The sequence below is a fragment of the Aeromonas crassostreae genome, assembly GCF_054052445.1.
On record NZ_JBSTYM010000021.1, the window covers coordinates 1 to 57,234 of the forward strand.

General features: G+C 63.6%; 46 protein-coding genes, 1 tRNA gene and 1 pseudogene (1 of these 48 only partly in view). 25 read left to right on the top strand and 23 right to left on the bottom strand.

Translation table 11 applies throughout. The features are described 5' to 3' along the window. Positions 1-399: 399 nt before the first annotated feature. On the top strand, positions 400-1,389 hold the full coding sequence (locus ACW5W4_RS15105) for an FAD-binding oxidoreductase (protein WP_456689922.1): 990 nt from the start codon (positions 400-402) through the stop codon (positions 1,387-1,389). 83 nt (positions 1,390-1,472) lie between these two features. Next, the gene (gene galE / locus ACW5W4_RS15110) at positions 1,473-2,492 is read left to right on the top strand and encodes a UDP-glucose 4-epimerase GalE (protein WP_456689923.1); all 1,020 of its coding nucleotides are present in this window, start codon (positions 1,473-1,475) and stop codon (positions 2,490-2,492) included. A gap of 63 nt (positions 2,493-2,555) precedes the next feature. On the opposite strand, the gene ACW5W4_RS15115 is transcribed toward galE, so the two are convergent. Further along, complete coding sequence (locus tag ACW5W4_RS15115; protein WP_408772274.1) at positions 2,556-3,308, bottom strand: DsbA family protein; 753 nt, start codon at positions 3,306-3,308, stop codon at positions 2,556-2,558. A gap of 195 nt (positions 3,309-3,503) precedes the next feature. Between ACW5W4_RS15115 and ACW5W4_RS15120 the strand changes: the two genes are divergently transcribed. Then, positions 3,504-3,591 (top strand) — tRNA-Ser (locus ACW5W4_RS15120). A gap of 280 nt (positions 3,592-3,871) precedes the next feature. On the opposite strand, the pseudogene ACW5W4_RS15125 reads toward ACW5W4_RS15120, so the two are convergent. Further along, positions 3,872-4,086, bottom strand: a pseudogene (locus tag ACW5W4_RS15125) (transposase); the annotation flags it as partial. 454 nt (positions 4,087-4,540) lie between these two features. Here ACW5W4_RS15125 and nosR point away from each other — a divergent pair. The 8 genes from nosR (at position 4,541) to ACW5W4_RS15165 (ending at position 13,066) form a co-directional block, all read left to right on the top strand. Then, a complete protein-coding gene (gene nosR, locus ACW5W4_RS15130; protein WP_456689924.1) occupies positions 4,541-6,721 on the top strand; it encodes a transcriptional regulator NosR in 2,181 nt (726 codons plus the stop codon). A 64-nt stretch (positions 6,722-6,785) separates the two neighbouring features. Further along, entirely contained in the window at positions 6,786-8,693 is a 1,908-nt protein-coding gene (gene nosZ / locus ACW5W4_RS15135; RefSeq protein WP_456689925.1) for a TAT-dependent nitrous-oxide reductase, read from the top strand. 59 nt (positions 8,694-8,752) lie between these two features. Further along, on the top strand, positions 8,753-10,072 hold the full coding sequence (locus ACW5W4_RS15140) for a nitrous oxide reductase family maturation protein NosD (RefSeq protein ID WP_456689926.1): 1,320 nt from the start codon (positions 8,753-8,755) through the stop codon (positions 10,070-10,072). Continuing rightward, entirely contained in the window at positions 10,069-10,995 is a 927-nt protein-coding gene (locus ACW5W4_RS15145) for an ABC transporter ATP-binding protein (RefSeq protein ID WP_456689927.1), read from the top strand. The genes ACW5W4_RS15140 and ACW5W4_RS15145 overlap by 4 nt, the downstream gene beginning before the upstream one ends. After that, positions 10,992-11,822: an ABC transporter permease gene (locus ACW5W4_RS15150; protein WP_456689928.1), complete on the top strand. Its 831-nt coding sequence runs from the start codon at positions 10,992-10,994 to the stop codon at positions 11,820-11,822. The genes ACW5W4_RS15145 and ACW5W4_RS15150 overlap by 4 nt, the downstream gene beginning before the upstream one ends. 63 nt (positions 11,823-11,885) lie before the next feature. Beyond that, entirely contained in the window at positions 11,886-12,392 is a 507-nt protein-coding gene (locus tag ACW5W4_RS15155; RefSeq protein WP_456689929.1) for a nitrous oxide reductase accessory protein NosL, read from the top strand. A 64-nt stretch (positions 12,393-12,456) separates the two neighbouring features. Then, entirely contained in the window at positions 12,457-12,606 is a 150-nt protein-coding gene (tatA, locus tag ACW5W4_RS15160) for a twin-arginine translocase TatA/TatE family subunit (RefSeq protein ID WP_427260471.1), read from the top strand. A gap of 142 nt (positions 12,607-12,748) precedes the next feature. After that, a complete protein-coding gene (locus ACW5W4_RS15165; RefSeq protein WP_456689930.1) occupies positions 12,749-13,066 on the top strand; it encodes a c-type cytochrome in 318 nt (105 codons plus the stop codon). 515 nt (positions 13,067-13,581) lie between these two features. On the opposite strand, the gene araA is transcribed toward ACW5W4_RS15165, so the two are convergent. From araA to ACW5W4_RS15180, 3 genes are read right to left on the bottom strand one after another with little or no spacing between them, the layout of a single operon-like run. After that, positions 13,582-15,081, bottom strand: coding sequence for an L-arabinose isomerase (gene araA, locus ACW5W4_RS15170; RefSeq protein ID WP_456689931.1), 1,500 nt, complete (start codon positions 15,079-15,081; stop codon positions 13,582-13,584). Between the two features lie 15 nt (positions 15,082-15,096). Beyond that, complete coding sequence (locus ACW5W4_RS15175; protein WP_456689932.1) at positions 15,097-15,795, bottom strand: L-ribulose-5-phosphate 4-epimerase; 699 nt, start codon at positions 15,793-15,795, stop codon at positions 15,097-15,099. Then, positions 15,792-17,483: a ribulokinase gene (locus ACW5W4_RS15180; protein WP_456689933.1), complete on the bottom strand. Its 1,692-nt coding sequence runs from the start codon at positions 17,481-17,483 to the stop codon at positions 15,792-15,794. Before ACW5W4_RS15180 ends, ACW5W4_RS15175 begins: the two co-directional genes overlap by 4 nt. Before the next feature lie 360 nt (positions 17,484-17,843). Between ACW5W4_RS15180 and ACW5W4_RS15185 the strand changes: the two genes are divergently transcribed. The 5 genes from ACW5W4_RS15185 (at position 17,844) to ACW5W4_RS15205 (ending at position 23,675) form a co-directional block, all read left to right on the top strand. Further along, complete coding sequence (locus ACW5W4_RS15185; RefSeq protein ID WP_456689934.1) at positions 17,844-18,827, top strand: arabinose ABC transporter substrate-binding protein; 984 nt, start codon at positions 17,844-17,846, stop codon at positions 18,825-18,827. Between the two features lie 65 nt (positions 18,828-18,892). Further along, positions 18,893-20,389 (top strand): L-arabinose ABC transporter ATP-binding protein AraG, encoded by a 1,497-nt coding sequence (gene araG / locus ACW5W4_RS15190; protein WP_456689935.1) that lies wholly within the window; start codon positions 18,893-18,895, stop codon positions 20,387-20,389. Between the two features lie 48 nt (positions 20,390-20,437). Then, positions 20,438-21,439 (top strand): L-arabinose ABC transporter permease AraH, encoded by a 1,002-nt coding sequence (gene araH / locus ACW5W4_RS15195; protein WP_456689936.1) that lies wholly within the window; start codon positions 20,438-20,440, stop codon positions 21,437-21,439. Between the two features lie 132 nt (positions 21,440-21,571). Next, positions 21,572-22,483: an arabinose operon transcriptional regulator AraC gene (gene araC, locus ACW5W4_RS15200; protein WP_456689937.1), complete on the top strand. Its 912-nt coding sequence runs from the start codon at positions 21,572-21,574 to the stop codon at positions 22,481-22,483. Between the two features lie 283 nt (positions 22,484-22,766). After that, positions 22,767-23,675: a DMT family transporter gene (locus tag ACW5W4_RS15205; RefSeq protein WP_456689938.1), complete on the top strand. Its 909-nt coding sequence runs from the start codon at positions 22,767-22,769 to the stop codon at positions 23,673-23,675. A gap of 135 nt (positions 23,676-23,810) precedes the next feature. On the opposite strand, the gene ACW5W4_RS15210 is transcribed toward ACW5W4_RS15205, so the two are convergent. The 7 genes from ACW5W4_RS15210 to uxaC all read right to left on the bottom strand — a co-directional run bounded on the left by ACW5W4_RS15210 (position 23,811) and on the right by uxaC (position 32,862). Then, complete coding sequence (locus ACW5W4_RS15210; protein WP_456689939.1) at positions 23,811-25,556, bottom strand: SWIM zinc finger family protein; 1,746 nt, start codon at positions 25,554-25,556, stop codon at positions 23,811-23,813. 655 nt (positions 25,557-26,211) lie between these two features. Further along, positions 26,212-26,832 carry a bifunctional 4-hydroxy-2-oxoglutarate aldolase/2-dehydro-3-deoxy-phosphogluconate aldolase gene (locus ACW5W4_RS15215; RefSeq protein ID WP_456689940.1) on the bottom strand — a complete coding sequence of 207 codons (621 nt, stop codon included), beginning with the start codon at positions 26,830-26,832 and terminating at the stop codon, positions 26,212-26,214. After that, positions 26,825-27,790, bottom strand: coding sequence for a 2-dehydro-3-deoxygluconokinase (gene kdgK / locus ACW5W4_RS15220; RefSeq protein ID WP_456689941.1), 966 nt, complete (start codon positions 27,788-27,790; stop codon positions 26,825-26,827). Before kdgK ends, ACW5W4_RS15215 begins: the two co-directional genes overlap by 8 nt. A 21-nt stretch (positions 27,791-27,811) precedes the next feature. Then, complete coding sequence (locus ACW5W4_RS15225) at positions 27,812-28,360, bottom strand: YgjV family protein (protein WP_456689942.1); 549 nt, start codon at positions 28,358-28,360, stop codon at positions 27,812-27,814. Further along, positions 28,357-29,844 carry a UxaA family hydrolase gene (locus ACW5W4_RS15230; RefSeq protein ID WP_427260495.1) on the bottom strand — a complete coding sequence of 496 codons (1,488 nt, stop codon included), beginning with the start codon at positions 29,842-29,844 and terminating at the stop codon, positions 28,357-28,359. Before ACW5W4_RS15230 ends, ACW5W4_RS15225 begins: the two co-directional genes overlap by 4 nt. Positions 29,845-29,853: 9 nt before the next feature. Beyond that, positions 29,854-31,317 carry a tagaturonate reductase gene (locus tag ACW5W4_RS15235; protein ID WP_456689943.1) on the bottom strand — a complete coding sequence of 488 codons (1,464 nt, stop codon included), beginning with the start codon at positions 31,315-31,317 and terminating at the stop codon, positions 29,854-29,856. Positions 31,318-31,449: 132 nt separating this feature from the next. Then, positions 31,450-32,862, bottom strand: a complete 1,413-nt coding sequence (gene uxaC, locus ACW5W4_RS15240; protein ID WP_456689944.1) for a glucuronate isomerase — start codon at positions 32,860-32,862, stop codon at positions 31,450-31,452. 424 nt (positions 32,863-33,286) lie between these two features. Here uxaC and ACW5W4_RS15245 point away from each other — a divergent pair, with 424 nt between their 5' ends. From ACW5W4_RS15245 to exuR, 4 genes are all read left to right on the top strand, one after another. Beyond that, the gene (locus tag ACW5W4_RS15245; RefSeq protein WP_408796403.1) at positions 33,287-34,276 is read left to right on the top strand and encodes a TRAP transporter substrate-binding protein; all 990 of its coding nucleotides are present in this window, start codon (positions 33,287-33,289) and stop codon (positions 34,274-34,276) included. Positions 34,277-34,321: 45 nt separating this feature from the next. Then, a complete protein-coding gene (locus tag ACW5W4_RS15250) occupies positions 34,322-34,843 on the top strand; it encodes a TRAP transporter small permease (protein ID WP_456689945.1) in 522 nt (173 codons plus the stop codon). Continuing rightward, positions 34,843-36,144, top strand: a complete 1,302-nt coding sequence (locus ACW5W4_RS15255) for a TRAP transporter large permease (RefSeq protein WP_456689946.1) — start codon at positions 34,843-34,845, stop codon at positions 36,142-36,144. The genes ACW5W4_RS15250 and ACW5W4_RS15255 overlap by 1 nt, the downstream gene beginning before the upstream one ends. Before the next feature lie 114 nt (positions 36,145-36,258). Then, entirely contained in the window at positions 36,259-37,053 is a 795-nt protein-coding gene (gene exuR / locus ACW5W4_RS15260) for a transcriptional regulator ExuR (RefSeq protein WP_408796400.1), read from the top strand. A gap of 233 nt (positions 37,054-37,286) precedes the next feature. Here the strand turns inward: exuR and ACW5W4_RS15265 are convergent, their stop codons facing one another. Continuing rightward, positions 37,287-38,543 (bottom strand): adenylosuccinate synthetase, encoded by a 1,257-nt coding sequence (locus ACW5W4_RS15265; RefSeq protein ID WP_427260499.1) that lies wholly within the window; start codon positions 38,541-38,543, stop codon positions 37,287-37,289. A gap of 149 nt (positions 38,544-38,692) precedes the next feature. On the opposite strand from ACW5W4_RS15265, the gene ACW5W4_RS15270 reads away from it, so the two are divergent. Then, positions 38,693-39,631, top strand: coding sequence for a LysR family transcriptional regulator (locus tag ACW5W4_RS15270; protein WP_456689947.1), 939 nt, complete (start codon positions 38,693-38,695; stop codon positions 39,629-39,631). Between the two features lie 81 nt (positions 39,632-39,712). Here ACW5W4_RS15270 and ACW5W4_RS15275 read toward each other — a convergent pair whose 3' ends face one another. Both ACW5W4_RS15275 and ACW5W4_RS15280 read right to left on the bottom strand, forming a co-directional pair. Then, positions 39,713-41,047, bottom strand: a complete 1,335-nt coding sequence (locus ACW5W4_RS15275) for a TAXI family TRAP transporter solute-binding subunit (RefSeq protein ID WP_456689948.1) — start codon at positions 41,045-41,047, stop codon at positions 39,713-39,715. A gap of 45 nt (positions 41,048-41,092) precedes the next feature. Next, the gene (locus ACW5W4_RS15280) at positions 41,093-42,235 is read right to left on the bottom strand and encodes a MalY/PatB family protein (protein WP_456689949.1); all 1,143 of its coding nucleotides are present in this window, start codon (positions 42,233-42,235) and stop codon (positions 41,093-41,095) included. A 244-nt stretch (positions 42,236-42,479) separates the two neighbouring features. Between ACW5W4_RS15280 and ACW5W4_RS15285 the strand changes: the two genes are divergently transcribed. Beyond that, complete coding sequence (locus ACW5W4_RS15285) at positions 42,480-43,652, top strand: MFS transporter (RefSeq protein WP_456689950.1); 1,173 nt, start codon at positions 42,480-42,482, stop codon at positions 43,650-43,652. Between the two features lie 71 nt (positions 43,653-43,723). On the opposite strand, the gene ACW5W4_RS15290 is transcribed toward ACW5W4_RS15285, so the two are convergent. Both ACW5W4_RS15290 and ACW5W4_RS15295 read right to left on the bottom strand, forming a co-directional pair. Next, the gene (locus ACW5W4_RS15290) at positions 43,724-44,602 is read right to left on the bottom strand and encodes a LysR family transcriptional regulator (RefSeq protein ID WP_456689951.1); all 879 of its coding nucleotides are present in this window, start codon (positions 44,600-44,602) and stop codon (positions 43,724-43,726) included. A gap of 88 nt (positions 44,603-44,690) precedes the next feature. Beyond that, positions 44,691-45,446, bottom strand: coding sequence for a YciK family oxidoreductase (locus ACW5W4_RS15295; protein ID WP_456689952.1), 756 nt, complete (start codon positions 45,444-45,446; stop codon positions 44,691-44,693). A 227-nt stretch (positions 45,447-45,673) separates the two neighbouring features. On the opposite strand from ACW5W4_RS15295, the gene sohB reads away from it, so the two are divergent. Beyond that, positions 45,674-46,681: a protease SohB gene (sohB, locus tag ACW5W4_RS15300; protein ID WP_456689953.1), complete on the top strand. Its 1,008-nt coding sequence runs from the start codon at positions 45,674-45,676 to the stop codon at positions 46,679-46,681. A gap of 177 nt (positions 46,682-46,858) precedes the next feature. Here the strand turns inward: sohB and astB are convergent, their stop codons facing one another. Next, positions 46,859-48,196 carry an N-succinylarginine dihydrolase gene (gene astB, locus ACW5W4_RS15305; RefSeq protein WP_456689954.1) on the bottom strand — a complete coding sequence of 446 codons (1,338 nt, stop codon included), beginning with the start codon at positions 48,194-48,196 and terminating at the stop codon, positions 46,859-46,861. Positions 48,197-48,558: 362 nt separating this feature from the next. Between astB and topA the strand changes: the two genes are divergently transcribed. Together topA and ACW5W4_RS15315 are read left to right on the top strand one after the other, a co-directional pair. After that, positions 48,559-51,180, top strand: a complete 2,622-nt coding sequence (topA, locus tag ACW5W4_RS15310; RefSeq protein WP_456689955.1) for a type I DNA topoisomerase — start codon at positions 48,559-48,561, stop codon at positions 51,178-51,180. A 104-nt stretch (positions 51,181-51,284) separates the two neighbouring features. After that, on the top strand, positions 51,285-51,446 hold the full coding sequence (locus tag ACW5W4_RS15315) for a hypothetical protein (protein WP_167335482.1): 162 nt from the start codon (positions 51,285-51,287) through the stop codon (positions 51,444-51,446). Here the strand turns inward: ACW5W4_RS15315 and ACW5W4_RS15320 are convergent. From ACW5W4_RS15320 to ACW5W4_RS15340, 5 genes are all read right to left on the bottom strand, one after another. Continuing rightward, positions 51,443-51,793, bottom strand: a complete 351-nt coding sequence (locus ACW5W4_RS15320; RefSeq protein ID WP_456689956.1) for an MGMT family protein — start codon at positions 51,791-51,793, stop codon at positions 51,443-51,445. The two genes, ACW5W4_RS15315 and ACW5W4_RS15320, sit on opposite strands and share 4 nt — an antisense overlap. Before the next feature lie 101 nt (positions 51,794-51,894). Then, a complete protein-coding gene (locus tag ACW5W4_RS15325; protein ID WP_456689957.1) occupies positions 51,895-53,448 on the bottom strand; it encodes a methyl-accepting chemotaxis protein in 1,554 nt (517 codons plus the stop codon). A gap of 228 nt (positions 53,449-53,676) precedes the next feature. Next, positions 53,677-55,542, bottom strand: a complete 1,866-nt coding sequence (locus tag ACW5W4_RS15330) for a beta-N-acetylhexosaminidase (RefSeq protein ID WP_427260511.1) — start codon at positions 55,540-55,542, stop codon at positions 53,677-53,679. Then, positions 55,527-56,417 carry a BadF/BadG/BcrA/BcrD ATPase family protein gene (locus ACW5W4_RS15335; protein WP_456689958.1) on the bottom strand — a complete coding sequence of 297 codons (891 nt, stop codon included), beginning with the start codon at positions 56,415-56,417 and terminating at the stop codon, positions 55,527-55,529. The genes ACW5W4_RS15330 and ACW5W4_RS15335 overlap by 16 nt, the downstream gene beginning before the upstream one ends. Then, positions 56,410-57,234, bottom strand: the 3' portion of a protein-coding gene (locus ACW5W4_RS15340) for a glycoside hydrolase family 9 protein (RefSeq protein ID WP_456689959.1). It continues 882 nt past the right edge of the window; only the last 825 of its 1,707 coding nucleotides appear in the window; its start codon lies off the right edge, out of view; the stop codon is at positions 56,410-56,412. The genes ACW5W4_RS15335 and ACW5W4_RS15340 overlap by 8 nt, the downstream gene beginning before the upstream one ends.

The window sequence follows — 57,234 nt, forward strand, 5'->3', positions numbered from 1 at the left end:
AAGCCGATCTCGCCGAGATCCTGGCGGCCTGATCAAGGTGCTGGAGACAGAGTCCGGCCTCAAGGGCACCACCACCGCCGAAGCCGATCTCGCCGAGATCCTGGCGGCCTGATCAAGGTGCTGGAGACAGAGTCCGGTCTCAAGGGCACCACCACCGCCGAAGCCGATCTCGCCGAGATCCTGGCGGCCTGATCAAGGTGCTGGAGACAGAGTCCGGCCTCAAGGGCACCACCACCGCCGAAGCCGATCTCACCGAGATCCTGGCGGCCTGATCGGCACGGGCTGCCGCTATAGCCAGTCTTACACGCTCAGCAAGTTGTAAGCGTTTGGCGAGCCTGATGGCTCGCCTTTTTTCCATGACACAGTTCCACGACCCCTTTCTAAAAGAGGAGCCTTGCAATGACCTCTCTCACCCTGCGCTGCATCGGCCGCCTTGCAGAAACCCATGATGTGACCAGCTGGCAGTTTGTCGCCACCGAGGGCACGCTGCCCCCCGTGCTGGCCGGTCAGTGCGTCACCCTGCACACCGAGATAGACGGCCAGACCCTGTGCCGCGCCTACACCCTCTCCTCCAGCCCGCAGGATCCTTGCTGGCAGGTGACCATCAAGGACGTAGGAAGGGTCTCCCACCATCTGCACCAGCGCCTGCAAGTGGGGGACGAGATCCGGGCCGAGGGCCCCTTCGGCGACTTCAATCTGACGGCGCTCCCCTGCGAGCGGCCGCTGCTGCTGAGCGCCGGCTCCGGCATCACCCCCATGTGGGCCATGCTGCGGGACGAATTGGCCAGACGGCCGGACGCGGACATCCGCTTTATCCATAGCGCCCGCTCTTCCGAGGACGTGATCTTCGCGGATGAATTGGCCGCGCTGGCCGAGGCTCATCCAGGGGTGCGCCACGCGCTGGTGCTGGAGCAAGCCCCCGAGACTCACCCCTGGGTCGGTCGGCTCAGTCCGGACATGCTCAAAGAGCTGGCGCCCGACCTCCTGAGTCGCCACGTCTATCTGTGCGGGCCCGCCCCCTACATGGCGGCGGTCTGCGCCATGCTGGTTGAGCTGGGGCTGCCGGCGGCGCAGCTGCATCAGGAGTCGTTCGGTCTGCCCGAGGCGGCACCGGTTGTCACCGCTGGCGACTATTTCTGGCTGACCCTGAAGAAGAGCGGCAAGAAGGTGAAGATATTGCCGGGGCAGACCCTGCTGGCGGCGCTGGAAGGGGCGGGGGAGACCATGATGGCCGCCTGCCGCGCCGGGGTTTGTGGCAGTTGTCGCTGCACCACACAAGGGGATATCGAGCGCCAGAGCGTGATGACCCTGAGCCCCCAGGATCTGGAGAGCGGGGTGGCGCTGGCCTGCTCCTGCACCGCCAGGGGGGATGTCAGCCTCGACTACTGAGGGCGCCATTGGCAGCACACTCTTTTCCCGTTGTTGCTGGGCGAGTACACTTTGCCCAGTTTCACCAGAACACGGGATAAAAAATGACAATACTGGTCACGGGTGGTGCCGGTTACATCGGCTCTCACACCCTGGTTGAGCTGTTAAACGAAGGGGAGCAGGTGGTGGTGCTGGACAACCTCTCCAACGCCTCCCCCGAGTCCCTCAAACGGGTCGAGCGGATCACCGGCAAGGCGGTCACCTTCGTCGAGGGCGACATCCTGGACAGGGACTGCCTGCAACGGCTGTTCGCCGCCCACAAGATTGGCTCCGTGATCCACTTCGCCGGCCTCAAGGCGGTGGGGGAGTCCAGCCAGATCCCGCTCACCTACTACCAGAACAACGTGACCGGCACCCTGGTGTTGTGCGAGGAGATGGCCAGGGCCGGGGTGTTCCGCCTGGTGTTCAGCTCCTCGGCCACCGTCTATGGGGATCCCGCCTCTGTGCCCCTGCGGGAAGATTTTCCCACTGGCGCCACCAACCCTTATGGCCGCTCCAAGTTGATGGTCGAAGAGATACTGCGGGATCTCGCCAAGTCAGACTCCCGCTGGGCCATAGTGCTGCTGCGCTACTTCAACCCGGTCGGCGCCCACGAGAGCGGCCTCATCGGCGAAGATCCCAACGGCATTCCCAACAACCTGCTGCCCTACATCAGCCAGGTCGGCGTCGGCAAGCTCAAGGAGCTGGGGGTCTTTGGCAACGACTACCCGACCCCGGACGGCACTGGGGTGCGCGACTACATCCATGTGGTGGATCTGGCCATCGGCCATCTCAAGGCGCTGGCCCGCATCGAGCACGACACCGGGGTCTTCACCTACAACCTGGGCACAGGCCAGGGTTACTCCGTGCTGGAGATGGTCAAGGCGTTCGAGGCGGCCAGCGGTCGCCCCATTCCCTACCAGATCAAGCCCCGTCGCCCCGGCGACATCGCCGAGTGCTGGGCCGAGCCTACCCTGGCCCGGGACGAGCTGGGCTGGCAGGCCGAGCGCGGTCTGGAGCAGATGATGATCGACACCTGGCGCTGGCAGAGGGAAAACCCGAACGGCTACCCGGCGCTATCCTGAGTCCGTCCCTGAAAAAAAGCCCCGGCAGCGATGCCGGGGCTTTTTCATGTTGGCCAGGGGGGATTACTGGATGGCCCTGCCGGCGCGCACGTCCTCGATGGCGCCGGTCAGGCTGGCCATATCGCGGGGGGCCCCACGCAGGATCTGGTCGCCAATGATGAAGGCCGGGGTACCTGAGATACCCATGGCCTCGGCCAGCGCCCGGTTGGTGCCCAGGGCCTTGTCGATGCTGGCATCCTTGAACCTGGCCTCGGCCTTGCTCCAGTTCACACCGGCGCCCTCGGCAATCCGCTTGATCTGGGCTTCGTCGGCCAGGGGACCCTGGTGGGCGTAGAGGGCATCATGAAACGCCTGATACTTCTCCGGCTGGCTCAGCTGCACCGCCAGGGCGGCGCGGGCGGCATAGGCGGAGCTCTGGCTCAGGATGGGGAACTGCTTGTAGATGTAGCGAATGTCCTTGTCAGCGGCCAGCAGCTGCTGAATGAGGGGGTGGGCCCGCTTGCAGTAACCGCAGTTGTAGTCGAAGAACTCGACCAGGGTCAGCTTGCCCTTGGGATTGCCCGCCTCGGGATCCTTGGCGGCGAAGAGCTCCTTGCCATGGGCCTTGATCATCGCCTTGTCGTTCTCGGCCTGCTGGCCCTCCTGCTTGGCGCGCAGGGCATTGGACATCTCGACCAGGATCTCCGGGTTCTTGACCAGATAGTCACGCACTATCTGCTCGACGTCGGACTTGGTGAGCTCGCTGGCCTGGGCGGGGGTCACGAACAGGGCGGCGCCGGCCAGGGCGCAGAACAGGGCATGCTTGATCGTCTTCATTTCATCTTTCCGACAGGGTGACAGTGCCGCTTATAGTGATTTACTCATGAGTCAAGTCAAGCCATCCGCTTGAAAAAGCGCACTTTATAGCCTTTTTGTCTGACATGTGCGCCAGATAGCCCAATAAAACAGCAAACAGTCGGTCGGGGGATTTACAAGGCAGGGGGGCATGGGTAATATGCGTCGCACTGCTGCGGAGGGGTGGCAGAGCGGCTGAATGCACCGGTCTTGAAAACCGGCGATGGGCGACCATCCGTGGGTTCAAATCCCACCTCCTCCGCCATATATATAGCCCAACTGATTGATTCGGTTGGGCTTTTTTGTATCTGCAATTTCTGGTATGCCACCAGGTATGCCATTTGCTGTCGGTTGCGATGCGCCTCGATAGTGCTTCTTTGGACAGGTTATCGTTATTTCCCCTTCAATTTATTCAACGCAAGAGAGGGCCGTTGGCCCTCTCTTGCTATTTTTTTCGGTCACCTAAGAGCCGCTAACAAAACAGCTTAACAAAGCGTAGGCATAGAACGGCACAAGCTAGCGTCAACAAGGCATATCTAGCTGTGATCTCGCTCATCGATGACGCAGCGTAGTTCGGCCTTGAGGTGTCGGATTTCGGCTTGCTGGCTGGAGTCATGCTGTAGCGTTGGATCCAAGCGTAAATAGTGCGGCTGAAAACAGCGAGCCGCTTGGCGACCTCTGCTACTGGGTAATGGTGCTCAGTCACTTGTTTGACGGCGACCAGTTTGAATGCTTCCGTGTAACGTTGCTGCTTGTTCATAACACCTCCTGAATGACCTCAGTTTGAGGCTCTTGAGGTGCCTAGGAAAGTAGGGGCGATTCATTGAATGCTTCCGTGTAACGTTGCTGCTTGCTCATAACACCTCCTGAATGACCTCAGTTTGAGGCTCTTGAGGTGCCTAGGACAGTAGGGGCGATTCATTGAATGCTTCCGTATCAGGTGGCTGCTTGCTCATAACATCTCCTGAAGAACCTCGGTGTGAGGCTCTTGGGGGGCGAGGAAAGGAGAGGTTATTCAGTTGCCGATCTAGGGATGGATCGGACGTAAGTGTGATGGCGATTTAAAATGGGTAATTCATTTGACTATTTAGGTTGACCTGCACTAACCATGAGATTTAAATGGTCATCATTAGTTGCCACCCTGCACTCGGCGGAGCGATTAGGGATGCAATCCCAGGTGGTGTTCTACTCATATTATTGCGGGAAGCAGGCATATGAAGTCGATGATGCGGTCAGAACCTTATCCATTGTGCTTGTCACACCGTTTCTGGGGATTGCTGTCGATGGCCTTGCTGCTGAGCCTCTTCAGCACGGGCCTGCTAGCGAAAACCTATCCCGTTGAGCAGACTCGCATCGAGCAGTTTTTTCCGGGCGTCGTTATCTCCAAGGCCGCCGGTCCCTATCAGGTGCGCACCCTGAGCAAAGAGGGCAAGCCGATAGGCTATGCCTTCCAGACCATCGATGTCGTGAATGTTCCCGCCTACTCGGGCAAGCCCATCAACATGCAGATATTGCTCGACCCCAAGGGGGTGATCGTCGATGCCTATGTGCTCGAGCACCATGAACCCATCCTGCTGATTGGTATTCCGGAAGCGAAGCTGCATGATTTTAATGCCAGATACGCAGGCGTCGGAGTGAATCAACGGGTGGTGGTCGGCCACTCTAGCGATCCGGATGCGGTCACGATTGATGCCATCACCGGGGCGACTGTCACCGCCATGGTGGTCAACGAAATCGTCATGCACGCTGCGCACAAGGTGGCGTTGTCACTGGGTCTGGTCGAAGAGAAGATCGGTGCGAAACCCAAGCCTGCCATGGTGCGCACCGATCGCTATGAGCCCGGAAACTGGGCGACGCTCACCGGCAACGGTGCCATCCGCCGGTTGCATCTGACCCGTGGTCAGGTCGATGAGGCGTTCAAAGGGACCGAGGCGCAAGACGTCGGCACTGCCACGGCCGAGCAGGTTGACGATACCTTCATCGATCTCTACGTCGCGCACCTGAATCCCCCCTCCATAGGTCGCAATCTGCTGGGGGACAAACAGTTCCAGGTGCTGATGCAGACGCTCCAACCCGGCGAGCAGGCCGTCGCCGTGCTGGGCAGGGGGGAATACTCCTTCAAGGGGTCGGGTTATGTGCGTGGCGGCATCTTCGACCGGGTGCAACTGCGCCAGTTTGGCGACACCATCAGTTTCCGTGACTCGGATTTCCAGCGCCTCGACGATGTCTATGCGGAGGGGATGCCTGAGTTTGACGAGATGGCGATCTTTACCATCCGTGCCCATGCGGCATTTGATCCCGGCTCGCCCTGGAGCCTGGAATTGCTGGTGCGCCGCCAGACCGGGCCGGTCAAGGGGGTCTTCAGCAGTTTTGAGCTTGCTTACCAGTTGCCCGAATCCTATCTGACACGCCCCTTGCCGAGTGCCGAGGAGCTGGCCGCGGCCGAAGAGGCCGCGCGACCGCTGTGGGTGAAGATCTGGTACCAGAAGAGCGTGCAGATCGGCATCATCGGGCTTGCGCTGCAGCTGCTCACCACCATCCTGTTCTTCCAGGACAGGTTCACCCGGCGGCCCCATTTTCTGCACTGGCTGCGCCGTGGATACCTGTTGTTCACCGTGACCTACATCGGCTGGTATGCGCTGGGACAGCTCTCGGTGGTCAATGTGCTGACCTTTGTCCATGCGCTGTTCCAGGATTTTCGCTGGGAGCTGTTTCTGACCGATCCCGTCCTCTTCATCCTCTGGACCTTCACCGCCGCCACCATTCTGCTCTGGGGCCGTGGCGTGTTCTGTGGCTGGCTCTGCCCGTTTGGCGCGTTGCAGGAGCTGATCAATGAGGCGGCTCGAAAACTGAAGGTCCGCCAGTTCGAACTTCCCTTTGCGGTGCACGAACGGCTTTGGGCCATCAAGTACATCATCCTGCTGGTACTTTTCGGCATCTCGCTGGAGTCGATGCAGATGGCCGAACAGGCCGCCGAAGTGGAACCCTTCAAGACGGCCATCATCCTCGGGTTCGATCGTCAATGGTGGTTCGTGCTGTACGCCGCGCTACTGCTGGTGATCAACCTCTTCACCCGCAAGGTCTACTGTCGTTACATCTGCCCGCTGGGGGCTGCGCTGGCGATCCCCACCAAGCTGCGCCAGTTCGACTGGCTCAAGCGGCGCAAGGAGTGCGGCAGCCCCTGCCAGCTCTGTGCCAAGGAATGCGAGATCCAGGCCATCCACCCGGATGGGCGGATCAACGCCAACGAATGCCACTATTGCCTCGATTGTCAGATGACTTATCACAATGAGCGCAAGTGCCTGCCGTTAGTGATGAAAAACAAGCAGGCCAAGCGTGGCGGCCAAGGACAGGTTGGTATTGAACGGATACCTGTCACCTCAATTGAAACCTGAACAATCAATAACCCTCGTGAGGCGAGTCCGTTCGCCCCGTCAAAAACGATAAAGGAGTCGGTTTATGAGTGATAAGTATCCTGAGAATGCCGAGCAGGCGTTGAATCAAGGCGGCCTCAGTCGTCGCAGCTTCTTCAAGGGGGCAGGCGCCCTGACGGGGGCCGCGCTGGCCACCACGGCCTTTGGTGGCGCGGTGATGAGCCGGGAGAGCTGGGCCGCGGCCGTTTCCGAGGCCAAGCAGAACATTCATGTCGCGCCAGGGGATCTGGATGACTACTACGGCTTCTGGAGTGGTGGTCATCAGGGCGAGGTGCGGGTCCTGGGCATCCCCTCCATGCGTGAATTGATGCGTATTCCAGTGTTCAACGTCGATTCCGCCACCGGCTGGGGGCTGACCAATGAAAGCCGCCACATCATGGGCGAAAGCGTCAAGTTCCTGAACGGTGATTGTCACCATCCCCACATCTCCATGACCGACGGCAAATACGACGGCAAGTACCTGTTCATCAACGACAAGGCCAATAGCCGGGTGGCCCGCATCCGGCTGGACATCATGAAGTGCGACAAGATGCTGACGGTGCCCAACGTCCAGGCCATTCACGGTCTGCGCCTGCAGAAGGTGCCGTACACCAAGTACGTGTTTGCCAACGCCGAGTTCGTCATTCCCCATCCCAACGACGGCACCACCTTCGATCTGCAGGATAAAAACAGCTACACCCTGTTCAACGTCATCGATGCGGAGAAGATGGAGATGGCCTTCCAGGTGATTGTCGATGGCAACCTGGATAACACCGATGCGGACTACACCGGCACCTATGCGGCGTCTACCTGCTACAACTCGGAGAAGGCCTACGATCTGGGCGGCATGATGCGCAACGAGCGTGACTGGGTGGTGGTATTCAACATCCCGCGTATCGAGGCAGCCATCAAGGCCGGCAAGTTCGTGACGCTGGGTGACGCCAAGGTGCCGGTGGTTGACGGGCGGGAAGGCTCCGAACTGACTCGATATATCCCGGTGCCAAAAAATCCCCACGGTTGCAACACCTCGTCCGACGGCAAGTACTTCATCGCCAACGGCAAGTTGTCACCGACCGTGAGCATGATCGAGATCGCCAAGCTCGACGATCTGTTCGCGGGCAAGCTCAAGGATCCGCGCGAGGTGATCGCGGCCGAGCCTGAGCTGGGTCTGGGTCCGTTGCACACCACCTTCGATGGCCGCGGCAACGCCTATACCACGCTGTTCATCGACAGCCAGGTGGTGAAGTGGAACATGGCCGACGCGGTGCGTGCCTATCAGGGCGAGAAGGTCGACTACATCAGACAGAAACTCGATGTGCAGTATCAACCCGGCCACTTGCATGCGTCTCTGACGGAAACCAGCGAAGCCGATGGCAAATGGTTGGTGGCGCTGTGCAAGTTCTCCAAGGACCGTTTCCTGCCTACCGGCCCGCTCCACCCGGAAAACGATCAGCTGATCGACATCTCCGGTGAGGAGATGAAGCTGGTGCATGATGGTCCCACTTTCGCCGAGCCCCACGACTGCATCCTGGCTCGCCGGGATCAGATCAAGACCCGCAAGCTGTGGGATCGCAAGGATCCTTTCTTCGCACCCACCGTAGAGATGGCGGCAAAAGACGGCGTCAAGCTGGAGACCGATAACAAGGTGATCCGCGATGGCAACAAGGTGCGGGTCTACATGACCTCGATGGCCCCGGCCTATGGGATCACCGAGTTCAAGGTCAAGCAGGGGGATGAAGTCACGGTGGTGATTACCAACATCGATCAGATCGAGGATGTCAGCCACGGTTTCGTCATGGTCAACCATGGCGCCAGCATGGAGATCAGCCCGCAGCAGACGTCCTCCATTACCTTCACCGCCGATAAGCCGGGCCTGCATTGGTACTATTGCAGTTGGTTCTGTCATGCACTCCACATGGAAATGGTTGGTCGCATGCTGGTCGAGCCAGCCTAACCATAGTGTCGGGTGGTGCCGATGGCATCGACACCACCCGAATATCCAGGATCCAGGACATGAACCCTCTATCGGTATTACCGACCTTGCCAAGGCAGGCCCGGAGCACTGTTGCGCTGTTGGTGCTGGGATGTTGCTGCATTGGTGCGGCCTTTGCGGCACCTCAATCCATTCGTTCCCTGCCCTTGCAACCCGATGGAGAGGCGCGTTGGCGTCTGCCTGCCGGAGAGTACCGGGGGCAGTTCCGTATTGACGAATCCCTGGTGCTCCGTTGCGAGGCGGGGGCGGTGCTCAATGCTGAAGGGGAGGGCAATGCCCTCACCATCGCCGCGCCGAACGTGACGGTGCAGGGCTGCACTCTGACCAACTGGGGTAACAACCTCACCAAGCTCAATGCCGCTGTCTTCATCCAGCGGGAAGCCAGTCACGCCAAGGTGCAGGCCAATCGGATGCAAGGACCGGCCAGCGGGATCTGGGTGGATGGCACGAGCAACGTCAGCCTGCTGGATAACGTGATCGAGGGAGAGCTGCGACTGCGCTCGCAGGATCGTGGCAATGGCATTCATCTCTATGCCGTGCACGGGGCGCGGGTCATCGGTAATCGGGTACGCCATGCCCGTGACGGCATCTATATCGACACCTCCAACGGCAACAGCCTCGAAGGCAATCAGCTGGAAGATCTGCGCTACGGCATTCATTACATGTTTTCCAACGATAACCGGGTGATCGGCAACCTGACCCGCCGCACCCGCACCGGTTATGCGCTCATGCAGAGTCGCAAGTTGACCGTGATCGGCAACCGTTCCGAGCAGGATCAAAACTACGGGATCCTGATGAACTACATCACCTACTCCACCCTCAGGGACAATCTGGTCACTGAGGTTCGTGACGGGGGCGCGGGCGAAGGCATGATCTCCGGTTCCGAGGGCAAGGCGTTGTTCATCTACAACTCGCTCTTCAACCGCATCGAGCACAACCGTTTCGAGAGCAGTGCGCTGGGGATCCATCTCACTGCGGGTTCGGAAGACAACCTCATCAGCGACAACGCCTTTATTAACAATCGGCAACAGGTCAAATATGTCGCCTCCCGGCGGCAGGAGTGGTCGGTGGCGGGCCGCGGCAACTACTGGAGCGATTATCTGGGCTGGGACCGTAACAACGACGGGTTGGGAGAGGTGGCCTACGAACCGAACGACAACGTGGACAGGCTGCTCTGGCGCTATCCACAGGTCCGACTGCTGATGAACAGCCCCGGCATCGAGGGGTTGCGCTGGGCCCAGCGCGCCTTCCCCATCATCAAATCTCCCGGCGTGCAGGATAGCTACCCGCTGATGCAGCCTCCCGCCATCGCCCCTCATCCACAGGAGAACCCCTCATGAACGCGGTCGACATTCAGGGCGTACACCAGCGCATCGGTGGCATGACCATATTGCAGGACGTGAACCTGAGCCTGCAGGAAGGTGAGGTGCTGGGGCTGTTCGGCCATAACGGTGCGGGCAAGACTACCAGCATGAAGCTGATCCTCGGCCTGTTGAGCCCGAGTGAAGGGCGGGTGCAGGTACTCGGCGGTCGGCCACAGGATCTCAACGTGCGCCGTCAGCTCGGTTATCTGCCGGAAAACGTAACCTTTTATCCACAGCTCACGGGGCGGGAGACCCTCGCCCATTTTGCCCGTCTGCGGGGGGCGCCCCCCGAGCAGGTGGTGGAGTTGCTGGACCAGGTCGGGCTCAGCCATGCGGCGACGCGTCGGGTGAAGACTTACTCCAAGGGGATGCGCCAGCGGCTCGGTCTGGCCCAGGCACTGCTTGGCGAGCCGCGTCTGCTGTTGCTCGATGAACCCACGGTGGGGCTGGATCCCATCGCCACCCAAGAGCTCTATCAGCTGATCGATCGCCTGCGCCAGGGGGGCACCAGCATCATCCTCTGCTCCCACGCGCTTGCCGGGGTGGAGGCCCACCTCAATCGCGTCGCCATTCTGGCCGGTGGCCGCTTGCAAGCCGTGGGTGATCTCGCCCAGTTGCGCGCCGACACGGGCTTGCCGGTGCGGATGCGCATCCACGGATTGGAGGATGGCAACCATTGGATTGGCCGCTGGCGGGAGGCGGGCCACCAGACTCGCTTGCTCGATGCACGGAGCGTGGAAGTGGTGGTGCACAACGGCCACAAGCTGGCGTTGCTGCGCGAGTTATTGGGGGAATGCGAGCCCGGTGACATAGAGGTGCATCAACCTTCGCTGGAGGATCTCTATTGCCACTACATGGCGCGAGCCGATCAGGTGAACCGGAAGGAGGTACGGCCATGAATCAGGTCTGGAACATTGCCCGCAAGGAGTTCAGCGATGGTCTGCGCAACCGCTGGCTACTGGCCATCAGCCTGCTGTTTGCGGTGCTGGCGGTCGGCATTGCCTGGCTCGGTGCTGCCGCCTCCGGCCAGCTGGGATTTACCTCCATTCCCGCCACCATCGCCAGTCTGGCGAGCCTTGCGACCTTCCTGATGCCCCTCATCGCCTTGCTGCTGGCCTATGACGCCATTGTTGGCGAGGAGGAGAGCGGCACTCTGATGCTGCTGCTGACCTATCCCCTCGGCCACGGCCAGATCCTGATGGGCAAGTTTGTCGGTCACGGCCTGATCCTGGCACTGGCGACCCTGCTCGGTTTTGGCTGCGCCGCCCTGGCCATTGCCGTGCTGGTGGATGACATCTCCCTCTCCACCCTGGTCTGGGCGTTCGGCCGTTTCATGGTGTCATCCACCCTGCTGGGCTGGGTCTTCCTCGCCATGGCCTATGTACTGAGCAGCAAGGTCAGCGAGAAGTCCCGTGCCGCCGGGTTGGCACTGGGCGTCTGGTTCCTGTTCGTGCTGGTGTTTGATCTGCTGTTGCTGGCACTGCTGGTGCTGAGCGAGGGCCATTTCAGCGCCACCCTCCTGCCCTGGCTGCTATTGCTCAATCCGGCCGATATCTATCGGCTGATCAACCTCTCCGGCTTCGAAGGGGAGAGTGGCGGCTTGGGGGTGCTCTCCCTCGGGAGCGAATTGCCCTTTTCTACCGACATGCTTGGGTTCTGCCTGTTGTTGTGGGTCGGCGTGTCGCTGTGGCTGGCTTATGCCGTGTTTCGTCGTCGCTCGGTCTGAGCCGGGTATAACAAGGATAGTAATATGCTGAATTCAAATAGTTTTTGTCTTAAAGGCAGCCTGATGGCCCTGCTGCTGGCGCTGGCCGGTTGCAACGATGTCGGCTCGAACCCGCACATTTATGATCCCGTCGCCTTTCACTCCGGCGACGAGTGTCACATCTGCGGCATGGCGATCACCGGCTTTCCCGGCCCCAAGGGCGAGGCGGTGGCTAAACAGGGTGCGATGAAATTCTGCTCTACGGCCGAGATGTTTGGCTGGTGGCTGCAACCGGAGAACCGGGAACAAGATGTCACCCTGTATGTGCATGACATGGCACGCTCGACCTGGGAAAAACCGGATGATGATGCCCTCATCGATGCCCGACAGGCCTTCTATGTCGTCGGCGCCAACCTGAAGGGGGCCATGGGGGCTGCACTGGCCTCGTTCGCCCGCGAGGAGGATGCCGAAAGGTTTGCAACCAGCCAGGGCGGCAGGCTGGTGCGGTTCGAGCAGATAGATCTTGCCTTGCTGCAACCTGATCCCCAGTCCCATCCAGCTGAACCGCACGGCAGCCCGGCGACCCATTGATAGGCTGGCACCGACCACATTTATTCATCCCTTATCACTCATTACATCGCAGGAGGATGCTCCCATGATGGGGATCAGCGTTTGGAAGCTCTTGATTATTCTCGCCATTGTCATCGTGTTGTTTGGCACCGGACGCCTGGGTGGCATAGGTTCTGATCTGGGCAAGGCCGTGCGGGGATTTCGTAACATGCTGGGCGATAAAGAGAGCCAGTAAGAAAACATCATCCGGTTACCCCCAATCTCTGCAGCCCTTGGTCGCGTCGGCCGCCAGCATGACGGAATGCGGAATGCGGAATGCGAGTGGCCGGATACCAAGCGGGGCATTGCTGCCTCCATCAACATAAGGAAATACCAATATGAAAAGAAACGTGTTTTCACTGCTTGCCCTGGGGGCTGCTGTTTGTCTGCAACCGGCCATGGCAACTGACGGCGAGACGTTATTCAAGAGCAAGCCTTGCGTGGGTTGCCACATGGTGGATGCCAAGCTGGTCGGCCCCTCACTCAAGGAGGTCGCCGCCAAGTATGCCGGACAGGCAGACGCGGCCACCCTGTTGGCTGGCCGCATCAAGAATGGTACCCAGGGCGTCTGGGGGGCCGTGCCCATGCCGGCCAACGCCGTCACGGAAGAGGAGGCCAAGACCTTGGCCGAATGGGTGCTCAGCCATAAAAAATAACAAGCCGCTTGGACTCGCGCTGAAGCCTGGTGTGAATGCTGGGGTGATTGGCGATACCTCAGTTGAATGCTGATGATGGTCTCGGGCACGTTGTGGTGCCGGTGTCGTTTGGCCAGTTGTTCCGGGAGTTCAGTCAGGTTGGCCAACCGACCCCTGAATCGCTCCGACTTGCCTAGACAGATCACAGCCTGCATAGCCCAACTGATTGACTCGCTTTGACTTTTTCGTCTCTGCGCTTTGTAGTGCGCCACTTGTATGCTCATTCCATCCTGATCCCTTTCGGCTGGACAGTCGGCGGCTGTGCTGGGGGAGGAGATGGCCGAGGCCATGCCAGGATCTGCGCCATGGCACCCATCCGATCCTCCTGCGAAAGCATCAATGAAACAGGGACTGGCGAAGCAGTCCCTGTGTCAGCTTGATGGGGATGACCCGGGCCTGCGCTCAGGTTACCCCATAGGGGATAGCGCGGCTCGGCAATGCCGGCCGTTGAAACCGCCAGCACCCTTGCCGGGCAATCAGCGGCACAGCTTGTAATACACCTCGTTCCAGCGCAGCTGCTCCTTGAGCGCGGGGATGCGGGTGTGCTCGTCAATCACCACGCACTCTATGCCCAGGATGTCGGCGAAGGTGCGCAGTTGCTCGATGTCTACCGCCTGGGTGAACACCGAGTGGTGGGCGGCGCCCGCCAGGATCCAGGCCTCGGCGCTGGTCTGCAGGTCGGGCATGGGCTGCCACAGGGCGCTGGCCACCGGCAGTTTGGGCATGGCCTCTGGCAGGTCGACCACTTCGAGCTGATTGACCACCAGCCTGAAGCGGTTGCCCAAGTCGATGAGGCTGGCATTGACCGCCTTGCCGGCCGGGGCCGCAAACAGCAGGCGGGCCGGATCGGCCTTCTTGCCAATCCCCAGGTGCTGAGCATCCAGCACGGGTTTATCGGCGGCGATGGAGGGGCAGACCTCCAGCATGTGGGCCCCCAGCACCAGGTTGTTGCCCGCCTCCAGGTGGTAGGTGTAGTCCTCCATGAAGGAGGCGCCCCCCGGCAGTCCTGCCCCCATCACCTTGAGGGTGCGCAGCAGAGCCGCGGTCTTCCAGTCCCCTTCGGCCCCAAAGCCGAAGCCTTGCTGCATCAGGCGCTGGCAGGCCAGCCCCGGCAGCTGGTGCAGGCCGTGGAGATCCTCGAAGGTGGTAGTAAAGGCGCCGAAGCCGCCGTCGGTGAGGAATTTCTTCATCCCCAGCTCCTGGCGCGCCGCCTCATAGAGGGAGGCGCGAAGCACCCCGCCCGCCTGCACCGCCTCGGTCAGGGTGTAGGTCTGCTCGTATTCGGCCAGCAGCGCCTCGATGTCGCTGTCAGGCACGGCGTCGATCACCTTGACCAGATCCCCCACCGGGTGGTAGTTCACCTGATAGCCGAACTGGATCTGGGCCTCTATCTTGTCGCCCTCGGTGACCGCCACGTTGCGCATGTTGTCGCCAAAGCGGGCGATCTTGAGGTGGCGGCTGTCGTGGATGGCGGCGGCTATGCGCATCCAGTTGCCTATCTTCTGCCTGGCTTCCTCATCCTGCCAGTGGCCCACCACCACGGTGCGCGGTAGCCGCAGCCGGGCTCCCATGAAGCCGAACTCGCGCCCGCCATGGGCTGTCTGGTTCAGGTTCATGAAGTCCATGTCGATCTCGCTCCAGGGCAGATCCCGGTTGAACTGGGTGTGAAATTGCAGCAGGGGTTTTTGCAGCTGACTCAGGGCCGGGATCCACATCTTGGCGGGGGAGAAGGTGTGCATCCACACCATGAGCCCCACGCAGCGCTCGTCGTGGTTGGCATCCCGGGCCACCGCGCTTATCTCATCGAGGGTGGTGCCTGTGGGCTTGAGCACTATCTTGAGGGGCAGATTCGCCCCCTCGTTGAGCTGGCTGGCGATGGTGTGGGCGTGATCGGCCACCTGCTTCAAGGTGGTGGCGCCATACAGGTGCTGGCTGCCGACCAGGAACCACACTTCCAGCTGTTTCATCAATTCCATCTTGGTGTCCTCTTTTTACGCTTTTGTCTGGCCGTAATAGGCGTGTTTGCCATGCTTGCGCTGGTAGTGCTTCTCCAGCAGGTAATCGGGCAGGGGGCTGGCTGCGGGGTTGATCTGGCCGGTGAGCCAGGCCATGCGGGCCACCTCTTCCAGCACCACGGCGTTGTGCACCGCATCATCCGCATCCTTGCCCCAGCTGAAGGGGCCGTGGTTGGCCACCAGCACCCCCGGCATGGTGAGGATGGGGGTCTGCTTGAGAGTTTCGACGATGAGATGACCGGTCAGCCCCTCGTAGTCCTCCTCCACTTCCCCCGGGGTGAGCAGGCGGGAGCAGGGGATCTCGCCGTGGAAGTAGTCGGCCTGGGTGGTGCCGAAAATCGGAATGGCTCGCCCCGCCTGGGCCCAGGCGGTGGCATGGGTGGAGTGGGTGTGCACCACGCCGCCAAGTTCGGGATAGGTGCGATAGAGCACCAGGTGGGTGGCGGTGTCGGAGGAGGGACGCAGGGCGCCCTCCACCTGCTTGCCCGCGAGATCCAGCACCACCATGTCCTCGGCCCGCATCCGCTCGTAGCTGACGCCGCTCGGTTTAATCACCACCAGACCCTGTTCCCGGTCTATGCCGCTCACGTTGCCCCAGGTGAAGGTCACCAGACCGTGGCGCGGCAGATCCAGGTTGGCGGCGAGTACCTGCTCCTTGAGGGTGTTGAGGCTCATGCCAGTGCCCCCCGGTTGTAGAGGGGCTCGGCGGCGGCGCCCCAGGCGAGGTAGCGCTGGTAGAGCCGCTCATACTCGGCGACCCGCACCGGATCCGGCTGGTGGGTGCGCTCCACGGCGCTCGCCATATGGCGCTGGGCATCAGCCACATCACCATGGATCCCGGCCGCCACGGCGGCAAAGATGGCCGCCCCCAGGGCGCAGCACTGATCCGAGGCCACCACCTGGATGGGTCTGTTCATCACATCGGCGCAGGTCTGCATCACAGTCGTTGATTTGCGGGCAATGCCGCCCAGCGCAATGACCTGCTCCACCGGCACCTGCTGGCTCGTCATGCACTCCATGATGCTGCGGGCGCCGAAGGCGGTGGAGGCCACCAGGGCGCCGAACAAGTCGGGCGCATCCGTGCCGAGGTTGATCCCGGTGAGGGTGCCCTGCAGGCGCTGGTTGGCATAAGGGGTGCGCCGACCGTTGAACCAGTCGAGCACCACCGGCAGGTGGGCGAGATCGCGCTGCTGCTCCCAGGCGGCGGCGAGGCTCGGCAACAGTTCCTGCTTGTGGCGCTCGATGGCGGTACGCAGCTCGGGGTATTGGGCGGCGAGGCTCTCAAGGGGCCAGCCGAGCTGGCGCTGATACCAGGCATAGATGTCGCCGAATGCCGATTGTCCCGCCTCCAGCCCCACCATCCCCGGCACCACGCTGCCGTCCACCTGGCCGCAGATCCCGGCAATGGCACGCTCGCCTATGGTGGCCTCGTCCGCGATCAGGATGTCGCAGGTGGAGGTGCCTATCACCTTGACCAGGGCATTGTTGCCGGCACCGGCCCCCACCGCCCCCATGTGGCAATCGAAGGCGCCCCCCGCTATCACCACCTCGCAGGAGAGGTGCAGCCGCTCGGCCCACTCCGGGGTTAGGGTGCCGACCGGCAGATCGGCGGTCCAGCTGTCGGTAAAGAGGGGGAAGTCGAGATCTTCGGTCAACAGGGGATCCAGGGCGTTGAGAAAGTCGGCGGATGGCAGGCCGCCCCAGCTCGGGTGCCAGAGAGACTTGTGACCGGCGGCGCAGCGTCCGCGCTTGAGGGTGGCCGGGGCCTGGGTGCCGCTCAGTATGGCGGGCACCCAGTCGCACAGCTCGACCCAGTTGCAGGCGGCGGCGCGCACTGCCGCATCGGCTCGGGAGACGTGCAGTATCTTGGCCCAGAACCACTCGGAGGAGTAGATGCCACCTATGTAGCGGCTGTAGTCGGGGAACTGGCCGCCGTGGCACAGGGCCGTGATGGCCTCGGCCTCCTCGATGGCGGTGTGATCCTTCCACAGCACGAACATGGCGTTGGGGTTGTCGGCAAACTCCGGGCGCAGGGCCAGCACTCGCCCTTCCTCATCGATGGGGGCCGGGGTGGAGCCTGTGCTGTCCACTCCGATGCCGCGCACGGCGGCGCGCTGCTCGACGGACAGTTGACCGACCACGTTGACCACCGCCTGCTCCATGGATTCGATGTAGTCGAGGGGGTGGTGGCGGAACTGGTTGTTGACCGGCTGGCAGTAGTGGCCGGCCTGCCAGCGTGGGTAATAGACGACATGGGTCGCCAGCTCGGCGCCGTCCTGGCAGCGCACGGCGAGTGCCCTGACCGAGTCGCTGCCGAAATCGAGTCCGATGACTATGGGGTCGGATCTGAGGTGCTCAGACATAAGTGCTCCTGACCATCAATGAGGGGTGACTGGGGGGAACCATAGGAGATGGGCAGGAGGGGCGGTTAGCCATTGGCTGCTGGAAATATGGATTTTAACGCTGTCAGTGCGAGAGGGTGACGGCCATCCAGAAATGGATATGTGACAATTTTGCTAAATATATAGACGAAATGGCTGCAATCTCATGGCGTGATCCTGCTCTCCATTTTTCCATGTGAAAACGATTACAACTTGGTTCGCTCAACCAGCAACAACAATAACATCCTGTTTAAGCATGTTTTTATATGGCTGTGACTTGATTGACTCGACGAACAGCTCTGCGTGGATACATGGATTGATAGCACCGTTGGAGACACTCGCATGAACAAAATCGTTAAAGGCATGATCGCAATGGGGTTTGCCCTTGGTATGGCAAATTCTGCTTTGGCGGCCGAGGCGCTCAAGCTCGGCTACCTGGTCAAGCAGCCCGAAGAGCCCTGGTTCCAGACCGAGTGGAACTTCGCCGACAAGGCGGGCAAGGATCTGGGCTTCGAGGTGATCAAGATAGCCGTGCCCGATGGGGAGAAGACCCTCAATGCCATCGACAGCCTGGCGGCCAATGGCGCCAAGGGCTTCGTCATCTGCACCCCAGACCCCAAGCTTGGGTCCGCCATCATGGCCAAGGCCAACAGCATGGGTCTGAAGGTGATCACGGTGGATGACCAGTTCGTCAATGCCAAGGGCCAGCCCATGGAGCAGGTGCCCCTGGTGATGATGGCCGCCACCAAGATTGGCGAGCGTCAGGGCCAGGAGCTCTACCAGGAGATGCAAAAACGCCAGTGGGACGTGAAAACGACAGCCGTGCTCGCCATCACCGCCGACGAGCTCGATACCGCCCGTCGCCGGGTCGAGGGCTCCCTGGGCGCGCTCAAGGCAGCCGGCTTCCCCGAAGGCCAGATCTACCGCTCCCCCACCAAGGCCAACGACATTCCGGGGGCGTTGGACGCCGCCAACTCCATGCTGGTGCAACACCCCGAGGTCAAAAACTGGCTCATTGTCGGCATGAATGACAACACTGTGCTCGGCGGCGTGCGCGCCACCGAAGGGCAGGGCTTCAAGGCCGAGAACGTCATCGGCATCGGCATCAACGGGGTGGATGCGGTGAACGAGCTCTCCAAGTCCAGCGCCACCGGCTTCCTCGGCTCCCTGCTGCCAAGCCCGGACGTGCACGGCTACAAGAGCATCCAGATGCTCCATGACTGGGTCGTCAACGGTGCCGAGCCTGCCAAGTTCACCGAGGTGACCGACGTGGTGCTCATCACCCGGGGCAACTTCAAGGCCGAGCTGCAGAAGAAAGGGCTGTGATCGCCAACCCTGATACCCATGCCGGCATGGCGGAGTGCGCCGTGCCGGCTGGCTGGAGTCATCTCATGAATCAAGTTCCATATCTGGAGTTTTGCGGCATCAGCAAGGAGTTCCCCGGTGTCAAGGCGCTGCAGAACGTCTCCTTCTCCTGCCAGCAGGGCTCGGTGCACGCGCTGATGGGGGAGAACGGCGCGGGCAAATCCACCCTGCTCAAGATCCTGAGCGGCTTTCAGGCCCCCACCACAGGGGTGGTGAAGCTGGCCGGTCAGGAGAAGGTGTTTCAAGACACGGTCGACGCCCTGGAGAGCGGGATCGCCATCATCTATCAGGAGCTGCATCTGGTGCCCGAGATGAGCGTGGCCGAGAACATCTACCTGGGGCAGTTGCCGACCCGGCGCGGCGTCATCGATCGGGAGAAGCTCTACCAGGATGCGGCGAAACAGCTGGCGCGCCTCGGCATGGATGTGTCGCCTGAGACGCCGCTCAAGTACCTGTCCCTGGGTCAATGGCAGATGGTGGAGATCGCCAAGGCCCTGACCCGGGATGCCAGCGTCATCGCCTTCGACGAGCCGACCAGCAGCCTGTCGTCGCGCGAGATAGATCAGCTGTTTCGGGTCATTCGCCAGCTGCGGGACGAGGGCAAGGTCATTCTCTACGTCTCCCATCGGATGGACGAGATCTTCGCCCTGTGCGATGCCATCACCGTCTTCAAGGATGGCCAGTTCGTGCGCACCTTCGCCTCCATGGCCGAGGTGGACCGGGACCTGCTGGTCAAGACCATGGTGGGTCGGGAGCTGACCGACATCTATGGCTACAGCCCGAGGGCACTCGGCGAGGCGGGCCTCAAGGTAGAGAACCTCATGGGGCCCGGCCTCAAGGCGCCGGTGTCGCTCGAGGTCAGGCGCGGGGAGATCCTCGGCATCTTCGGGCTGGTGGGGGCCGGGCGCAGCGAGCTGATGAAACTCATCTTCGGCGCCGAGCAGCCCCGAGGCGGTGAGATAGCGGTGTTTGGCAAATCTGTGGTCATTCAGAGCCCCATCGACGCCATTCGCAGCGGCATCATGCTCTGCACCGAAGACAGGAAGGCCCTCGGCATCATCCCCATCCACTCGGTGCAGGAGAACATCAACATCAGCGCCCGCCGCCACAAGGCGTGGGGGGGCTTCTGGATAAACCAGCAGTGGGAGGACGAAAACGCGAGGCTCAGGATCCGCGACATGGGGGTCAAGACCCCGTCTCCCCATCAGGCCATCATGAACCTCTCCGGCGGCAACCAGCAGAAGGCCATTCTGGGGCGCTGGCTCTCCGAAGACATGAAGGTGATCCTGCTCGACGAGCCGACCCGGGGCATAGACGTCGGGGCGAAGAACGAGATTTACAACGTGATTTACGATCTGGCCAAGGTGGGCATCGCCGTGGTGGTGGTCTCAAGCGAGCTGCCGGAGGTGCTGGGCATCGCGGATCGGATCCTGGTCATGCGGGAGGGGGAGATAGCCGGCGAGCTTTCCCACGACGAGGCCGACGAGGTCAAGGCGCTCAATCTGGCCATGCCGGCCCGTTGACCCGCTGACTGCAACGAGATAGCACCCGGAATTTTCAGGAGAATAACCATGACAACAACTACCTCAGTCGGTCAGGCCGCCAGCGCCGCCACGGCGAGCGGCACCCGCCTGCAACTGGCCCGCATCTGGGATCAATACGGCATGCTGGTGATCTTCGCCATCCTGTTCCTGCTGGCCTGCGTGCTGGTGCCCAACTTCGCCAGCCTGATCAACATGCGGGGCCTGGGTCTGGCCGTCTCCATGTCGGGCATGGTGGCCTGCGGCATGCTGTTCTGCCTCGCCTCAGGCGAGTTCGACATGTCGGTGGGCTCCGTAGTGGCCTGCTCCGGCGTCGCTTGCGCCGTGGGCATCAACGCTACCGAGAGCATCACGGTCGGCATCCTGGCCGGCATGTCGGTGGGGGTGCTGTTTGGCCTCATCAACGGCATAGTGGTGGCCAAATTCAAGATCAACGCCCTCATCACCACCCTCGCCACCATGCAGATGGCGCGCGGGGTGGGTTACATCATCTCCGACGGCAAGGCGGTGGGCATAGTGGAGGAGGGCTTCTTCGAGCTCGGCAACTCCGCCCTGCTCGGGATCCCGACGCCCATCTGGCTGACGGCGGTCTGCTTCGTGCTGTTTGGCCTGCTGCTCAACAAGACCACCTTCGGTCGCAACACCCTGGCCATGGGGGGCAACGAGGAGGCGGCGCGTCTGGCCGGGGTCAACGTGGTGCGCACCAAGATCATCATCTTCACCATGACCGGGCTCATTGCCTCCATCGCCGGCATCATACTGGCGTCGCGCATGACCTCGGGCCAGCCCATGACCTCCATCGGCTTCGAGCTGGTGGTGATCTCCGCCTGCGTGCTGGGTGGGGTCTCCATGAAGGGAGGCATCGGCAAGATCTCCTACATCATCGCCGGGGTGCTGATCTTGGGGCTGATGGAGAACGCCATGAACCTGCTCAACATCTCCCCCTTCGCCCAGTACGTGGTGCGTGGCCTCATCCTGCTCGCCGCCGTCTTGTTCGACCGCTACAAGCAGGTGCGCAAGGCGCGCGTCTGAGCGATTGCTCCCTCAGGCACCAGATCGGCCCTCGCTGGTCTGGTGCCTCCTTCAAGCAAGCTGTGAGCCAGTTCAATAAATTCACATCAGGCCGCTTGCGAAAATAGGTTGTTTCCACGCCGGATCTCTACAATGGCCCAAGCCGACTTTTTTACCCAAGCGCTGTTTTCCGCCATGTCCTCGATGCAAAAAGAGAAGCCGAAACAACTCAATCCCCTGTTGCCGGGTTACGCCTTCGATGTCTTTCTGGTCTCGGGCATGACCCCCATAGAGCAGGGGAGCGCGCTGGATTTCACCATAGACCGGCCCCAGGGCATGAAGGGCTTCATCGTCAATCTGACCATCAGGGGCAAGGGGCAGATCTTTCAGGGGGACAAGGCCTTCACCGTGGAGCCCGGCGACCTGCTGCTGTTTCCACCGGCGGCCGTGCACTATTACGGCCGGGCGCCGTATGCGCGTGAGTGGTATCACCGCTGGGTCTATTTCCGGCCGCGGGCCTATTGGGCCGATTGGCTCAAGTGGCCCCAGGTGACGGAGCAGGTGGGACGACTACAACTGGCGGACGGCCAGTTGCTCGCCGAATTTGATGCCCTCTTCCTCGACATCGAGGAGACCCACCAGCAGCTGCGCCCCATGTCGGAGCAGCTGGCCATGAACCTCTTGGAGCGGCTGCTCATCCGCTGTTACGAGGCCTCCTCCCAGGACGACTATCCCGCCATCGACCACAGGGTCCACCAGGCGTGCCAGATCCTGAGCGAGTCGCTGTCGGCCGAGATCTCGGTGGAGGCGCTGGCTGAGCAGGTGTTCTTGTCCCCCTCGCGCCTCGCCCACCTGTTTCGCGAGCAGGTGGGGGTGAGCATAGTGCGCTGGCGCGAGGATCAGCGCATCATGCGGGCCAAGCTGCTGCTGCAGACCACGCCGCTGTCGGTCGCCACCATAGGCCAGCAGGTGGGCTATGACGATCAGCTCTACTTCTCGCGGGTGTTCCGAAAGCGGGTCGGGGTCAGCCCCACCGAGTATCGCAAATGCGCCACGCCGCTCTGATAGCCGGGACCCGCGAGCGGGGGAAGCCCCAACAGGGGTGAGTGCCGGCAATGTTTCCTGCCACCAGGAGGGTTCCGACGACGGGACGTGCCCGTCAACATGGCGATCTGATGGCGCCAGTCGCAGCCAAATATCGGCCCGGCGCAGAGCCCGGATCTCGCCGACCCCGACACTGTGCCGCGCCCGGTTCGGCCGGGCAGGGGGCGGGGGGCGAAATCGGCGCAGACAATGGGGGCGCCTTTCCCTTATGCTCTGGCCTTTGCCCTGACCCCGTGATGTCCCGATGAACCGCGCCCCCCTGTTGCTGATGATACTGGTCACCCTGCTGGCCGCCGCCGGCTGGCTCTTCTCGAAAGAGGCTATTGGTGAACTCCCTCCCGCCGCCTTTATCGGCAGCCGCTTCCTGCTGGCCGCCCTGCTCTTGTTGCCGCTCGCCTGGCTGCGCGAACCGCCCCCCAGCCGTTCGCAGCTGCTGCGGGCCGCCGGCTGTGGCACCCTGCTCGGCGCCAGCCTGCTGTGCTGGGTCACCGCCATCAGCCAGAGCGATGCCCTGGGCAGTGGCGCCTTCATCATGAGCGTGGCCACCCTGATGGCGCCGCTCGCCGCCTGGGCGGCGTTCAAGGCCAGACCCGGTCGCCACTACTGGCTCACCCTGCCCGTTGCCATCGCTGGCCTGCTGCTGCTCTCCAGCAGCACCCACTGGGGTGAGACTCACCCCGGCCAAACAGCCGTGTCCCTCTCCCTGTTCTGGTTTCTGTCGGCCGCCGCCACCCTGGGGGTTCAGCTCGCGGTGCACCGCCACTTCGCCCAGTCCATCCCTCCCACCTGGCTCACCTGCATCCAGCTGGCGGTGACCGGGCTGCTCGGCACCCTGCTCTCCCTGTCGACCGAGCAGTGGCCCGCCAGCGGGATCAGCCACGGTATCTGGGGCTGGTTTGCCGCCAGCGTGCTCATCGCCACCACCCTGCGCTACTGGCTGCTCACCCACGCCTTGAGCAAGATGACCACGGCCCACGCCGCCCTGCTGATGCTGCTCGAACCGGTCTGGACCCTGATCCTGAGCACCCTCTTCTACGGCGAGCCCCTGGGCCCCGCCAAGCTGGCCGGCGCCGGCCTGGTGCTGGGCGCCCTGGTGCTCTACCAGCTCCCCCTGCTGCTGCGAAGCCGCAAATTCAAAGCGTCCAACGGATAAGAGGCCGCCCCCAGCCAGAACGGGTGGTTATCGGCAAAAGAACGGGCCTGCACTCGCAGGCCCGTTTTTATGGCTGGATACCCATCCCTTGGCGCTTGTAGATAACGGCCAGAGAAGCATGGGGATCAGCGCAGCTCAGAGGCGGCAGGAAAAATGCTGGTTCACCAGCTGGATAAAGTTGCGCTTGCGTTTGTGTTCGGTCGCCAGTGCCTTGAGCTGCTGATCAAAGTGCTCCTGCCGCGCCTTGTCATCCCCCAGCGACTGCTCCAGCTTGCGCAGCACCGCCACCGCTTGCTCATAGCCATGGTGCTGACCCGTCGCCACATAGCAGGCGGCAACCCGAAAGCGATAACTCATGGCCAGCACAGGCTCTGCCGGCGCTATCCTGTCGGCCAGGGTGAGCAGCAGTTCCGGGCTTATCCTGTGGAGCGCCACCCAGTCGCAGGCATCCTGCACCCTGTCCAGTGCCAGATAGAAGCGCACCAGTGCATCCTGATGGGAGGATAAATTGAAGGGCTGCCTGACGGCGGCCAACGCCTTGAGGCGCTGTTCGACCCAGGGCAACAGGGTCTCATCCTGCCAGGCCAGCTGCTGCTGCAACTGGCGCAGATGCATGAATCCTTCAATATTGGGGAATCGTTCGAAACGGGCCCTGGCCAGGCGCCATGCTCGCCCCTTCTCGCCGAGAGCCACACATAGCGCAATCTCGGCCTCATCGCAGGCATCCTGCTCATGGGGCGATACCGCCCCCTTGCGCGCCTTGGTGAGCCAATACTCTCCCTCCAGCGGCTCCTGATGCTCGCAACAGAGCATGCAGAGCTTGAGCCAGTCCCAGGTACAGCCCGCCATGCTGGCCAGCAGCTTAAGTTCGTGGCGCCAGTCACCGCAGGCTCTGGCCGCCTCCAGCAGAGGGTGGGCGTAGCGCAGCAGCTCCCAGTTACCTTCCTGCTCCTGGTCCTGGTCCTGCTCCCCCTGGGTCAGCGCTCGCTCAAGCCCCTGCTCGCACAGCGCCAGAAAGGCCGGACTTTGAGGGAGGTCACCAAAGGCCTCCTCTTCCGGGAACACATCCATGGGTTGCTCGACAAGATGAGTAAAGAGCCAGTTGACCTTGTCGTGCTCGGACCAGGGCAGCAGGGCAAAGAGCGCGGGGAGGCGCTCGCAGATATCAGCCTCCAGTTCGAAGCGATCACCATTGGAGTCATCTATCTGCAGCAGCACAGTGTTGAGGCGCTTGAGGGCATGATGGGTCAGCTGCCACTGCTGCTCAAGCGGCAGGGCATCGACCCCCTCCCAGATCGCTTCAAACTGTTCGGTGGCCTCGGCGAAATAGTCGCTCACCTCCCGCCATTCCCACATATCCTGTCTGGGCAACGCCTTGTTGATCAAGGTTTTCAGCTTGGCGGGGGAGAGCGCCTGCTCACTCAGATCCACTTTCCTCAGCCAGTGTTGCCAGCGTTTGGGGTTGCGACCGAGCTCATCGAGCAGCACCTCTAGCAGGGCCGGTTGCTCTTGCCGGTCGAAATAGGCACGCAGCCGCGCCCGCTCATCGGGCACCTGCGAAAGCGCCCCCTCCTCGCCGTCAAGACCGGCCAGCTGCCTGTTGAAGGCCAGAGCGGTGGCGACCCCGTGTTTGCAGATCGTCTGATAATCGGCGGCCGGGCAGTTGCAGTGGCTCACCAGCTCGCGCCCAATTGCCAGCCTCACCCGATAGAGGTGACCGCCCTGCACCCGGGCGCTGATGGTCTTGCCATCCTGACTGAGCTGTTGCACCCGCCCTTGACTGAGCAATTGCACCCCTTTGGCAAAGCTGGCCTCGCCGCTCTGCGCCTTGAGCGCGGCAACATCGATCAGTTCATCGGCGTGGTTGGAACTGTGAGTCAAGGGGACCTCCTTCTTTGACGGGGGCAAGTTTGCCTATGATGCATCAACTCAGGTCACGGGCACAGGCAATGTGATCGCCCCTCCTGCTCCTTGCTTTCGGGAACCTCTGATCACGCTTTGTTCATCAGGCCTAGAAGGGAGAGAGATAAAAGTTGAGCCTGGGTGATCAGGCTCAATTGGGGCAGTGAAGGCTGCTCTGAGCAGGGACCGTGCCAGGCACTGCGCAAGGGCGCGAGCTGGTGGTTGGCCAGCAATGGCTGGCCAACCATTGGGCGGTCTGCTCCCTATCCGATAAGCGTGCCCCCGGCAAACGGGCAGAGATAACCGCCGATCTCGCGCCCCGAGAGGGTGCCACCGTCACCTAAGCCCAGCCTTGCGACTCGATAGAGGCGAGCCAGCGATCGCGCGCCTCTGCAGTGCTTGCCAACTCGCTCGAACACCTCTCGCAGGGGGCGGGCGGTGCCATCGGCCAAGGCCTGCCACAGCACTGGCATCATGGTTTCATCACTGGGCGGGATTGGTTGCATGGCGCCTGAGAAGCAGACAAAACAGGGGCTTAGCTTGCCACACTGACCTGGTTGGGGCCAATTGCGGTCGCTTTCATGCTTGGGACTTTGTGAACAAGCCCCCGGGAGGGGGCTTGTCTCGGGTTGACTCAGAGGGCGGCAACCGCCTCTCGCACCAGTTGGGCCAGCTCGTCCCATCGACCTTCGTTGACCAGCTTGGCCGGCACCATCCAGGTGCCGCCGCAGGCGATCACCGAATCCAGGGCCAGATAGTCTGGCAGGTTGGCCGGGGTGATGCCGCCGGTGGGCATGAAACGCACCGGGTAGACGGCGCCGAGGGCCTTGAGCATGGGGATGCCGCCGGACTGCTCGGCCGGGAAGAACTTGAGCTGGCGCAGCCCCATCTCCATGGCCTGTTCGACCAGGCTGGGGTTGTTGACCCCCGGGATGATGGCCATGCCCTTGTCCAGGCAATACTGCACCGTGCTGGGGTTGAAGCCCGGACTGACGATGAAATCCGCCCCGGCGTCGACGGCCGCATCCACCTGCTCGCGGGTGAGCACGGTACCGGCGCCGATCAGCAGGTCTGGATAGGCCGCCCGCATCTGGCGGATGGCCTCGGCGGCGGCCGGGGTGCGGAAGGTGACTTCGGCGGCGGGCAGGCCGTTCTCCACCAGCACCCGGGCGAGGGGGGCGGCGAGGCTGGCATCTTGCAGCGCGATGACGGGGATCACCTTGAGGGCTTCGAGGCGGGGGATGAGATCAGACATGGGAGGGCTCCTTGGCCGTTGGCATATGGGACTGGGGGATGATGGCCCCCGGGTATTGAATGACGGCGGCGGCGAGGCGATGGCCGGCCCGGGCCGCCTCGACGGGGTCGCCCCCTTGCAGGCGGGCGGCCAGATAACCGGCGCTGAACGAATCGCCCGCGGCCGTGGTGTCGACCACCAGGGCGGGGTCGAGCCGCGTCGCCGCCACCTCTATCTGTTGCTGCGCCGTGACGACGAGGCAGGGCTCGGCGCCGCGCTTGATAACGATCTCGGCCACTCCCCGGGCCTGGGTGCGCGCAATGCATTGTGCCAGTGACTCGTCGCCCCAGAGCGCGATTTCGTCATCCTGGGTGAGCAGGGCGATGTCGGTCTGGGCCAGGATGGCGGCGTAGGCCGCCCTGGCCTCTTCCCTGTCGGCCCAGAGGCGGGGGCGATAGTTGTTGTCAAACACCAGCCGGGCGCCCCGGGTGCGGGCGGCGGCGAGGCCATCGAGCAGCCGCTGGCGTGATGGGGGGGGCAGGATGGCCAGGCTGATGCCGCTCAGGTAGATAAGCTCGCACTGGCCGAGCGCGGCGAGAATGGCCTCGGCCGCTGCTTGTTCCAGCCAGTAGCGGGCGGCGGCGTCACTGCGCCAGTAGGTGAAGGAGCGTTCGCCGTTGGCGGCCGTGTCGATGAGGTAGAGCCCCGGCGCCTTGTCAGGCAGGCGCTGCACCCAGTCTGTCTGGATCCCCTCCGCTTGCCAGGCGGTCAGCATCTCGCTGCTGAGTCCATCCTGGCCCAGGGCGGTGACGTAGCGTACCGCCAGTTCGCCGGTCTCGTTCTCCTGCCGCCTGCCCAGGCGGGCGAGGTAGAGGGCCGTGTTGAGGGTATCCCCGCCAAAGCCCTGGGCGAGCAGGCCTTGCCCGGCCTGGCGCAGCTCCACCATACATTCGCCGATCACGGCTATCTGTCGGATCATGGTCGCGACTCCTGCAAAAAGTTAACGGGCGCTCGCCAGCGGGTGGCGCCACATGCGGTACATGGTGTGGCAGTTGACGAACAGAAACGTGGTCTCGATCAGGCTGCCACCGATGGAGCCGATCAGTATGTTGTGGCTGGTCCAGCACAGGCCGCCGGCCAGCATGGAGAGCCGCAGCCCTATGCCCTGGGCCCGGAACAGTCCCCAGGTGCCTATGGTGGTGCCTATGATGGGCAGCCACTGCACCGGGCTGTGGATCCCCGGGATGCCGAGCCCCCACACCAGCAGCAGGAAGAACAGCATCACCCAGGGGCTGCGGGTGCGCCCCGAGGCGATGGTGCGGCCACAACTGAGCCCGGCACTGAGGGCCGCCGTGTTCGCCCCCATGAGCAGGAAGTGGAGGGCGATGGCCCCCTGATAGAGGCACAGTCTCAGCCGAAAGCGCCTGTCGTCCCGTTGCAGGAAGGCGCTCACCCCGACCAGCATGGCGGCAAGGCCGATGCCTTGCGCCAGGGGTTGCTGCTGGAACAGGGTCCAGAGCGGGGTCAGCCAGCCGAGGTCGCCGCTCACAGGGTGACTCCGCTCTTGAAAATGGCCAGCTCCCGAAAGTCGTTGCGCTCGTTGCAGGTCGGCTTGCCGTTGGCGATGTCGACGATGAGGTCGACGAACTGCTCGAGCAGGCGGCTCATGGGGGTACCCTCGATCAGGGAGCCTGCGTTGAAATCGATCCAGTGGGGCTTGCGCCTGGCCAGATCGCTGTTGGTGGCGAGCTTGACCGTGGGGGCCGGGCCGCCGTAGGGGGTGCCCCGGCCTGTGCTGAACAGCACCATGTGGCAGCCGGCGCCGGTCAGGGCGCTGGTGGCCACGGCGTCGTTGCCGGGGGCGCTCAGCAGGTTCAGGCCGGGACGTTGCAGGCGGGCGCCGTAGGGCAGCACGTCCACCACCTGGCTCTGGCCCGCCTTCTGGGTGCAGCCGAGGGATTTCTCCTCCAGGGTCGAGATGCCGCCCGCCTTGTTGCCGGGGGAGGGGTTCTCGTAGATGGGTTGCTGGTGGTCGATGAAGTACTGCTTGAACTCATTGACCATGCTGACCGTCTTGTGGAAGGTCTGCTCATCCTGGCAGCGGGACATCAGGAGGCGCTCGGCGCCGAACATCTCGGGCACCTCGGTCAGCACAGAGGTGCCGCCGTGCTGGATCACATAGTCGGAGAAGCAGCCGAGCAGCGGGTTGGCCGTGATGCCGGACAGGCCATCGGATCCGCCGCACTCCAGGCCGAACTTGAGCTCACCCAGGCGTCCCGGCTGGCGCTGATCTTCCTTCATGCGGGCCAGCAGCTCGGTGAGCAGACCCACTCCATGTTCCACCTCGTCGTCCTGCTGCTGGCACACCATGAAGCGCACCCGAGACTCATCGATGTCGCCCAGCGTCTCCCTGAAGGCGGCGATCTGGTTGTTCTCGCACCCCAGCCCCACCACCAGTACCCCACCCGCATTGGGATGATGGGCCAGGTTTTGCAGCAGGGTACGGGTGTTGAGGTGATCCTGGCCGAGCTGGGAGCAGCCGTACTGGTGGCTGAACAGATGGACACCATCGATGGCTTGGAGATCGGCGTCTCGCTCGAGGCGTTGCTTCATCTGCTTGGCCAGGGCGTTGACGCAGCCGACGGTGGGCAGGATCCACAGCTCGTTGCGAATGCCGACCTGGCCGTTGTGACGGCGGTAGATCTGGATCTCCCTGTCCGGCAGCGCCGTGCTCACCTCGACCAGCTCTGGCTGATAGCTGTACTCGTCCAGATCGCTGAGGTTGGTGGCCAGGTTGTGGTGGTGGATATGCTCCCCCGGGGCGATGGCGGCGGTGGCGTGGCCGATGGGCAGGCCGTACTTGATGATCTGCTCTCCCGGGGCGAGGGGGAGCAGCGCGATTTTATGGCCGCGGGCCAGGGGCAGCCCCAGGGTGAATGTGGCGCCTTGATGCTCGATGACCTCGCCGGCGGCGAGGTCGCGCAGGCTGACCAAGACATTGTCAGCGGGATGGATACGGATGACGGCTTGCATGATGACTCCTCAGCAGCAGGCGGCCAGCGCCGCGCGCAGCCCCTGCTCACGAATGGCGGTCAGGCAGTGATCTATGCGTTCGACCAGGCCCGGGATGTCGCACAGGGACTGACCCCAGTGATCGCTGTTGGCGAGGATCTCGCGCACCAGCTCGCCCTGGGCCAGCTCGCCGCGCTCGACTGCCGGCCAGAGGCGGGCGTACGCATCGAGCCAGGGCTGATCGTCTTGCAGGGGATAGGGGTGTCCCTCACGCTCGCCACGATAAAACGCCAGCAGGGCGGCCAGTGCGAAGCTCAGGCGCGGCGGCAAGCCCCCTTGTTGTTGCTGGTAGCGCAGCAGCTGCGGCAGCAAACGGGTACGGAACTTGGTCATGCCGTTGAGGGCGATGGCGAGCAGCTGATGCTTGATGAAGGGGTTGCGAAAACGGCTCTGTACGTCATGGGCGAAGGAGAGCAGTTCCTCTTTGGGCAAGTCCAGGGTAGGCACTATCTCGTCGCTCATGATGCGCAGCACGAACTCACCGACCTGTTCATCGGCCATGGCTTCCCCCACTGTATCCAGCCCCGCCAGGAAGGCGACCGGTACCAGGGCGGTGTGGGCGCCGTTGAGGATGGCGACCTTGCGCTCCTTGTAGGGCTTGATGTCGGAGACGATGCGGATGTTGAGGGCCTGATCGGCGGGCATCTGGTCGAGGCAGAGGGCTTGCTCGAGCCAGGCCGGCCCCTGGATAACTAGCAGGTAGAAGTGCTCGGCGGTGACCACGAACTGATCTTGATAACCAAACTGTGCCTGCAGCTCGGCGTGTTCATCCCGGGGGAAGCCGGTGACGATGCGATCGACCAGGGTGGAGCAGAAGGTGTTGTGCTCGTGCAGCCAGGTCTGGAAGGCGGCGGGCAGCTGCCACTTTGCGGCGTAGCGCAGCACCAGCTCGCGCAGGGCCTCGCCGTTGTAGTCGATGAGCTCGCAGGGCAGCAGCACCCAGCCCTTGTCGGCGGCGCCGTCAAAATGGGTGAAGCGCTCGAACAAGAGGCGGGTCAGCTTGGCCGGGAAGCTCACCGGCGGCGCGTCGTCGAACTGGTCGCCCTCATGGTAACTGATGCCCGCTTCCGTGGTGTTGGAGAAGAGGAAGCGGATATCGGGGTTGCGGGCCAGGGCCAGCACCTCGTCGAACTGGCGATAGCAGTTGAGCTCGCGGTTGACGCTGCGCACCAGGCGCTGGGTGCTGACCGCCTCGCCCGAGGCATCAATGCCGCGAATGACGGTGGTGTAGAGGCCATCCTGGGTGCTGAGGCTGGGGGGAAAGTCGCTGTCGATGGGACGCACTATCACCACGCCGGCATCGAGGCGGGTGTGTTCGTTGAGCAGGTCCAGCTGCCAGTCGATGAAGGCGCGCAGGAAGTTTCCTTCGCCAAACTGGATCACGCGGTCCGGATACTGGGCCCCCGGGAAGGCATCACGATTCAGGCGTTGCATCTTGTTTTCGTTCCTCATGGGGGAGCGGCCCCTGTTACTGGTATGCGTTGGGTGAGATGAGTACGGCGCGGTTTGACTCAAATGGGCGCCGTTGGCGGCGAGGGTGCGTTGCCCCCGCCGTCCGTTGAACCCTCAGTTCAGTTCGATGGCAAAGTAGTCCCGGGCGTTGTTGAAGCAGATGTTCTCCACCATGGCGCCGAGCAGGGCCAGATCGGCCGGTGCCTCTCCCTCTGCGACCCAGCGCCCCACCATGCGGCACAGGATGCGGCGGAAATATTCGTGGCGGGTGTAGGAGAGGAAGCTGCGGCTGTCGGTCAGCATGCCGACGAAGCGGCTGAGCAGGCCGAGCTGGGCGAGCTGGGTCAGCTGACGCTCCATGCCATCCTTCTGATCGTTGAACCACCAGCCTGAGCCGAACTGCATCTTGCCGGGGATGTTGCCCCCCTGGAAGTTGCCAATCATGGTGCCCAGCACCTCGTTGTCCCTGGGGTTCAGGCAGTAGAGGATGGTCTTGGGCAGCGCATCCTGACTGTCCTGGGCATCGAGCAGCCTGGAGAGCGCCCGGGCCATGGGGGCGTCATTGATGGAGTCAAAGCCGGTGTCCGGTCCCAGGGTCAGCAGGCGGCGGCTGTTGTTGTTGCGCAGTGCCCCTATGTGGTACTGCTGCACCCAGTCCCGCCGCTTGTACTCCCCGGCCAGATAGATAAGCACGGCGCTCTTGAAGGCGGCTACTTCATCGGGCGCCAGGGGCTCGCCTCCCAGACGGCGAGCCAGCATGGCGTCGAGTTCCTGCTCGCTGGCCTGGCCAAACAACACCTCGTCCAGGGCGTGGTCCGCTATCTTGCAACCGTGGGCGGCGAAGTGATCCAGCCGGATCGCCAGGGCATGGGTGAGATCGGCAAAGCGGCGGATCTCGACATCGCTCACTTCCCCCAGCCGGGCCAGATAGTCGGCAAACCCCTCGGCCTCTATGTTGAAGGCCTTGTCCGGCCGCCAGCTCGGCAGCACCTTGATGTCGAAGCCGCTGTCCGCGGCGATGGCGGCGTGGTGGCGCAGATCATCGACGGGATCATCCGTGGTGCCCGCCATCTTGACCTTCATCTGCCGCATGATGCCGCGGGCCGAGAACTCGGGACGGGCCAGCTTGTCGTTGCAAAAGTCCCATATCTCCCGGGCCGTGTCCGGGCCCAGCAGGGTGCCGGTCAGGCCGAAGGGGCGTTTTAGCTCGAGATGGGTCCAGTGATAGAGGGGGTTGCCTAGGGTCTGGGGCACGGTGCGCGCCCAGGCCTCGAACTTGGCGTAGTCGTCGGCATCTCCGGTGCAGAACCGCTCGTCCACCCCGTTGGATCGCATGGCTCGCCACTTGTAGTGGTCACCCTTGAGCCAGATCTCGTACAGGTTGGCGAAGCCGTGGTCCTGGGCGATGAGCTCGGGAGGCAGGTGGCAGTGGTAGTCGAAGATGGGTTGCCCGGCGGCGAAGCCGTGATAAAGCTGGCGAGAGAATTCGGTGTCCAGCAGAAAGTCATCTGTCATGAAGGCGGTCATTCGGCTTGCTCCGTACGAGATATCTCGGTGAGTGGGCTAGTTGTTGGACCAATTATTCGCCTTGCCAGACATCTCGTCCAGTCACTTTGAGCCAAAAATCCCAGCCAGGTCACAAAATCCCCCCGATTGGACTGAAATGGCCTCTTATGGCGCTGTTCTGGCGGCGACATGGCGCCAAGGCTCTCACATGCGGAATGATTTGGAGCCGTTAGGTGCCTGTCAGCCCATTGCAATGGCATAAAATGTGACCCGAGTTGGGTTTATGACTGCCGGTCTGTGGGGGTATTCGTTTTTTGTGATGGCTCTCAACATTCATAGATGTTCTACCAATTACAGTTGGCACCTCGAAGATGTAGGACATTAAGACTGACTCCTCACGGAAGAGGTCTAGCAGATAACAACACACACTTGAGGTCCCGCTCCAATGAAGATGAAAACCCTCACCGCCGCCATCCTGATGGCCGCCCCGCTGGCCCTGGCCGCCTTCTCTTCCCACGCCATGGACAGGGTCACCCTGAAGCTGGCCCATAACCTGGATACCAACCACGTGGTCCACCAGGCCCTGGCCGAGATGGCCAAGGAGATCAGTACCGCCTCCGACGGCAAGATGAAGCTGCGTATCTACCCGGGTGGCCAGATGGGCGGTCCGCGCGAGACCCTGGAGCTGCTGCAAAATGGCGCCCTGGACATGACCAAGGCCAGCGCCAGCGAAATGGAGCCCTTCTCACCGGCCTTCTCCATCTTCAGCCTGCCTTATCTGTTCAAGGATCAGGCCCACTTCAACAAGGTGATCTATGGCCCGGTCGGCCACGCCATGATGGCGGAGACCCGTGACAAGGGCTTCGCCTCCATCGCCGCCTATGTGGCCGGAACCCGCAGCTTCTATGCCAACAAGCCTATCCAGACCCCGGCCGACATGAAGGGCATGAAGATCCGGGTGGTCGCCACCCCGACCACCATCAAGCTGATCGAGCTGCTGGGCGCCGCCCCCGCCCCCATCCCGTTTGGCGAGGTCTATACCGCGCTCCAGCAAGGGGTGATTGACGGCGCCGAGAACAACGAACCCTCCTATGTGCAGACCCGTCACGTGGAGGTGGCCAAGTTCTACGCCGAGGATCAGCACACCGCCGTGCCCGACTTCCTGGTGATCTCCACCAAGGTGTGGGACAAGCTCTCGGACGAACAGAGACAGATCCTGGAGACGGCGGCCAAGCACTCCGAGACCCATCAGCAGGCGCTGTGGGACAAGGAAGTGGCGGCATCGCGCAAGCAGGCCGCCGAGGCGGGCGCCACCTTCATCCAGGTCGACAAGGAGGCCTTCCGCACCGCACTGGCCCCCCTGTATGAGGATTTCCGCAAGGATCCGGTGCGTGGCGCCTGGCTTGGCAAGATCGAGAACGAAGCAGCCCAGTAATCATGAGGAGAGGGCGGCCCGCGCCGCCCTCTCGGGAGAAGTGCAATGCGTCTTGAAAAGTTCAAGCGACCGATAGACAGGTTGCTCGCCGGGTTCACCGTCACCGTGATGTCCATGCTGGTGGTCTGTGTGGTGTGGCAGGTGTTCAGCCGTTATGTGCTGTCGCAACCCAGCACAATGACGGATGAGATAGCCCGCTTCAGCATGATCTGGGTGGGGCTGCTCGGCGCCGCCTATGCGACCGGCAAGCGCCGCCACCTCAGCATCGACCTGTTTGTTTCCAACCTCAAGGGCAGCCGAAAGCTCATCAACCAGCTGTTCGTGGATCTCTGCGTGCTGCTGTTTGCCGGCAGCGCCATGGTGTGGGGCGGGCTGACCCTGGTGGCCAAGGTCTACAGCACGGGCCAGGTGTCCCCCGCCATGCAACTGCCCATGGCCTATGTCTATGTGGTGCTGCCGCTGAGCGGCCTCATCATCTGCTACTACTGCGTGCTCTACATAATGGAGACCCTGCTCGACAGCCTGGCTCCCACCCCCGATCTTGCCCCCTCAGAGGAGAACATCTGATGGATTGGACCATAGCTCTGGTCATGTTTGGCTCCTTCTTCGTGCTGGTGTTTGCGGGGGTGCCCATCTCGTTCTCCATCGGTCTGGCGACCCTGGCCTCCGGCCTGATGATGCTGCCCCTGGAGACCATACTGGCGGTGATCGGCCAGAAGATGGCGACCGGCCTCGACAGCTTCTCCCTGCTGGCGATCCCCTTCTTCATCCTGGCGGGGACTCTGATGAACTGCGGCGGCATCGCCCAGCGGCTCATCAACTTCTCCCAGGTGCTGGTGGGGCGCATGCCGGGCTCACTCGGCCACGTCAACGTCATGGCCAACATGCTGTTTGGCTCCATCTCCGGCTCGGCGGTGGCCGCCGCCGCGGCGGTGGGGGGCACCATGGCGCCCATGCAGAAGAAGGCGGGTTATGATCCGGCTTATTCTGCCGCCATCAACGTGACCTCCTGCATCTCGGGTCTGCTGATCCCTCCCTCCAACGTGCTGATCATCTATGCCCTGACCGCAGGCGGCATCTCGGTGGCGACCCTGTTCATGGCGGGCTATGTACCCGGCATCCTGATGGGGATCAGCATCATGGCGGTCGGCACCATCATCGCCAAACGCCGCGGCTACCCCGTCGCCGAGCGTCCCTCCTTCGCCGTGGTGATGCGCGCCTTCTGGGAGGCCATCCCCAGCCTGCTGCTGGTGGTCGTGGTGATGGGCGGCATACTCGGCGGCATCTTCACCGCCACCGAGGCCTCCGCCATCGCCGTGGTTTACACCTTCGTGCTCTCCGTGGTCATCTACCGCGAGGTCAAGCTCAAAGAGCTGCCGGCCATCATGCTCGATTCCGTCATCACCACCGCCATCGTGCTGCTGCTGATCGGCATCTCGGTGGGCATGTCCTGGGCCATGACCAATGCCGACATTCCCTATACCATCAGCGACGCCCTGATGAATGTCTCCGATAACCCCCTGGTTATCCTGCTCATCATCAACGTCATCCTGCTGATCGTCGGCGTCTTCATGGACATGACGCCGGCCGTGCTCATCTTCACCCCCATCTTCCTGCCGATCGTCACCGAGCTTGGGATGGATCCGGTGCATTTCGGCATCATGATGGTGTTCAACCTCTGCATCGGCCTCTGTACGCCGCCGGTCGGCAGCGCCCTGTTCGTGGGTTGCTCCGTCTCCGGGGTCAAGCTGCAGTCCCTCATCAGGCCCATGCTGCCCTTCTTCTTCGTGCTGTTGCTGAGCTTGCTGGCGGTGACCTATATACCGTCCCTGAGCCTGTTCCTGCCGGGGCTGTTCGGCATGCATTGAGGATCAAGACGCACGAGTGAGCCGCTGGCTCACTCGTGCATTTTGGGTTAAATTGGTATAACAAGTTTTCGCTGCCGGGCACATGCCCGGCACTTGCTGCAAAGAGGCCAGGGTGTGAGTGACATTAATGTGGATGTCTTCGAGTCGAAACGGCTCTATCAGAAAGTCGCCGCCGAGCTGAAACAACGGATTGCGAGTCAGCGTTACAAGGTTGGCGAACGGCTGCCGGCGGAGCGACTCATCGCCGAGGAGATGGAGGTGAGCCGCACCGTGGTGCGCGAGGCCATCATCATGCTGGAGGTCGAAGGGCTGGTGGCGGTGCAGAAGGGCTCGGGCATCCATGTGATCGCCCAGGAGAGCCAGAGCGCCGAGCCAGCGCCGACCCTGGATGATGCCCTGCTGACCGCGGGTCCGTTCGAGTTGCTTCAGGCCCGCCAGCTGCTGGAGAGCAACATCGCCGAGTTTGCCGCGACCCAGGTGACCAAACAGGACATCATGGAGCTGCTCAAGATCCAGGCCCTGGCCCGCAAGGAGGACAGGGCCCGGGATTCGGAGTGGGACAAGCAGTTTCATATCCAGGTCGCCAAGGCGACCCAGAATTCGGTGTTGGTGATCCTGACCGAGCAGCTCTGGCTTCACCGCGAGCGCAACCCCTATTGGCGCAAGCTGCATGAACATATCGACGACAAGGCGATCGCCAGCTGGTGCGACGACCACGACCAGATCCTCAAAGCCTTGATACGAAAGGATCCCCAGGCCGCCAAGCTGGCCATGTGGCAACATCTGGAGAACACCAAGCACATGTTGTTCCAGGCCACCACCTTTGACGATGAGATGAATGACGATCGTTATCTTTTCTCCGAGAATCCCGTGGTGCATCTGGTGATGAACGAGGCGGTCAACGAGTAGATCCCGGTACTGTGGTCGTCAACGCCCCCCCCCTCGCCAGCCTGCTGACGGGGGTTTTTCATGTGTGCAGGCAAGGGACTGAGTGTCATGGGTCGCCTCGTCCTGCCTCGGGCGCGGGGAAGGGCACAGGAGGGCTGGACGACAGAGGGGCGGCGCCAGGCACAAAAAAACACCGGCGCCTGGGGCGCCGGTGTCTGCTGCGGGTCGCACTGGCCGCATCGCGGCCGATGGACTTAGCGCAGTATCATCTGCTCGCGGCCCGGGCCGACGGAGACCATGGGCACGGGGACGCCCATCAGCTCCTCGATGCGCAGCACGTAGCGCTGGGCGGCCAGGGGCAGCTCTTCGAACTTGCGGCAGCCGGAGATGTCTTCGCTCCAGGCTTCCATGGATTCGTAGACGGCCTTGAGACCGGCGGTCTGTGGCCAGATCGGGTTTTCGGTGTGGGCACCCTCGTAGGCGACGCAGATCTTCAGATCCGGCATGCCGGAGAGGCAGTCCAGCTTGGTCAGGGCCACTTCGTTGGCGGCCTGGATCTCCAGACCCTGCTTGGTGGCGACGGCATCGAAGTAGCCGATGTCACGGGGACGGCCGGTGGTGGCGCCGAACTCGTTGGCGAACTTGCGGAACTCTTCCTGGTTCTCCATGGCGGTGATCAGGGTGCCGGTACCGACCGAGGTGCTGAATGCCTTGGCCACGGCGATCACGCGCTCGGGGCGCAGGGCGGGCAGGCCGCCACCGATCCCGGCATAGGCGCCGGAGACGTGGGAGGAGGTCACCCAGGGGTATTCGCCGTAGATGAGGTCACGGCCGGCGCCCAGCTGGGCTTCGAACAGCAGGGTCTCGCCCTTGGCCTGGATGGCCTTGAGGGGCTCGCTGACGTTGCAGATGGCATCGCGCCACGGCTCGGACACTTCCAGCAGCCAGTCGGCCATCTCCTGGGCACTCTGGCTGAACTCGAAGCTGGGGTAGAGGGCCTTGAGCTGGGGCAGTTTCCAGTCGAGGAAGAACTGGATGCGCTCCACCAGCACGTCCGGCTGTTTCAGCCAGCCGACCAGGATCGCCTTTTTCATGACCCGATCACCGTAAGCCGGGGCAATGCCCTGACGGGTGGAGCCATAGGCGCCATCACCCAGACGGACTTCTTCCAGGGTATCTTCCAGGGCGTGGATCGGCAGGCAGAAGGTGGCACGGTCGGAGATGGCGAGTTTCGGAGTGACGCCGGCGGCCTTCACTTCGGCCAGCTCGCGGGTCAGTGGCTCTGGGCTGATGACCATGCCGGGGCCGAGCACGACCAGGCAATCCGGGTTGAAGACGCCGCTCGGCAGCTGATGCAGCTTGAAGGTGCCCAGGTCGTTGACGACGGTGTGGCCGGCGTTGTTGCCGCCCTGAAAACGGATGCTGGCGGCGGATTGACCTGCCAGATAATCGACGATGCGGCCCTTGCCCTCATCACCCCAGTTAGCACCTACGACTACGATAGACGACATGTGACTTTCTCCTAAGACGTTAGGCATCCATCCTAGGAGGCCGATGCGGATTAGAAAAATTAATTATCTTTATTGTTCTGATAACAAAATCATATAATTGCGGCGATATTATCGACGGCCGCGCCCCGTGGCCCGCTTCGGAGTGCCCCATGCTGGATATTCACTGGCTCAACACCTTCGTCACCCTGGCCCGCCTGCAGCACTTCGGTCAGACTGCCACCGAATTGCACATGACCCAGCCCAACGTCAGCCTGCACCTCAAGAACCTGGAGCAGGCGACCCGGGTCAAGCTGGTGGAGCGCAGCCCGTTTCGGCTGACCCAGGCCGGGGAGCGCTTGCTGCAAAGCGCCGAGCGCGCCCTCAACGAGCTGCAACTGTGCCAGGCCGATCTCAATGCCCTCGGCCAGTTCAGTCAGGGCAAGCTCGCCATCGCCGCCAGTGACATCATCTCGCGGCTGCTGCTGATCCAGCCGTTCCAGCGTTTCAAGCAGGCCTTCCCCGGCATCGATCTCACCCTGTTCAACACCACCTCGGATCAGGCGGCCGAGCTGGTGAAGGGGGGCAAGGCGGATCTCGGCTTCGTGATGGCGCAAAAGCGCAGCGAGCCGCTGTTTTACACCGAGTTGCAACAGGTGACCTGGTGCGCCCTGGGGCAGGGGCTCAGCCGCTGGCAGGCGCGGGCCAGGGCAGGGGAGAGCGACCCCCTCGACGAGCCCACCCTGATCCTGCTGGGTCATGACACCCGCACCCGGGCGCTGATCGACCCCTCCTTGCCCCTGCTCGGGTTGCCGAGCTGCCGCATCATGGAGGTGGGCAGCGTGGACGCCCAGCTCGACTGGGCCGAGGCGGGGTTCGGGGTGGCCATAGTGCCGGACTTCTCCCTCCACCCCAGGCTCAAGCTGACGGCGCCGGTCACCGAGCTCCATGACTTTCCCGGCACCAGCCTGGGGTACGTGGTGCGCCAGAACCAGGTGCTGTCCCGGGCCATCAAGCAGCTGCTGCACTGGGTGGAGGAGGAGATCCAGCGTCCCCATCCCTATCTTGGCCCGGTGCCGGCTGGGGAGCGCAAGGAGAGCGAGCCAGAGTAGGGACGCCAAAGGCGCAGTCCAAGCAACACAAGGGCCACCGCGAGGTGGCCCTTGTGTTATCTGTCTGGGTGAAAAGAGGGCTCAGGGTGTGGTGGCGGGATCGGTGGCAGTTGCGCCAGAGGGCGCCTGAGTGGGCGCCGTCCTTTCCTCAGAGGTGGCGTCGGTGGTGGTCGCGCCAGAGGGAGCCTGGGAAGGCGCCGGCTCGTCCTCGAGGATTGCCGCTGATCCTGTGGCGGCCGCGTCGGAGGGAGCCTGAGCTGGCGCCGTCTCCCCCTCGGGGGCGGCGGAACCGGTGGCGGCCGCGCCAGAGGGTGCTTGAGCTGGCGCCGTCTCCCCCTCGGGGGTTTCGGTCGCGTCGCTGGTCCCCGCCCCCGAGGTGGCCTGGGTGGGGAGCGCCTGCGAGGGAGCGCTGCCGGGTTGCAGGGACGCCGGCATCAGGGCGTGCGTATCCGGGAGCGGCTCAGGCGCCGGTGCCCCGGGATCCTGTTGCATGGCGGCATGGGGCGGCGCCGGGCTTGGCGCCGTCATGGCCTCCGGGGTGAGGGTGATGAGGGCCGGATGCAGGCGGGTAAACTGCTTGAGGTGCTCATCCATTACCCGGCGCAGGCGATGAACTGTCTCGACCGGCAGGGTATCCAGGGTCACCAGATCCGCGCGCACCCCCAGGGTGGGGATAGCCAGGGTCTGGCCCGGGTAGAGGTTGGCCGGGATGCGACCCCGTTCGTAATAGGTCGACCCCTCGATGAGCCCGGTTATCCTGGCATCCTCGATGGGCAGGAGGCGGGCCTTGCAGCGCCCGATCAGATCCGAAATCACCTGATTGGGTTGACCCGCGACCACGAAAGCCGCGTCCAGGCTGCCATCACACAGGCCTTGCAGCCGATCGGCACCCAACCCGGCGGTGGGGGCAAAATCCCCGGCCTGCCAGCCCATGGCCTCAATGAGCGCCATGATGGTCACCCTGTCACCGCCATTGACGCTGCCGAGATCGACCCGCTTGCCCGGCAGATCCCCCAGGCTGCCGATGCGGCTCTGCTCGCCGACCAGCAGGGCCACCGATTCGTGATGGAGCCGATAGAGGGAGCGCAGCGCCCTGTTGGGGCCCTGGCTCGCGAAGGGCCCCGTGCCATGGACGGCGTGGTGGAGCACGTCGGATTGCACCAGGGCGAGCTGGCTCTTGCCAGCTTGCAGATCCTGCAAGTTGGCGAGGGAGCCCTTGGTGCTCTGCACGCTGCAGCGCAGGCCCTCGGGCCCGCTCTGCTCGTTGAGCAGGCGGCAGAGGGCGCCACCGACCGGGTAGTAGACGCCGGTGAGCGCCCCCGTGCTGATGGTGAGGTAATCGCTGGCGTGGGCGCTCGTCCCCCAGCAGAGCAGGGCAAACAGGGGGGCGAGCAGGGCAGGTATTCGTGGGCGCATAGGAAACCAGTCAGTGAGCAGGGGGATGGGCCGGGCCCATCCGGTTTAGTTGAGCCGGGCCAGGATGGCCCGCTCCATGCGGGCCAGGGCCTCGCTCAGGCGCGCCCGGGTGCAACCGAAGTTGAGGCGCACGAACTGGGCATCGCCGAACTGGGCCCCCGGGGAGAGGCCGACGCCGGCCTGCTCGAAGAAGGCGATGGGGTCATCCAGTCCCAGGCTCGCGACATCGATCCAGGCGAGATAGGTGGCCTGGTTGCGCGCCAGCGTGACCCCGGGCCAGCGGGCGACGGCCGTCTCGATCAGGGCCAGGTTGCCGCGCAGGTAGTCGAGCTGCGCCGCCAGCCAGGCATCGCCCCCCTCGTAGGCCGCCTCGGCCGCCACATAGCCCAGCAGGTTGACGTCGGCGCTGATGCCGCGCATGGCCTGTTGCAGCTTGAGGCGCAGCCTGGGATTGGCCACCACGGCGAAGGAGCAGCACAGGCCGGCGATGTTGAAGGTCTTGCTCGGCGCCATCATGACGGCAGAGCGCTCGGCGGCGGCCGGGCTCAGGGCGCCGTAGGGGATGTGGCGGGCGCCTTGGTCCAGCAGCAGATCGCAATGGATCTCGTCGGAGCAGATCACCAGGTTGTGGCGCTCGGCGATGGCGTCGATGGCCTCCAGCTCTTCCCGGGTGAAGATGGTGCCACCCGGGTTGTGGGGGTTGCACAGCAGCAGCAGATCCGCCGAGGGGGCCTGGCGCTCCAGCTCCTCGATGTCCAGGACCCAGCGGGCATCCTGCTCCACCATGGGCACGGTGAGCAGGGGCCTGTCATTGAAGCCCGGCGCCTGCAGGAAGGGGTAGTAGACCGGCTTGGGGGTGATGATGCCGCGGCCATGCTGGCTCCAGGCCTTGCAGGCGAGGTTCAGGCCGGGCACCACCCCGGGCAGGAACACCAGCCACTCCGGCTGGATGGTCCAGCCATAGCGCTGCTGCATGCGGGTGATGATGAGTTCGATGAGACGGGGGGAGGGGCGTGAGTAACCAAAGACGCCGTGGGCGACCCGCTCGGTCAGGGCCTCGATGACGGCCGGGGGGGAAACGAAGTCGGTGTCGGCCACCCACATGGGCAGGACGTCCTGCTCCTTGTACTTGTCCCACTTCAGGCTCATGGTGCCGCTGCGATCAATTTCCCTGTCAAAATCAAACATGTTCAGTCCTTTTACTGGCCAGACAAGCCGGGTGCCGCGCGCGGGTGTCTGCTGCCCGTCCCTCGGGCAAGGGCGCTCGGCTGGCCATCTTGGTGGGTGCTGCCATCATGGGCAGTCTGGGCCTTCAATGTACGGTGTCGGCGCAGCCGTCGCAAGCCTTGAGCTGGTTCTGGGTGGTGTCATAAGATGACCATGGTCCCGGCGCCTCCTGGCGCCCCCCTTCCTCCAGTCTGGTGATAATCCTATGAAATCCCTCACCGCCGTCAGCAAGCGTCCGGATCCCGTCTCACTCTCCTTCCTGGCGGTCACCTTCATGACCGGGGTGGCGGTGGCCCTGCAGGTGCCCACCTTGAGCCTGTTTCTGGCCGAGGAGGTGCAGGTGCGCCCCTTCCTGGTCGGCCTCTTCTATACCGTCAATGCCCTGGTGGGGATCCTCATCAGCCAGTGGCTGGGTCACAGATCCGACAGCCGTGGCGACCGCAAACGCCTGATCCTGCGCTGCTGCGCCGCCGGCATAGTGCTCTCCCTGCTGTTCGCCTGGAACCGCAACTACTGGCTGCTGGTGAGCCTGGGGGTCTTGCTGGCAAGCCTGGCGGCCACCGCCAGCCCCCAGCTGTTCGCCCTGGCCCGGGAGCATGCCGACAGCCAGCAGAAGCGGGCCGACATGTTCAGCTCAGTGATGCGGGCCCAGTTCTCCCTGGCCTGGGTGGTGGGGCCGCCCCTGGCCTTTGCCCTCGCCATCGGCTACGGCTTCGAGGCCATGTACCTGGCGTCCGCCTTCGCCTATCTCCTCTGCGCCCTGGTGGTGTGGCGCTGGCTGCCCTCCCTGCCGCTGCCGGCCAGAGACGAGAGCCAGCCCAGGGTCAGCAGCTGGCGGGACCCTGCCGTGCGGGGGCTCTTCATCGCCTCCACCCTGATGTGGACCTGCAACAGCATGTACCTCATCAACATGCCGCTCTATGTCACCCGGGAGCTGGGACTGAATGAGACCCTTGCCGGGGTGCTGATGGGCACGGCGGCGGCGCTCGAGATCCCCTTCATGCTGCTGGCGGGCTACTACACCCGCCGCTTTGGCAAGCGGCCCATGATGCTGCTGGCGGTGCTGGCCGGGATAGGTTTCTACGCCGGGCTGGTGACCCTGGCGAGCCAGCAGGCCCTGATAGCGCTGCAACTGCTCAATGCCATCTTCATAGGCATCATCGCCGGCATCGGCATGTCCTATTTCCAGGATCTGATGCCGGGGCGCGCCGGGGTCGCCACCACCCTGTTCGCCAACAGCATTCGCACCGGCTCCATCCTGGCGGGAGCCATCGCCGGTATCGTCGCCGAGCTGTGGAGCTTTCACGGCGTCTTCCTGGTGGCCCTGACCCTGGCCATGCTGGCCCTGGCCGCCTGCTGGCGGGTGCCGAACGTCTGAGACGCCTCTTGGGCCATAGGCAAAGACCCGCCTGGTGCGGGTCTCTTGTCATGGAGAAAGGGGAGAGGGGCCTAGTCCCGGCCCTGGTATTCGTCTCGCAGGCAGCGCAGCAGCAGCTCGCTGGCCGGGCCCAGGGCGTCCGGGCTCTGGGTGAGCAGATAGGTATAGAGGTGGCGCTCGCTGCCCCCCTCCAGGGTCAGGGGCACCAGGCTGCCGTCGGCCAGGGCCGTGCTGGCCAGGTGGCGCGGCAGCCAGCCGTAGCCAAGCCCCTGTTGCAGCAGGGCGATCACCTCCTGGTAGTGGGTCACCTTCCAGCCGGTGTCCTCGGCATCGTGCCAGTCCACCGAGCGGTGGATGGGGGGGTGCAGGCCAATCTGGTTATGGGAGGTCAGCAGCTCCAGGGAGAGGGGAGCCTGGGCACTCGCCAGGGGGTGGCTCGGGGCGCACAGGGGCAGCAGGCTCACTTCGTCCAGGGGCAGGCCGGTACGATCCCCGGGCAGGTGCTCCGAGATCATCAGATCCCCCGGTTGCAACGCATTGAAGTGGCAGTGGATCCGCTCATGAAGATTGATGCGGCAGCCTCGGCTGCGGGGGTGGAAGCGGGCCAGGGCGCGATAGAGCCGTGTCCTGGGTTGCAGCGCCGAGACATAGAGGTTGATCTGGGGTTCCCACTGGCGCTCCAGGTTGTCGGCCAGGTTCTCGAGTTCCTCCACCTGCTGGCTGAGCTGACGGGCGCGCTTGAGGAAGGCCGCCCCGGCCGGGGTCAGTACCGCCTTGCGGCCACGGACCTCCAGCAGTGCCACCCCCAGACTCTGCTGCAGCTTGGCCACCGCATGGTTGAGGGAGGACTGGCTCTTGTTCAGGGCCTCGGCCGCCTGGGCATAACCGCCGCAGTCGACCACCGCCTGAAAGATACGCCACTGCTCGAAGGTACTCTTGGGACGAAACATGACTCACCTGCTGGCTTGGCACCGGGCTCGCGTGAATGGACTCCAATAACTCTAACGGTCCTGGCCGCCGCGAGCCGCTTTTTTATGATTACCTGGGTTGGGCGACGAAGGTCTGGCCCGTCTTGCCCCGGCTGTCCGGCCCCATCAGGTAGAGATAGAGGGGCATGAGGTCTGCCGGTGTCTTCAGGGCCATGGGGTCCTCGGCCGGGAAGGCGCTGGCGCGCATCTTGGTGCGGGTGCCGCCCGGATTGATGCTGTTGACCCGCACCCCGGTATTGTCCAGCTCGTCGGCCAGCACCTCCATCATGCCCTCCACCGCGAACTTGGAGATGGCGTAGCTGCCCCAGTAGGCGCGCCCCTTGCGACCTACGCTCGACGAGGTGTAGAGGATGGCGGCCTCGCCATGGGTCTTGGCGGTCTGGCGGATGAGGGGCAAGAGCGCCTGGGTCAGCAGGAATTCGGACTTGACGTTGACCTGCATCACCTCGTCCCACTCCTTCTCCTTGATGTGCTCGAACGGCGACAGGGAGCCCAGCAGGCCGGCGTTGAACAGCACGCCGTCGAGGCGGCCGAACTGCTCGGCGAAGGTTTCGGCCATGCCGCGATAGTGGCTGGCGGTGGCCCCTTTCAGGTCGACCGGCACGATGGCGGGCAGGGGGTGGCCGGCGGCCTCGATCTGGTCGTAGACGGCCTCCAGCTTGGCCACGGTGCGACCCAGCAGTATGACGGTGGCGCCGTGGGCGGCGAAGGTGAGCGCCGCCTCACGGCCTATGCCATCACCCGCCCCCGTCACCAGAATCACTTTGTTGCTGAGCAAGGTGGTGGGGGCCTGATAATCGAGCATGACGACTCCTGTGAATTTCATGGAATTGGCCAGGGCCCAGCCCCGGCGTGTTGGGGCAAGTGTACTGAGGCCCTCGACCGTTTGACCAGCACGGCCAGATAAAAATGTGAAGGAAACGAGGCGCTTGCCGTTTTTCGAGCCAGTGCGGGCGCCGATGAGAGAGGCTTTGCGCCCCCGAAACAAACTCCCTAGAATGGGAAAAATTTTCACTCTCAACGGAGTCTTCAGTGGCATTTTTGAGCGAATACGGCCTGTTTCTGGCCAAGACCCTCACCCTGGTGCTCGCCCTCGGCGCCCTGATCCTGATGCTGGTCAGCAGCCGTCATCCCAAGTCTCGCAAGGGGGAACTGGTGATAAACGATCTCTCCGCCGAGCTGGAGCAGACTCGCACCCGGCTGCGGGAGTCCCTGGCCGGCAAGCAGGAGCGCAAGCAGCTGGAGAAGCAGCAGAAGGAGCGCAACAAGCAGCGCAGCAAGCAGGGGGATGAGCGGCGTCGCCTGTTCGTCATGGACTTTCATGGCAGCATGGATGCCAGGGAGGTGGCCTCCCTGCGCGAGGAGGTGAGCGCGGTGATCGGGGTGGCCCAGCCGGGGGACGAGGTGCTGCTGCGGCTCGAGTCCGGCGGCGGCGTGGTCCATGGCTATGGCCTGGCGGCGTCCCAGTTGCAGCGCTTGCGGGATCGCCAGATCACCCTGACGGTGGCCATCGACAAGGTGGCGGCGAGCGGCGGCTACATGATGGCCTGCGTGGCGGATCGCATCCTGGCCGCCCCCTTCGCCATCGTCGGCTCCATCGGGGTGATCGCCCAGTTGCCGAACTTCAACAAGTTGCTCAAGAAGCACGATATCGAGTTCGAGATGCACACGGCGGGCCAGTACAAGCGCACCATCACCATGTTCGGTGAGAATGACGAATCGGGCCGGGAGAAGTTTCGCGAGGAGCTGGGGGCCATCCACGAACAGTTCAAGGGGTTCGTGGCCGCCCATCGCCCGGCCCTGGAGATCGACAAGGTCACCACGGGGGAGCACTGGCTCGCCGGTCAGGCCAAGGAGCTGGGGCTGGTGGACGAGCTCTGCACCAGCGATGACTATCTGCTGCGCCGCGCCGAGGAGCGCCGGGTGGTGGGGTTGTGCTTCCAAAAGCCAAAGTCGCTGACCCAGAAGCTGGGCCAGCAGGGGGCCCAGGGGCTGGTACAGGGGCTGGAGCGGCTCTGGCAGCAGAGCCCCTGGCGCTGAGGTCTTGTCTTGCCGTCGACATCGACATGAAAGAGCCGGGCAGGAGCCCGGCTCTTCGTTTATGTCTTTGTTGCGGCTTAGAACCTGTCTACGAGCTGTCGCGAGAGGTCGTCAGCAAGGTAAAGAGCAGCGCATGAGCCTTGATCACGGCCTCGCAGTAAGGTCGTGACCAGGTTCTCAGCGCTGGAAGGGATAGACGGATCCCAGTTTCAGGATCTGGGTCAGCTCGTCCAGGGCGGTGCGGGACTCCTGCACCAGGGCGGGATCGCGCAGGTCGTCCAGGGCCAGGCTGTCGCGATAGTGCTTGTCGACCCAGGCGTCGAGGCGGGCGAACTGGCCGTCATTGATGAGGCAGGCCGGGTTGACCGCCGCCAATTCGCTGTCGTTCATGGCGACCCGCAGCCGCAGGCAGGCGGGGCCGCCGCCGTTCCTCATGCTCTGCTTCACGTCCATGTAGTGCACGCCCTTGATGGGGGTGCCCAGGGTCACCAGCCTGGCCAGGTAGGCTGACACCGCCGGATTGCCCTGGCACTCGGTGGGGGCGATGATGGCCATCTCGCCGGAAGGCAGGGTCAGGATCTGGGTGTTGAACAGGTAGGATTTCACCGCATCTTGCACCGACACCTCGCTGGTCGGCACCTCGATGAAGTGCAGCTCCCCCTCGCCAAACCTGGCGCGTACCTCTGCCAGGGCGGAGGCGGTGTTGAGGAAGGCCTGCTGGTGGAAGAAGAGCACGTTCTGGTTGCCTACCGCGATCACGTCGTTGTGGAACACCCCCTGATCGATCACCTCCGGGTTCTGCTGGATGAAGACGGCGGTCTCATCCCCCAGGCCATGGAGACGGGCGATGGCCTGGCTCGCTTCCAGGGTCTGGCGGGCCGGGTAGCGTTTGGGGGCGGGCTGGGAGACATCGAAGGCGCTGCGGCCATAGACGAACAGCTCGACCCCGGCCTCGCCATAGGCGCGGCACAGCCGGGTGTGGTTGGCGGCGCCTTCGTCACCGAAGTGATCGTTCTCCGGCAGATGGCTGTGGTGACAGAAGTGGCGATCCCCCGGGAAGACGGCGCGCAGGATGCGGCCGGTCACCTCGGGTTCGAGGGAGCGGTGGAACTTGTTGGTCAGGTTGGCCGGGGTGAAGTGGATGCGGCCATCCTGGGTATCGGCACTCGGGGAGACGGTGGCGGCGTTGGCGGTCCACATGCTGGAGGCGGAGTAGCAGGCGGCCAGCACGGCGGGGGCCTGTCTGGCGGCCTGCTCCAGTACCCTGGCGTCCGATCCGGTGAAGCCCAGGCGGCGCAGGGTGGCGAGATCCGGCCGCTCCTGGGGCGCCAGCACCCCCTGGGTCATGCCGAGATCCGTCAGCGCCTTCATCTTGCGCAGCCCCTGCTTGGCCGCCTCCTTCGGATTGGACGCGGCCGATGCGTTGCTTTGGGACGCCACGTTGCCATAGGAGAGGCCGGCATAGTTGTGAGTGGGGCCGACCAGGCCGTCGAAGTTAACCTCGAAGTGCTTCATCAGAGTACATCCTTTCGATTTTTATATGGGTTGCGGTTCCTTCCGCGCACAAAGCTGCGGGATGTGGCCATTATAAAGAGATTTTGTCTTTTGTAACAAGCTGATAACGAAAGTGCTTTGTTATGTTGCGAGGGCGGTTTGTTATGTCGTTTCGGATATAAAAAACGGGGCTGAGCGGCATAAAAATGAAAAAGCGGTTGCGTCCATCCCCTGTGCTTCGCATTAATAAATAAAGAAGCGATGCGGTTGGGAACCACAAGCAAACTTGTCGCCAAGATTGCTTTTTGGCGTCAAATCTCTTATACAGCCCCACAAAACCGCACACCAACCCCGACGGGTGCAACGAGGATACAAGTTACAGCATGGGCAAATCACTGGTCATCGTAGAGTCTCCGGCCAAGGCCAAGACCATCAATAAATACCTGGGTAAAGACTACGTGGTGAAATCCAGCGTCGGTCATATCCGCGACCTGCCGACCAGCGGCAGTGCCAGCAGCGAACCCAAGAAACCCGTCATTCGCGGCATCAAGCTCAGCGAATCCGAGAAGGCAGCCAAGGATCGCAATGCCCTGTTTGCCCGCATGGGCATCAACCCCACCAATGGCTGGCAGGCCAACTACCAGATTTTGCCCGGCAAGGAGAAGGTGGTCAGCGAGTTGCAGAGTCTTGCCGAGAAGGCCGACACCATCTATCTCGCAACCGACTTGGACAGAGAAGGAGAGGCAATCGCCTGGCACCTGCGGGAGATCATCGGCGGTGACGACAGCCGCTACAAGCGGGTGGTGTTCAACGAGATCACCAAGAGCGCCATTCAGGAGGCCTTCTCCCAGCCCTCCGAGCTGAACATGCACCGCGTCAATGCCCAGCAGGCCCGTCGTTTCCTCGACCGGGTGGTGGGCTACATGGTCTCTCCGCTGCTCTGGAAGAAGCTGGCCCGCGGCCTCTCCGCCGGCCGGGTGCAATCCGTGGCCGTGCGCCTCATCGTCGACAAGGAGCGCGAGATCAAGGCGTTCGTGCCGGTCGAGTTCTGGGATCTGCACGCGGATCTGATGACGGCGGGAGACGAGTCCCTGCGCATGGAGGTGCTCAGCCGCAACGGTGCCGAGTTCAAGCCGGTCACCAAGGCAGAAACCGATGCCGCCCTGGCGGCCCTTGACGGGGTCGACTATCGGGTCATCAGCCGGGAAGACAAGCCGACCGGCTCCAAGCCATCCGCCCCCTTCATCACCTCCACCCTGCAGCAGGCGGCCTCCACCCGGCTGGGCTTCGGGGTGAAGAAGACCATGATGATGGCCCAGCGCCTGTACGAGGCGGGCTACATCACCTACATGCGTACCGACTCCACCAACCTCAGCAAGGAGGCGGTCGAGGCGGTGCGTGACTACATCGCCAGTCAGTACGGCGCCCCCTATCTGCCAAGCGAGCCGAATCTGTATGGCTCCAAGGCGGGGGCCCAGGAGGCTCACGAGGCGATCCGTCCCTCCAACGTCACCCTGACCACCGCCGACCTGGAAGGGATGGAGCAGGATGCCCTGCGGCTCTATGATCTCATCTGGCGCCAGTTTGTCGCCTGCCAGATGACCCCGGCCCAGTACGATGCCACCACCCTCACCGTCAAGGCGGGGGAGTTCGAGCTCAAGGCCCGCGGCCGCATCCTGCGCTTCGCCGGTTGGACCAAGGCGCTGCCCCCCATGGGGCGCAAGGGGGACGACAGCCAGCTGCCGGCGGTGACCGTCGGCGAAATCCTCAAGCTGGTCAAGCTGGATCCCCGTCAGCACTTCACCAAGCCACCCGCCCGCTTCACCGAGGCGGCCCTGGTGCGCGAGCTGGAAAAACGCGGCATAGGTCGCCCGTCCACCTACGCCTCCATCATCTCCACCATCGTCGATCGCGGCTATGTGCGAGTGGAGAGCCGCCGCTTCTTCGCCGAGAAGATGGGGGAGATAGTGACCGACCGCCTGGTGGAAAACTTCGTCGAGCTGATGAACTACGAGTTCACCGCCAAGATGGAGGACAAGCTCGATGAGGTGGCGCAGGGGGAACAGGAGTGGAAGGCGGTGCTCGATGCCTTCTTCGCCGAGTTCACCGAAGAGCTGGCCCAGGCCGACAAGCCGGCGGAAGAGGGGGGCATGCGCGCCAACCAGATGGTGCTGACCGGCATCGACTGCCCGGATTGCGGCCGCAAGATGGGGATCCGCACCGCCACCACAGGGGTCTTCCTCGGCTGCTCCGGCTATGCCCTGCCGCCCAAAGAGCGCTGCAAGAAGACCATCAACCTGGTGTCGGCCGATGAGTTCGTCTCCGCCATCGACGGGGAAGAGGCGGAAACCGAGGCGCTGCGCGCCAAGCATCGCTGCGGCATCTGCGGCACCGCCATGGACGCCTACATCATCGACGAGACCCGCAAGCTCCACGTCTGCGGCCGCAACCCGGACTGCGAGGGTCACGAGATAGAGCAGGGCCAGTTCAAGCTCAAGGGTTACGAAGGTCCCAGTATCGAATGCGACCGCTGCGGATCCGAGATGCAGCTCAAGAACGGCCGCTTCGGCAAGTACATGGGCTGCACCAACGAGAGCTGCAAAAACACCCGCAAGATCTTGAAAAACGGCGACATCGCGCCGCCGAAAGAAGATCCCGTGCCCCTGCCAGAGCTCAAGTGCACCCAGTCCGATGCTCACTTCGTGTTGAGGGACGGCGCCGCCGGTCTCTTCCTCGCCGCCAGCAACTTCCCCAAATCCCGGGAGACCCGTGCTCCCCTGGTGGAGGAGCTCAAGCGCTTCAAGGAGCGGCTCTCGCCCAAGCACCAGTACCTGGCCGACGCCCCGGCGTCAGATCCTGACGGAAACGCCGCCATCGTTCGCTTCAGTCGCAAGACCAAGGAGCAGTACGTGATGACGGAGGTGAACGGCAAGGCCACAGGCTGGACGGCCCATTACGACAATGGCAAGTGGCAGGAGAGCCTGGCCAAGGCCAAGAAGGCGTGAAGCTGATGTGACAACAGGGCCCTGCAAATGCAGGGCCTTTTTCATGGCCGGAGGATATACTGCAAACGCTGCAAGGTAGCGGCAGGCAAGACAAGGAGTCGATTATGGATATCAGCGAGATCCGGCCTGGCATGAGTTGCCAGACCCGGGAGGGCCTCGCCTATGTGCTGGAGGTCGACAGACAGAACCAGCTGGTGTTGCTCCAGCGCGAGGCGGAAACCATCCCGGTGCAGGTGCGCAGCGACGAGATCCTCTCCCTGGGCTAGAAGGGAAGCAGAAACAGCAGCTCGGCCAGGTCGGGCTGCCACTGCCACTCCTGCATCCTGACCCGCCCCTTGATCACCGGCACCCCCTCCTGTTGCAGGCGCCCCGTCTGCTCATCAAACCCTTTTGACCCCTTGGGCAGAGAGATCTTGCCCCCGGCCCCCAGCACCCTGTGCCAGGGCAGCACCTTGTCTGTCTCCCGCAGCACCTTGCCCACCAGGCGGGCCCGGCCCGGCAGGCCGGCGAGATCCGCCACCTGGCCATAGCTGACCACCTTGCCCTCTGGTATCAGCGCCAGGATGGCTTCGATCCTGGCCTGCTTGCTCTGCCCGGCTTGGGTTCCCTGCATGCTTGTTGCTATCTCGTCACGACAAAGGCGCCATTGTGGCGCCTTTGTCACGGGGCGGGCAAGTGTGGCATGGCGGTGCCTTGGCTGCGGAGTAGGCAGATTCAGCCGAAGGTCTGGCTCAGCCCCTTGAGCTGGCTGGCCTGGTTGAACAGGGCCTGGCTCACGGTATCGACCTCGCGCATCTTGTGGCTGTTGTGCTGCGAGTGGGCAGAGATGGCCTGGATGTTGCGGCCCATCTCCTCCACCCCGGCCTGCTGCTGCTCGGCGGCGGCGGCAATCTGGACGCCGTAGGCGCTGACCTGATCCATCTGGGCGAGCACCTGCTGCAGGCTGCAGGAGCCCTGGCGGGTCAGCTCGGCGCAGCTCTGGGTCTGGTGCAGGTTGCTCTGCATCATGGTCTGCCACTGGCTCAGGGTCTGCTGGATCTGGCCTATGCTGCCCTGGATCTGCTCGGTCGCCTTGTGGGTGCGGGTGGAGAGGGTGCGCACCTCGTCGGCCACCACGGCGAAGCCGCGGCCCTGTTCACCTGCCCGGGCCGCCTCGATGGCGGCGTTGAGGGCCAGCAGGTTGGTCTGATCGGCGATCCCCTGGATCTCGCTCATCAGGGTGCCGATGCGCGCCGACTCCTCGGCCAGGCTGACCGCGGTCTGATAGGCCTGCTCGGCCTGGCCGGTGAGGGCGGTGATCTGGCGTTCGGTCTGGGTCAGCTGATCATCGGTCTGCAGGCAGCGGCTGCGCACTTCATCGACCTGACCATGGGACTCCTGGATGTTGCGGGCTATCTCCTGGGCCGTGGTGGCCATCTGGGTCATGGCCGTCGCCATCTGCTGGGTCTGGGCATCCTGTTCGCCGATGGCGGTGCAGGCCTGGTTCGAGGCGAGCTTGAGCTCGCCGGCCAGCCGTTGCAGGGGATCCGTGGCGTCACTGACCCGGCCAAGCACAGTGGTGAGCCGCGCCTCGCCCATCTTGAGGTGAAAATCGGCGATGGCCGCCGCCCCGCTGCCCGAGTAGACCTGGCGGGTCAGGCTGTCGTAGTCCTGGTGCAGCCGCTGCAGGTAGTGGCGGGTACCGATGAGCTCGTCCCGGTAGAGCAGGCCAAGCAGCAGCAGGGGCAGGGGCATCAGCAGGGCGGCCTTGGCTCCGGCCAGCTGCCAGCCGAGGGCCAGCAGGGCGGCGAACCCCGCCACGGCGAGCCAGGGGCGCAGGGTGGTGAAGGCGGGAAGGGCCGATCCCTGGCCCTGCTCGGCCTGGCGCAGGGTCCGGTAGATGGCACTGGCCCGCTGGATCAGCGCCGGGGTGGGCTTGCAGCGCACCGACTGGTAGCCGCTGATCTTGCCGTCCCGGTAGAGGGGGGTGACATAGGCATCGACCCAGTAGTAGCGGCCATCCTTGCAGCGGTTCTTGACCACGCCGCGCCACGGCTTGCCATCCTTGAGCTGTCGCCACAGATCGGCGAAGGCGGCCTTGGGCATGTCAGGGTGGCGCACCAGGTTGTGATGCTGTCCGACGAGCTCGTCGCGCCCATACCCGGCCACCGCGCAGAAATGGCGATTGGCGTAGGTGATCACCCCGCTCAGGTCCGTGATGGAGACGAGCTGGACCGAGGCGGGGAAGAGCACCTCCTGGTCATGGTGGGGGATCTGCGGGTGAGACATGGGTGAACTCCTTTCATGTGGGGCGAACGCTGTCACGGATATCGGCTTCGATTGGAATATGTTAACGATTGTTTGCATGCGGTGTGACACCGGGCTGGATAACGTGTATCCAGATGGCACGTTAAAGGCCGCGCGGAGTGTATGTCTTTTGCTGCGAATAAGTAAACAGGAGGTAGGGGACAGGATAAAAAAAGGCGGCCGCGCAGACCGCCAAAGAGAGTGACAACATTACCTTTGTGGCGTGCGGTAGCGCACCTGCTGCTGGTCGAGGATCGCCAGCTGACCGGGCAGGCGGGCGCAGAAGTGCCCCCAGTCCTTGTCACCTGGCAGGCTCCAGGCGACTTCCGCCGTGGCCAGCATGCGTGGGAACAGCATATAGTCGAGACGGTCACGGGTGTGTACCAGCTCGGACCACAGGGGGCTAAGCACCCCCAGGATGTTATCGTTGGCATGGAAATCGGCCGGAGCGGGATCGCAGGAGTAGACCTGCTCCAGGTTGGGGGTGCCGGCCCAGTAGAGTCCCGGCTCCTCTATGTTCTCGCTGCACGCCAGATCCAGGTAGAGATACTGGGCGGCGGCCATCAGCACGGGGTAGCCCGCCGCCGCGGCATCCAGCCCCGCCTGGAAGCTGGTCCAGGCACAGATGATGGCCTCCCGGCTCACCTTGTCCCCCTGCAATATCTCCTCCCAGCCCACCATACGGCGCCCCTTGGCGGCCAGATAGCCTTGGCAGTGGCGCAGCAGGTGCCCCTGCAACTCGCGAATGTCCTGGTAACCCTGCTGCACCATCAGCTGCTGGCAGGCGGGGCTGTCGGTCCAGACGCCGTGGGGCACCTCGTCTCCCCCCATGTGGATCAAGGGGCTCGGGAACAGCGCGCACACCTCGTCCATCACGCGCTCGAGGAAGTGATAGGTGCCGGGCAGCGCCGGGTTGAGCACGTTGTCGTCGAAATACTGCACCGACAGGTAGCGAGAGTGATCCGCCGGCTCGATGAGCAGCTCGGGCAGCGCCTTGATGGCGGCGTGGCAGTGGCCGGGGATGTCGATCTCCGGGATCACCTCTATGCCGAGGCTGGCGGCGTATGCCACCAGTTCGCGGGCCTCGGCCTGGCTGTAGCAGCCGCCGTAGCGCGCGGCGCCGCCGCTGAGCTGGGGACCTATGGCCAGGCCATGGCCCCGCCAGGCGCCCACCTCGGTCAGGGTCGGGAAGGCCTTGATCTCCAGGCGCCAGCCCTCGTCATCGGTCAGGTGCCAGTGGAAGCGGTTGAACTTGTAGAGGCTCATCTGCCTGAGCAGGCGCTTGAGGCTCGCCATCGGCTGGAAGTGGCGACCGCAGTCCAGGTGAATGACCCGCAGGCCAAAGCGGGGGGCATCCTCGACCTCGATGCAGGGCAGGCTCTCCCCGTGCTGCAGATACCACTGGGCCAGGCTCACCAGGCCGTGGCGCCAGCCGGCGATATCCCCGGCCGCTATCTCTATGCCCTGGGGCCGGATCAGCAGCCGGTAGCCTTCGGCGGGCAGCTCGGCCTGCACCAGGCTTATCTCGGCGTCATGGTCCTGCTCCAGGGCAAGGGAGGTCAGATCGTTGAAGTGGCCAAGCAGGGCACTGAGGTTGCCCGGCCCCCTGACGTGGGCCCGCTCGGCGAGGCGAAAGTTGCCCTCGAGGCGCACCAGACGCCGGGGCAGCGGCACTATGCCGTGCTCGGGCTCCACCTCGGCCAGCTCCTTGCCGGCGGGGGCGGGGGAGTCCAGTCCCAGCTCCTGGCCCGCTATGGTGACCGGGATGATCTGGGCTCCCTCCCTGGATTCGGGCAGGCTGAGGAAGAAGCCCTGGGGCAGATCGGTGAGGCGCTTGAACGCCGTCTTGCGACAGCAGAGAGCAAGCTCCCTGCTCCCCGGGTGGGGCGCTATCACCTTGTAGCTGCCGCTCTGGTGGATGAGCTCTCCCCCCTCCAGGCTGCTGGCATCGATGTGACGGCCGAGGCAGAAGTGGATCTGCCACGGTTCGCTTGGCACCCGATCCAGGGTCAACAGGATCCAGACATCCTCCTCATCGCGGCGCTGGACGGCAAGGGTGATCAAGGGTGTAGACATGGCAGTTCCTTCTGTTTCGCAAAGAGGATGGCGCCCTCCAGGGCGTCCGCCTGCGGGGTGACAAGGGGAAGATGGTACAGGCGCGGCCGCAGCCGCTCCCCGATGCCACCGAGCAGCGCGACCCGACTGGCGCCTTGTGCCAGCATGCCGCGGATCAGGGTGTCGAGCTGGGCCTGGGTCTGGGCCAGCAGCTCGAGGGCGAGGGGATCCTGGTCCTTTGCCGCCTCGAACACCCAGGGGGCGAAGCGGCCGTAATCGGCCGGGATCGCCCGGGCCGCCCAGCGCACCACCTCGGCCTGATCCCGCTTGAAGTGATCCAGCAGGCGCACCGCCAGCAGGCTGGGGGGCAGGATGCCATCGTGGCAGAGCAGGGACTGCTGGATGGCCCGCAGCCCCAGCCAGGCGCCGCTGCCCAGATCCGAGATGGGGAAGCCGCGCCCGGAACAGGTGCGGATGCGGCCCCCCTGGAACAGGAGCCCGACCGAGCCGGTACCGGCGATGAGGATGGCCCCCTCGCCGCCGCCGAAGGCCCCCAGGCAGGCACCGAACGCATCCGAGGTGAGCCGGGTCTCGGCGAAGGGCAGGGGCTGGGCCAGGAAGTCGCGATAACAGGTTTCCAGCTCGGCGGAGGCGATGGCGAGGCCGGCGCTCATCCGGCCCATGGCGGACGCGGGCAGCCCGGCGGCTGCCATGGCGGCGTGCACCGCCGCCAGCACCTGGCGCTGGGCCACGTCGATGCCCAGCTCCAGATTGGAGCCACTGGCGCGCCCCTCGCCGAGCAGTGCGCCGCTGCGATCCCGGATGCGGGCCCGGGTATGGGTGCCGCCACCATCGACGCCGACCCAGTAGGCGATGGCCTGATCCCGGTCATCCATGGTGGGCCCCCTGCCAGCTGATGGCCAGGGCAAACCAGGCGCCATGGGGGATCCACTGCTCCCCCCAGCGCCAGTTCTGATCCAGCCGGTCCTTGTACTCTGCCGGGATGAAGGCGACATCGGCCTCATCCTCGAACCCCGAGGTGATGCCGTTGCAGATGCCGCCAGGGGCATTGGGATAACCTGCGGTGTAGGCGGGGTTCTTGATGCCGTGGCCCATCAGCATGCAGGCGTCGAAGGGGTTGCGCCCCAGGATCCAGTCCAGCTGATGCTGGCCGTGGGCCAGCAGGGGGGCGGCGAGATCCGGCAGCCGTTGTGCGGCGGCGAAGGCGGCGGCGGCCAGGGAGGCGAGCCGGGCGTTCTCCCCCTGCCACCAGTAGCCGGACTCGTTGTGGTGGGGCATAAAGAAGCTCACCCGGGGGGCCTCATCCACTGCCTTCACATACTGGCGGGCGAGGGCGAAGGGGTTGTGGGGACGGGCGGTCAGGGCCAGCTCGGCCAGCAGGGCCTGGCGCACGACGCGTTCGACCCCGGCGATGCGGTCGGAGTCCGTCTCCACAGAGAGGTATTCGAGCAGGGCCAGCGCCGGCAGGCCGGCCTCGGCGGCGTGGTAGTAGGGGCGCGAGCCATCGTCGTCGGCGGCCCAGTAGTGGCCGAGCTCCCCATGGGGACGCTGGCGGGCGCACAGCCGTCCGGCCCAGTGGCGCGCCTCGGCGAGCCACTCGGGGCCCAGCGTTTCGGTCAGCTCCACCGCCGCCAGCAGGGCGCAGTAGTCGTCGATGATGTTCTCCCGGCCATCGTCCAGGTAGGCAAGGTT

What these genes read in the sequence shown, in the direction of transcription:
- ACW5W4_RS15280 (WP_456689949.1), bottom strand. Translation starts at nt 42,235, where the DNA reads ATGTTTGATTTTGACAGGGAAATTGATCGCAGCGGCACCATGAGCCTG.
- ACW5W4_RS15105 (WP_456689922.1), top strand. Translation starts at nt 400, where the DNA reads ATGACCTCTCTCACCCTGCGCTGCATCGGCCGCCTTGCAGAAACCCAT.
- tatA (WP_427260471.1), top strand. Translation starts at nt 12,457, where the DNA reads ATGATGGGGATCAGCGTTTGGAAGCTCTTGATTATTCTCGCCATTGTC.
- ACW5W4_RS15140 (WP_456689926.1), top strand. Translation starts at nt 8,753, where the DNA reads ATGAACCCTCTATCGGTATTACCGACCTTGCCAAGGCAGGCCCGGAGC.
- astB (WP_456689954.1), bottom strand. Translation starts at nt 48,196, where the DNA reads ATGAAGCACTTCGAGGTTAACTTCGACGGCCTGGTCGGCCCCACTCAC.
- araG (WP_456689935.1), top strand. Translation starts at nt 18,893, where the DNA reads ATGAATCAAGTTCCATATCTGGAGTTTTGCGGCATCAGCAAGGAGTTC.
- ACW5W4_RS15335 (WP_456689958.1), bottom strand. Translation starts at nt 56,417, where the DNA reads ATGGATGACCGGGATCAGGCCATCGCCTACTGGGTCGGCGTCGATGGT.
- ACW5W4_RS15255 (WP_456689946.1), top strand. Translation starts at nt 34,843, where the DNA reads ATGGATTGGACCATAGCTCTGGTCATGTTTGGCTCCTTCTTCGTGCTG.
- ACW5W4_RS15275 (WP_456689948.1), bottom strand. Translation starts at nt 41,047, where the DNA reads ATGCGCCCACGAATACCTGCCCTGCTCGCCCCCCTGTTTGCCCTGCTC.
- ACW5W4_RS15150 (WP_456689928.1), top strand. Translation starts at nt 10,992, where the DNA reads ATGAATCAGGTCTGGAACATTGCCCGCAAGGAGTTCAGCGATGGTCTG.
- araH (WP_456689936.1), top strand. Translation starts at nt 20,438, where the DNA reads ATGACAACAACTACCTCAGTCGGTCAGGCCGCCAGCGCCGCCACGGCG.
- ACW5W4_RS15325 (WP_456689957.1), bottom strand. Translation starts at nt 53,448, where the DNA reads ATGTCTCACCCGCAGATCCCCCACCATGACCAGGAGGTGCTCTTCCCC.
- ACW5W4_RS15250 (WP_456689945.1), top strand. Translation starts at nt 34,322, where the DNA reads ATGCGTCTTGAAAAGTTCAAGCGACCGATAGACAGGTTGCTCGCCGGG.
- ACW5W4_RS15315 (WP_167335482.1), top strand. Translation starts at nt 51,285, where the DNA reads ATGGATATCAGCGAGATCCGGCCTGGCATGAGTTGCCAGACCCGGGAG.
- topA (WP_456689955.1), top strand. Translation starts at nt 48,559, where the DNA reads ATGGGCAAATCACTGGTCATCGTAGAGTCTCCGGCCAAGGCCAAGACC.
- ACW5W4_RS15245 (WP_408796403.1), top strand. Translation starts at nt 33,287, where the DNA reads ATGAAGATGAAAACCCTCACCGCCGCCATCCTGATGGCCGCCCCGCTG.
- ACW5W4_RS15205 (WP_456689938.1), top strand. Translation starts at nt 22,767, where the DNA reads ATGAACCGCGCCCCCCTGTTGCTGATGATACTGGTCACCCTGCTGGCC.
- ACW5W4_RS15320 (WP_456689956.1), bottom strand. Translation starts at nt 51,793, where the DNA reads ATGCAGGGAACCCAAGCCGGGCAGAGCAAGCAGGCCAGGATCGAAGCC.
- ACW5W4_RS15295 (WP_456689952.1), bottom strand. Translation starts at nt 45,446, where the DNA reads ATGCTCGATTATCAGGCCCCCACCACCTTGCTCAGCAACAAAGTGATT.
- ACW5W4_RS15115 (WP_408772274.1), bottom strand. Translation starts at nt 3,308, where the DNA reads ATGAAGACGATCAAGCATGCCCTGTTCTGCGCCCTGGCCGGCGCCGCC.
- araA (WP_456689931.1), bottom strand. Translation starts at nt 15,081, where the DNA reads ATGGAATTGATGAAACAGCTGGAAGTGTGGTTCCTGGTCGGCAGCCAG.
- kdgK (WP_456689941.1), bottom strand. Translation starts at nt 27,790, where the DNA reads ATGATCCGACAGATAGCCGTGATCGGCGAATGTATGGTGGAGCTGCGC.
- ACW5W4_RS15270 (WP_456689947.1), top strand. Translation starts at nt 38,693, where the DNA reads ATGCTGGATATTCACTGGCTCAACACCTTCGTCACCCTGGCCCGCCTG.
- ACW5W4_RS15175 (WP_456689932.1), bottom strand. Translation starts at nt 15,795, where the DNA reads ATGAGCCTCAACACCCTCAAGGAGCAGGTACTCGCCGCCAACCTGGAT.
- ACW5W4_RS15165 (WP_456689930.1), top strand. Translation starts at nt 12,749, where the DNA reads ATGAAAAGAAACGTGTTTTCACTGCTTGCCCTGGGGGCTGCTGTTTGT.
- ACW5W4_RS15180 (WP_456689933.1), bottom strand. Translation starts at nt 17,483, where the DNA reads ATGTCTGAGCACCTCAGATCCGACCCCATAGTCATCGGACTCGATTTC.
- ACW5W4_RS15215 (WP_456689940.1), bottom strand. Translation starts at nt 26,832, where the DNA reads ATGTCTGATCTCATCCCCCGCCTCGAAGCCCTCAAGGTGATCCCCGTC.
- ACW5W4_RS15265 (WP_427260499.1), bottom strand. Translation starts at nt 38,543, where the DNA reads ATGTCGTCTATCGTAGTCGTAGGTGCTAACTGGGGTGATGAGGGCAAG.
- galE (WP_456689923.1), top strand. Translation starts at nt 1,473, where the DNA reads ATGACAATACTGGTCACGGGTGGTGCCGGTTACATCGGCTCTCACACC.
- ACW5W4_RS15290 (WP_456689951.1), bottom strand. Translation starts at nt 44,602, where the DNA reads ATGTTTCGTCCCAAGAGTACCTTCGAGCAGTGGCGTATCTTTCAGGCG.
- ACW5W4_RS15285 (WP_456689950.1), top strand. Translation starts at nt 42,480, where the DNA reads ATGAAATCCCTCACCGCCGTCAGCAAGCGTCCGGATCCCGTCTCACTC.
- ACW5W4_RS15230 (WP_427260495.1), bottom strand. Translation starts at nt 29,844, where the DNA reads ATGCAAGCCGTCATCCGTATCCATCCCGCTGACAATGTCTTGGTCAGC.
- nosZ (WP_456689925.1), top strand. Translation starts at nt 6,786, where the DNA reads ATGAGTGATAAGTATCCTGAGAATGCCGAGCAGGCGTTGAATCAAGGC.
- ACW5W4_RS15145 (WP_456689927.1), top strand. Translation starts at nt 10,069, where the DNA reads ATGAACGCGGTCGACATTCAGGGCGTACACCAGCGCATCGGTGGCATG.
- nosR (WP_456689924.1), top strand. Translation starts at nt 4,541, where the DNA reads ATGAAGTCGATGATGCGGTCAGAACCTTATCCATTGTGCTTGTCACAC.
- ACW5W4_RS15185 (WP_456689934.1), top strand. Translation starts at nt 17,844, where the DNA reads ATGAACAAAATCGTTAAAGGCATGATCGCAATGGGGTTTGCCCTTGGT.
- ACW5W4_RS15330 (WP_427260511.1), bottom strand. Translation starts at nt 55,542, where the DNA reads ATGTCTACACCCTTGATCACCCTTGCCGTCCAGCGCCGCGATGAGGAG.
- uxaC (WP_456689944.1), bottom strand. Translation starts at nt 32,862, where the DNA reads ATGACCGCCTTCATGACAGATGACTTTCTGCTGGACACCGAATTCTCT.
- ACW5W4_RS15235 (WP_456689943.1), bottom strand. Translation starts at nt 31,317, where the DNA reads ATGCAACGCCTGAATCGTGATGCCTTCCCGGGGGCCCAGTATCCGGAC.
- araC (WP_456689937.1), top strand. Translation starts at nt 21,572, where the DNA reads ATGGCCCAAGCCGACTTTTTTACCCAAGCGCTGTTTTCCGCCATGTCC.
- ACW5W4_RS15155 (WP_456689929.1), top strand. Translation starts at nt 11,886, where the DNA reads ATGGCCCTGCTGCTGGCGCTGGCCGGTTGCAACGATGTCGGCTCGAAC.